56 protein-coding genes (2 of these 56 cut by a window edge) are annotated in these 56942 nt (G+C 57.7%); 31 read left to right on the top strand and 25 right to left on the bottom strand.

Going from position 1 to position 56942, the window contains the following annotated elements:
* Positions 1-705 carry the 5' end (the start) of a glutamine-hydrolyzing GMP synthase gene (gene guaA, locus KEHDKFFH_RS08020; protein WP_104321435.1) on the bottom strand. The gene continues 873 nt to the left of window position 1, outside the view, so only the first 705 of its 1578 coding nucleotides appear in the window; the start codon lies at positions 703-705; its stop codon lies beyond the left edge, outside the window.
* A gap of 62 nt (positions 706-767) precedes the next feature.
* Positions 768-2231, bottom strand: a complete 1464-nt coding sequence (guaB, locus tag KEHDKFFH_RS08015; protein ID WP_104321434.1) for an IMP dehydrogenase — start codon at positions 2229-2231, stop codon at positions 768-770.
* Between the two features lie 192 nt (positions 2232-2423).
* Here guaB and xseA point away from each other — a divergent pair, with 192 nt between their 5' ends.
* The 3 genes from xseA (at position 2424) to KEHDKFFH_RS08000 (ending at position 6316) form a co-directional block, all read left to right on the top strand.
* Positions 2424-3812 (top strand): exodeoxyribonuclease VII large subunit, encoded by a 1389-nt coding sequence (xseA, locus tag KEHDKFFH_RS08010; RefSeq protein ID WP_104321433.1) that lies wholly within the window; start codon positions 2424-2426, stop codon positions 3810-3812.
* Positions 3813-3915: 103 nt separating this feature from the next.
* Positions 3916-5790, top strand: a complete 1875-nt coding sequence (locus KEHDKFFH_RS08005; protein WP_104321432.1) for a propionyl-CoA synthetase — start codon at positions 3916-3918, stop codon at positions 5788-5790.
* A gap of 316 nt (positions 5791-6106) precedes the next feature.
* A complete protein-coding gene (locus tag KEHDKFFH_RS08000) occupies positions 6107-6316 on the top strand; it encodes a cold-shock protein (RefSeq protein WP_008169155.1) in 210 nt (69 codons plus the stop codon).
* Positions 6317-6407: 91 nt separating this feature from the next.
* Here KEHDKFFH_RS08000 and leuA read toward each other — a convergent pair whose 3' ends face one another.
* Positions 6408-8102 carry a 2-isopropylmalate synthase gene (gene leuA, locus KEHDKFFH_RS07995; protein ID WP_104321431.1) on the bottom strand — a complete coding sequence of 565 codons (1695 nt, stop codon included), beginning with the start codon at positions 8100-8102 and terminating at the stop codon, positions 6408-6410.
* 145 nt (positions 8103-8247) lie between these two features.
* Here leuA and KEHDKFFH_RS07990 point away from each other — a divergent pair, with 145 nt between their 5' ends.
* Positions 8248-8745, top strand: a complete 498-nt coding sequence (locus KEHDKFFH_RS07990) for an Lrp/AsnC family transcriptional regulator (protein WP_104321430.1) — start codon at positions 8248-8250, stop codon at positions 8743-8745.
* Position 8746: 1 nt separating this feature from the next.
* On the opposite strand, the gene KEHDKFFH_RS07985 is transcribed toward KEHDKFFH_RS07990, so the two are convergent.
* Positions 8747-9361, bottom strand: a complete 615-nt coding sequence (locus KEHDKFFH_RS07985; RefSeq protein ID WP_104321551.1) for a TetR/AcrR family transcriptional regulator — start codon at positions 9359-9361, stop codon at positions 8747-8749.
* 127 nt (positions 9362-9488) lie between these two features.
* Between KEHDKFFH_RS07985 and KEHDKFFH_RS07980 the strand changes: the two genes are divergently transcribed.
* Positions 9489-11222, top strand: a complete 1734-nt coding sequence (locus tag KEHDKFFH_RS07980; protein WP_104321429.1) for a proline--tRNA ligase — start codon at positions 9489-9491, stop codon at positions 11220-11222.
* Between the two features lie 55 nt (positions 11223-11277).
* On the opposite strand, the gene murB is transcribed toward KEHDKFFH_RS07980, so the two are convergent.
* The 9 genes from murB to KEHDKFFH_RS07935 all read right to left on the bottom strand — a co-directional run bounded on the left by murB (position 11278) and on the right by KEHDKFFH_RS07935 (position 20203).
* Positions 11278-12324, bottom strand: a complete 1047-nt coding sequence (gene murB, locus KEHDKFFH_RS07975; RefSeq protein ID WP_104321428.1) for a UDP-N-acetylmuramate dehydrogenase — start codon at positions 12322-12324, stop codon at positions 11278-11280.
* Positions 12321-12800, bottom strand: coding sequence for a low molecular weight protein-tyrosine-phosphatase (locus KEHDKFFH_RS07970; RefSeq protein ID WP_104321427.1), 480 nt, complete (start codon positions 12798-12800; stop codon positions 12321-12323). The genes murB and KEHDKFFH_RS07970 overlap by 4 nt, the downstream gene beginning before the upstream one ends.
* Positions 12793-13587, bottom strand: a complete 795-nt coding sequence (kdsB, locus tag KEHDKFFH_RS07965; protein WP_104321426.1) for a 3-deoxy-manno-octulosonate cytidylyltransferase — start codon at positions 13585-13587, stop codon at positions 12793-12795. Before kdsB ends, KEHDKFFH_RS07970 begins: the two co-directional genes overlap by 8 nt.
* 27 nt (positions 13588-13614) lie before the next feature.
* On the bottom strand, positions 13615-13803 hold the full coding sequence (locus KEHDKFFH_RS07960; protein ID WP_064230163.1) for a Trm112 family protein: 189 nt from the start codon (positions 13801-13803) through the stop codon (positions 13615-13617).
* Between the two features lie 19 nt (positions 13804-13822).
* The gene (gene lpxK, locus KEHDKFFH_RS07955) at positions 13823-14869 is read right to left on the bottom strand and encodes a tetraacyldisaccharide 4'-kinase (protein WP_104321425.1); all 1047 of its coding nucleotides are present in this window, start codon (positions 14867-14869) and stop codon (positions 13823-13825) included.
* Positions 14866-16644: a lipid A export permease/ATP-binding protein MsbA gene (gene msbA / locus KEHDKFFH_RS07950; protein ID WP_104321424.1), complete on the bottom strand. Its 1779-nt coding sequence runs from the start codon at positions 16642-16644 to the stop codon at positions 14866-14868. Before msbA ends, lpxK begins: the two co-directional genes overlap by 4 nt.
* Entirely contained in the window at positions 16641-17066 is a 426-nt protein-coding gene (locus tag KEHDKFFH_RS07945; protein WP_064230166.1) for an ExbD/TolR family protein, read from the bottom strand. Before KEHDKFFH_RS07945 ends, msbA begins: the two co-directional genes overlap by 4 nt.
* A 5-nt stretch (positions 17067-17071) precedes the next feature.
* On the bottom strand, positions 17072-17698 hold the full coding sequence (locus KEHDKFFH_RS07940; protein WP_069183399.1) for a MotA/TolQ/ExbB proton channel family protein: 627 nt from the start codon (positions 17696-17698) through the stop codon (positions 17072-17074).
* A gap of 72 nt (positions 17699-17770) precedes the next feature.
* Positions 17771-20203 (bottom strand): DNA internalization-related competence protein ComEC/Rec2, encoded by a 2433-nt coding sequence (locus KEHDKFFH_RS07935; protein WP_241956459.1) that lies wholly within the window; start codon positions 20201-20203, stop codon positions 17771-17773.
* An 81-nt stretch (positions 20204-20284) separates the two neighbouring features.
* Between KEHDKFFH_RS07935 and KEHDKFFH_RS07930 the strand changes: the two genes are divergently transcribed.
* Complete coding sequence (locus KEHDKFFH_RS07930; RefSeq protein ID WP_104321423.1) at positions 20285-20830, top strand: DUF2062 domain-containing protein; 546 nt, start codon at positions 20285-20287, stop codon at positions 20828-20830.
* Here KEHDKFFH_RS07930 and lolD read toward each other — a convergent pair.
* Together lolD and KEHDKFFH_RS07920 are read right to left on the bottom strand one after the other, a co-directional pair.
* Positions 20818-21507 carry a lipoprotein-releasing ABC transporter ATP-binding protein LolD gene (lolD, locus tag KEHDKFFH_RS07925; protein ID WP_104321422.1) on the bottom strand — a complete coding sequence of 230 codons (690 nt, stop codon included), beginning with the start codon at positions 21505-21507 and terminating at the stop codon, positions 20818-20820. The two genes, KEHDKFFH_RS07930 and lolD, sit on opposite strands and share 13 nt — an antisense overlap.
* A gap of 13 nt (positions 21508-21520) precedes the next feature.
* Positions 21521-22762 (bottom strand): lipoprotein-releasing ABC transporter permease subunit, encoded by a 1242-nt coding sequence (locus KEHDKFFH_RS07920; protein WP_104321421.1) that lies wholly within the window; start codon positions 22760-22762, stop codon positions 21521-21523.
* Between the two features lie 129 nt (positions 22763-22891).
* On the opposite strand from KEHDKFFH_RS07920, the gene KEHDKFFH_RS07915 reads away from it, so the two are divergent.
* The 9 genes from KEHDKFFH_RS07915 to infA all read left to right on the top strand — a co-directional run bounded on the left by KEHDKFFH_RS07915 (position 22892) and on the right by infA (position 29895).
* The gene (locus KEHDKFFH_RS07915; RefSeq protein WP_104321420.1) at positions 22892-23479 is read left to right on the top strand and encodes a PilZ domain-containing protein; all 588 of its coding nucleotides are present in this window, start codon (positions 22892-22894) and stop codon (positions 23477-23479) included.
* Positions 23480-23574: 95 nt separating this feature from the next.
* The gene (locus tag KEHDKFFH_RS07910; protein WP_104321419.1) at positions 23575-23877 is read left to right on the top strand and encodes a hypothetical protein; all 303 of its coding nucleotides are present in this window, start codon (positions 23575-23577) and stop codon (positions 23875-23877) included.
* 101 nt (positions 23878-23978) lie between these two features.
* Complete coding sequence (locus tag KEHDKFFH_RS07905; protein WP_277872175.1) at positions 23979-25028, top strand: agmatine deiminase family protein; 1050 nt, start codon at positions 23979-23981, stop codon at positions 25026-25028.
* Positions 25028-25951 (top strand): carbon-nitrogen hydrolase, encoded by a 924-nt coding sequence (locus KEHDKFFH_RS07900; RefSeq protein WP_104321417.1) that lies wholly within the window; start codon positions 25028-25030, stop codon positions 25949-25951. Before KEHDKFFH_RS07905 ends, KEHDKFFH_RS07900 begins: the two co-directional genes overlap by 1 nt.
* Positions 25952-25958: 7 nt before the next feature.
* Positions 25959-26870, top strand: a complete 912-nt coding sequence (locus KEHDKFFH_RS07895; protein WP_104321416.1) for an AAA family ATPase — start codon at positions 25959-25961, stop codon at positions 26868-26870.
* Between the two features lie 141 nt (positions 26871-27011).
* A complete protein-coding gene (gene trxB, locus KEHDKFFH_RS07890; RefSeq protein WP_104321415.1) occupies positions 27012-27965 on the top strand; it encodes a thioredoxin-disulfide reductase in 954 nt (317 codons plus the stop codon).
* Positions 27966-28168: 203 nt separating this feature from the next.
* Complete coding sequence (gene aat, locus KEHDKFFH_RS07885; protein ID WP_104321414.1) at positions 28169-28882, top strand: leucyl/phenylalanyl-tRNA--protein transferase; 714 nt, start codon at positions 28169-28171, stop codon at positions 28880-28882.
* Positions 28883-29596, top strand: a complete 714-nt coding sequence (locus KEHDKFFH_RS07880; protein ID WP_104321413.1) for an arginyltransferase — start codon at positions 28883-28885, stop codon at positions 29594-29596.
* 80 nt (positions 29597-29676) lie between these two features.
* A complete protein-coding gene (gene infA / locus KEHDKFFH_RS07875; protein ID WP_008169200.1) occupies positions 29677-29895 on the top strand; it encodes a translation initiation factor IF-1 in 219 nt (72 codons plus the stop codon).
* 101 nt (positions 29896-29996) lie between these two features.
* On the opposite strand, the gene clpA is transcribed toward infA, so the two are convergent.
* The gene (clpA, locus tag KEHDKFFH_RS07870; RefSeq protein ID WP_104321412.1) at positions 29997-32267 is read right to left on the bottom strand and encodes an ATP-dependent Clp protease ATP-binding subunit ClpA; all 2271 of its coding nucleotides are present in this window, start codon (positions 32265-32267) and stop codon (positions 29997-29999) included.
* A gap of 18 nt (positions 32268-32285) precedes the next feature.
* Positions 32286-32645 (bottom strand): ATP-dependent Clp protease adapter ClpS, encoded by a 360-nt coding sequence (gene clpS / locus KEHDKFFH_RS07865; RefSeq protein WP_008169202.1) that lies wholly within the window; start codon positions 32643-32645, stop codon positions 32286-32288.
* A gap of 306 nt (positions 32646-32951) precedes the next feature.
* Here clpS and KEHDKFFH_RS20490 point away from each other — a divergent pair, with 306 nt between their 5' ends.
* The 8 genes from KEHDKFFH_RS20490 (at position 32952) to KEHDKFFH_RS07825 (ending at position 39990) form a co-directional block, all read left to right on the top strand.
* Positions 32952-33263: a cold shock domain-containing protein gene (locus KEHDKFFH_RS20490; RefSeq protein WP_064230179.1), complete on the top strand. Its 312-nt coding sequence runs from the start codon at positions 32952-32954 to the stop codon at positions 33261-33263.
* 173 nt (positions 33264-33436) lie between these two features.
* Positions 33437-34069 (top strand): pseudouridine synthase, encoded by a 633-nt coding sequence (locus KEHDKFFH_RS07855; protein WP_104321411.1) that lies wholly within the window; start codon positions 33437-33439, stop codon positions 34067-34069.
* On the top strand, positions 34066-34530 hold the full coding sequence (locus tag KEHDKFFH_RS07850; RefSeq protein ID WP_104321410.1) for an NUDIX hydrolase: 465 nt from the start codon (positions 34066-34068) through the stop codon (positions 34528-34530). The genes KEHDKFFH_RS07855 and KEHDKFFH_RS07850 overlap by 4 nt, the downstream gene beginning before the upstream one ends.
* Before the next feature lie 36 nt (positions 34531-34566).
* Entirely contained in the window at positions 34567-35754 is a 1188-nt protein-coding gene (mnmA, locus tag KEHDKFFH_RS07845) for a tRNA 2-thiouridine(34) synthase MnmA (RefSeq protein ID WP_104321409.1), read from the top strand.
* Entirely contained in the window at positions 35751-36395 is a 645-nt protein-coding gene (gene hflD / locus KEHDKFFH_RS07840) for a high frequency lysogenization protein HflD (protein ID WP_104321408.1), read from the top strand. Before mnmA ends, hflD begins: the two co-directional genes overlap by 4 nt.
* An 88-nt stretch (positions 36396-36483) precedes the next feature.
* A complete protein-coding gene (gene purB / locus KEHDKFFH_RS07835) occupies positions 36484-37851 on the top strand; it encodes an adenylosuccinate lyase (RefSeq protein WP_104321407.1) in 1368 nt (455 codons plus the stop codon).
* Positions 37852-37867: 16 nt separating this feature from the next.
* On the top strand, positions 37868-39019 hold the full coding sequence (locus KEHDKFFH_RS07830) for a ribosomal protein uL16 3-hydroxylase (RefSeq protein ID WP_104321406.1): 1152 nt from the start codon (positions 37868-37870) through the stop codon (positions 39017-39019).
* A 5-nt stretch (positions 39020-39024) separates the two neighbouring features.
* Complete coding sequence (locus KEHDKFFH_RS07825; protein ID WP_104321405.1) at positions 39025-39990, top strand: GNAT family N-acetyltransferase; 966 nt, start codon at positions 39025-39027, stop codon at positions 39988-39990.
* Here KEHDKFFH_RS07825 and KEHDKFFH_RS07820 read toward each other — a convergent pair.
* The gene (locus KEHDKFFH_RS07820; protein WP_104321404.1) at positions 39979-40989 is read right to left on the bottom strand and encodes a LysR family transcriptional regulator; all 1011 of its coding nucleotides are present in this window, start codon (positions 40987-40989) and stop codon (positions 39979-39981) included. The genes KEHDKFFH_RS07825 and KEHDKFFH_RS07820 overlap by 12 nt on opposite strands.
* A 235-nt stretch (positions 40990-41224) precedes the next feature.
* On the opposite strand from KEHDKFFH_RS07820, the gene KEHDKFFH_RS07815 reads away from it, so the two are divergent.
* Together KEHDKFFH_RS07815 and KEHDKFFH_RS07810 are read left to right on the top strand one after the other, a co-directional pair.
* Positions 41225-41992 (top strand): hypothetical protein, encoded by a 768-nt coding sequence (locus KEHDKFFH_RS07815; protein WP_064230187.1) that lies wholly within the window; start codon positions 41225-41227, stop codon positions 41990-41992.
* Between the two features lie 53 nt (positions 41993-42045).
* Positions 42046-44394, top strand: a complete 2349-nt coding sequence (locus KEHDKFFH_RS07810; RefSeq protein ID WP_104321403.1) for a hybrid sensor histidine kinase/response regulator — start codon at positions 42046-42048, stop codon at positions 44392-44394.
* On the opposite strand, the gene KEHDKFFH_RS07805 is transcribed toward KEHDKFFH_RS07810, so the two are convergent.
* Positions 44383-44874, bottom strand: a complete 492-nt coding sequence (locus KEHDKFFH_RS07805; protein ID WP_104321402.1) for a glutathione peroxidase — start codon at positions 44872-44874, stop codon at positions 44383-44385. The genes KEHDKFFH_RS07810 and KEHDKFFH_RS07805 overlap by 12 nt on opposite strands.
* A gap of 253 nt (positions 44875-45127) precedes the next feature.
* Between KEHDKFFH_RS07805 and KEHDKFFH_RS07800 the strand changes: the two genes are divergently transcribed.
* The 3 genes from KEHDKFFH_RS07800 to htpX all read left to right on the top strand — a co-directional run bounded on the left by KEHDKFFH_RS07800 (position 45128) and on the right by htpX (position 47801).
* Entirely contained in the window at positions 45128-46342 is a 1215-nt protein-coding gene (locus tag KEHDKFFH_RS07800) for a pyridoxal phosphate-dependent aminotransferase (protein WP_104321401.1), read from the top strand.
* Between the two features lie 11 nt (positions 46343-46353).
* Complete coding sequence (locus KEHDKFFH_RS07795; protein ID WP_064230191.1) at positions 46354-46824, top strand: hypothetical protein; 471 nt, start codon at positions 46354-46356, stop codon at positions 46822-46824.
* A 95-nt stretch (positions 46825-46919) separates the two neighbouring features.
* Positions 46920-47801, top strand: a complete 882-nt coding sequence (htpX, locus tag KEHDKFFH_RS07790; RefSeq protein ID WP_104321400.1) for a protease HtpX — start codon at positions 46920-46922, stop codon at positions 47799-47801.
* Positions 47802-47855: 54 nt separating this feature from the next.
* On the opposite strand, the gene pdxB is transcribed toward htpX, so the two are convergent.
* The 3 genes from pdxB to KEHDKFFH_RS07775 are packed head-to-tail and all read right to left on the bottom strand — an operon-like array spanning position 47856 to position 50895.
* Positions 47856-49007 carry a 4-phosphoerythronate dehydrogenase PdxB gene (gene pdxB / locus KEHDKFFH_RS07785; RefSeq protein ID WP_104321399.1) on the bottom strand — a complete coding sequence of 384 codons (1152 nt, stop codon included), beginning with the start codon at positions 49005-49007 and terminating at the stop codon, positions 47856-47858.
* Between the two features lie 17 nt (positions 49008-49024).
* Entirely contained in the window at positions 49025-50308 is a 1284-nt protein-coding gene (locus tag KEHDKFFH_RS07780) for a DEAD/DEAH box helicase (protein WP_104321398.1), read from the bottom strand.
* A complete protein-coding gene (locus tag KEHDKFFH_RS07775) occupies positions 50305-50895 on the bottom strand; it encodes an elongation factor P hydroxylase (RefSeq protein ID WP_104321397.1) in 591 nt (196 codons plus the stop codon). Before KEHDKFFH_RS07775 ends, KEHDKFFH_RS07780 begins: the two co-directional genes overlap by 4 nt.
* 160 nt (positions 50896-51055) lie before the next feature.
* Here KEHDKFFH_RS07775 and dsbD point away from each other — a divergent pair, with 160 nt between their 5' ends.
* Positions 51056-52951 (top strand): protein-disulfide reductase DsbD, encoded by a 1896-nt coding sequence (gene dsbD, locus KEHDKFFH_RS07770; RefSeq protein WP_104321396.1) that lies wholly within the window; start codon positions 51056-51058, stop codon positions 52949-52951.
* 12 nt (positions 52952-52963) lie between these two features.
* On the opposite strand, the gene tusA is transcribed toward dsbD, so the two are convergent.
* Positions 52964-53203 (bottom strand): sulfurtransferase TusA, encoded by a 240-nt coding sequence (gene tusA, locus KEHDKFFH_RS07765; RefSeq protein ID WP_104321395.1) that lies wholly within the window; start codon positions 53201-53203, stop codon positions 52964-52966.
* A gap of 86 nt (positions 53204-53289) precedes the next feature.
* On the opposite strand from tusA, the gene KEHDKFFH_RS07760 reads away from it, so the two are divergent.
* Positions 53290-53580 (top strand): antibiotic biosynthesis monooxygenase family protein, encoded by a 291-nt coding sequence (locus tag KEHDKFFH_RS07760; protein ID WP_104321394.1) that lies wholly within the window; start codon positions 53290-53292, stop codon positions 53578-53580.
* Here the strand turns inward: KEHDKFFH_RS07760 and rlmM are convergent.
* A complete protein-coding gene (rlmM, locus tag KEHDKFFH_RS07755) occupies positions 53577-54653 on the bottom strand; it encodes a 23S rRNA (cytidine(2498)-2'-O)-methyltransferase RlmM (protein WP_104321393.1) in 1077 nt (358 codons plus the stop codon). The genes KEHDKFFH_RS07760 and rlmM overlap by 4 nt on opposite strands.
* A gap of 112 nt (positions 54654-54765) precedes the next feature.
* Between rlmM and KEHDKFFH_RS07750 the strand changes: the two genes are divergently transcribed.
* Positions 54766-56607, top strand: coding sequence for a sensor domain-containing diguanylate cyclase (locus KEHDKFFH_RS07750; RefSeq protein WP_104321392.1), 1842 nt, complete (start codon positions 54766-54768; stop codon positions 56605-56607).
* Between the two features lie 3 nt (positions 56608-56610).
* On the opposite strand, the gene KEHDKFFH_RS07745 is transcribed toward KEHDKFFH_RS07750, so the two are convergent.
* Positions 56611-56942, bottom strand: the 3' portion of a protein-coding gene (locus KEHDKFFH_RS07745; RefSeq protein ID WP_104321549.1) for an alpha/beta family hydrolase. The gene runs 316 nt beyond the window's last position; 332 of the gene's 648 nt are visible here — the last part of the coding sequence; the start codon falls outside the window, past its right edge — the gene reads right to left on this strand; its stop codon occupies positions 56611-56613.

Raw genomic sequence — 56942 nt, 5'->3', positions numbered from 1 at the left:
GGACAGACCAAGAAGTACCTTGTCAGTGCCGACCTGTTCACGAATCTGCTGAACCGCGTCATCCACAATTTTTGCCGGTGTCCAGAGTGCCTCGCATTTACAGATAGTCAGGATGAAATGCTCGAGAATCCGCTTGCCCTGGAGCGTGTGGGTAACCTCCGGGTGGAACTGCACACCGTACAGATTCCGGCTGAGATCCTGCATCGCAGAAATCGGCGCGCTTTCGGTGGAGGCCAGCAGCTCGAAGCCTTCGGGCATCGACACCACTTTGTCACCATGGCTCATCCAGACGTCCAACAGGGATTCGCCGGCTGGCGTCAGGTGGTCGGTGATATCCGCCAGCAGCGGGCCCTTGGCGCGCACCTTGACCTGAGCATAGCCGAACTCACGCTTTTCGGAACTGGCCACGCGGCCTCCGAGCTGCTCGGCCATGGTTTGCATGCCGTAACAGATACCGAGAATCGGAATGCCGCGGTCAAACAACCCTTCCGGCGCCCGGGGACCGCCCAACTGAGTTACTGACTCCGGACCACCTGCAAGAATAATCCCCTTGGGATTGAACTCATTGAGCTCGTCATCGGTGATATCGAACGCCTTGATTTCACAGTAAACGCCGATCTCCCGTACACGGCGGGCAATCAGCTGGGTGTACTGGGAACCGAAATCGAGAATCAGGATGCGGTGGTCGTGAATATTCTGGGCCATGGAGTCCTCGGAGCTGAATAAACAACGCGGCCCTCTGGGGGCCGCGTCTGGTAGGGCAATGGTTAACCGATACGGTAGTTGGGCGATTCTTTTGTGATGGTCACATCGTGTACGTGGCTCTCACGCATGCCTGCGTTGGTGATGCGCACGAATTCCGGCTTGGTCCGCATTTCTTCCATGGTCGCACTACCGGTGTAACCCATGGCCGCACGCAGACCGCCAACCAGCTGATGAACGATGTTACGCATCGGGCCCTTGCAGGCAACGCGGCCCTCGATGCCTTCCGGCACGAGCTTCTCGATGCCTTTACTGGCGTCCTGGAAATAACGATCGCTGGAGCCCTGCCCCATGGCGCCGATGGAGCCCATGCCCCGGTAGGCCTTGTAACTGCGACCCTGGAACAGCTCAACTTCGCCCGGAGCTTCATCGGTGCCTGCCAGCAGACTGCCGATCATAACGCTGTGGGCGCCAGCGGCAATGGCCTTGGCAATATCACCGGAGAAACGGATACCACCGTCCGCAATCACTGGGACTCCGAGCTCCTTAAGGGCTGCTGCTACATTGGAAACCGCGGAGATCTGGGGTACGCCGATACCAGCCACTATGCGAGTGGTACAGATGGAGCCGGGACCAATCCCCACCTTCACGGCATCCGCGCCGGCTTCTGCAAGGGCAAGCGCCGCGTGCGAAGTGGCAATGTTACCGCCAATGACCTGAACATCCGGGAAACTCTTCTTGATCCAGCGAACACGCTCGATAACGCCACGGGAATGGCCGTGGGCGGTGTCCACAACGATCACATCGACGCCGGCCTCGGCCAGTGCAGTAATCCGCGCCTCGGTGTCACCACCGGTGCTGACCGCTGCACCAACCCGCAGACGACCCTGATCGTCCTTGCATGCCAGCGGATAATCCTTGGCTTTCTGGATATCCTTGACGGTGATCAGGCCGCGTAGCTCAAAGTTGTCATTAACCACCAGGACCTTCTCGATCCGGTGACGATGCAGCAGCTCTTTGACTTCCTCAAGGCATGCGCCTTCCTTGACGGTCACCAGCTTTTCTTTCGGGGTCATGATGTCCCGAACCAGTGTATCCATGCGGCTCTCAAACCGGATGTCACGGCCTGTCACAATGCCGATCAGATCGTGGCCATCTACGACCGGCAGGCCGGAAATGCTGTTTGCCATGGTGATATCGACCAACTCACGAACGGTGGTCTCTGGCGATACCGTAATCGGATCCTTCACGACACCACTTTCGAACTTCTTGACCTTGCGGACTGCGGCCGCCTGTTGCTCAACGGTCATGTTCTTGTGCATGATGCCGATACCGCCTTCCTGGGCCATGGCGATGGCCAGCTCGGCCTCGGTAACGGTATCCATGGCGGATGACAGAAGAGGAATATTGAGGGTTATACCCTTGGTCAACTGGGTCTGCAGGCTGACCTCGTGGGGCAGAACTTCTGAATATCCGGGAACCAGCAGAACGTCATCAAATGTGAGGGCTTCTTCGGCAATTCGCAGCATTGGGATCCGCCTTTTGATCGTGCTAAGTTGGGAATTTCCGTGCCGTACCCGCGGCGGTACGACAAAGCAAAATCCTTAATCGATCTATTATAATGGGGCTCTCGGGGACAGTAAACCGGGGCGTTTTTAAGGTTCGATTGCATCTTTTTGAAATTTCGCTATTTTTACCCTTCCTTTTTTCGGCTATTGCGTATGTATAACGACGGATCAGGACCGACGACGCCGCATCTTCAGGACACCCGGCCCCGGGCGCTCAGTGTCAGCGAGCTCAACCACCAGGCCAGACATCTGCTGGAATCCAGCTTCATGCAGGTGTGGGTGGAAGGTGAACTCTCCGGATTTTCACGCCCCTCATCCGGCCACTGGTATTTTTCCCTGAAAGACCGCAAATGCCAGGTACGCTGCGCCATGTTCCGGGGCATGAACCAGCGTATCCGCGCACTACCGAAAGAGGGTGATCAGGTCCGGATCCGTGGCAAGGTGACCCTCTACGAGAACCGGGGCGACTTCCAGATCATCGTTGAACATATTGAGCCGGCGGGGCTCGGAGCTTTGCAGCAGGCCTTCGAGGAGCTCAAGCGCAAGCTGCTGGCCGAGGGCCTGTTTGATCAGGCCAGGAAGAAACCACTGCCGTCCCTGCCCCGGCACATCGGTGTGGTTACCTCACCCACCGGAGCCGCGATCCACGACATACTGACCGTCCTGGCCCGGCGCTGCCCCGCCATTCCGGTAACACTTTACCCCACGGCTGTGCAGGGCAAAGCGGCAACGGCCGATATTGTCGGCGCCATTGAAGCCGCCCAGAACCACGGCGTCGCCGACGTGCTGATCATCGGCCGCGGGGGTGGCTCCCTGGAGGATCTCTGGTGCTTCAACGAAGAAGCGGTAGCCCGGGCCATTGCCGCTTGCCGGATTCCCACCGTCAGCGCGGTTGGCCACGAAGTGGATGTCACCATTGCGGATTTCGTGGCGGATCTCAGGGCGCCGACACCCTCGGCGGCGGCTGAAAAGATTTCACCGGATCAGTCTGACTGGCTCAGACAGCTCCGCGAGCGGGAATTCCGCCTTTCCAACGCCATGGGCCTCGCTCTGAAGCGCCTGGGCACCCAGCTTGGGCACCTGAGCGCGCGCCTGCGGGACCCCAGACGGGAGCTTCTGGAGAAAGCTCAGCGAATGGATGAGCTCGAAATGCGCCTGCAGAAAGCCATTCGACAACGCCTGACGACTGTTGGCGTGCGCAATGTTCATCTGCGCCAGAGACTGGTTATGCAGTCACCCCGCCGCCAGCTTTCGGACAGTCAGGACGCGCTGCGGCGCGTAAGCGAGCGGTTGGTTTCCGTGATGCAACAGGGCCTGAAACAGCGCCACGAAACCGCGGGACGTGCAGCGCAGACCCTCAATGTGGTCAGCCCCCTTGCGACGCTTGGACGAGGCTATTCCATCGTACGCGACAGCCGCGGAAACATCCTCCGGGATGCCTCAAATGTTAACCTGGGCGATACCATCTCAGCCCGCGTTGCGCGAGGTGAAATGACTGCGAAGGTGACTTCGGTCAAATCTGCAGAAGAAACTGGCCCCTAGAGCCCCAAGACTAAGCCAATGGTCTACTAGTCCATGATTTCAAACGGCCTAAAGTTGTCAGGAAACGTATTAAAACAACAACAGGCACGATGAGGTGGAATGTATGGACTACCACTCGGAGTTCCGGCGGTCGATAGACAAACCGGACGACTTCTGGCGTGAACAGGCGGAGAAAATTGACTGGATCGAACCGCCGAAAACCATCTGGCAGCCGACCGACAATGGCCACGGGGAATGGTTTCCCGACGGTACCCTGAACACCTGTGATGTCGCGCTGGATGCCAACATCCGCGCAGGCCGTGGTGACCAGAAAGCCCTGATCTACGACTCTCCGGTTACCGATACCCAGCGCTCCTACACTTACAACGAACTGACCGACGAAGTGGCCAAGTTCGCAGGCGCCCTGAAGGGCCGCGGCATCACCAAGGGTGACCGGGTCATCATCTACATGCCAATGATCCCGGAAGCCGTCATTGCGATGCTGGGCTGCGCGCGGATCGGCGCTATTCATTCTGTGGTCTTTGGCGGCTTTGCTGCCCACGAACTGGCCGTGCGCATTGATGACGCCAAACCCAGGGCCGTGATTACTGCCTCCTGCGGCATCGAAGTCGCCCGGGTGATCGAATACAAGCCTCTGGTCGACAAGGCCATCGACCAGGCCAGCCACAAACCGGAAACCTGCATTGTTTACCAGCGTCCCCAGGTGAAAGCCGACCTTCAGACTGGCCGGGACCACGACTGGAACGAGTTGATGAAAACGGCTGAGCCGGCTGATCCGGTGCCCGTGAAATCAACAGACCCGCTCTATATCCTCTACACCTCCGGCACTACCGGTAAGCCCAAGGGTGTGGTGCGTGATAACGGTGGTCACGCGGTTGCGCTGAACTACAGCATGAAGCTGGTCTACGACGCCAAACCTGGTGATGTTTACTGGGCCGCCTCCGACGTTGGCTGGGTCGTAGGCCACAGCTACATTGTTTATGCCCCGCTGTTTGCCGGTTGTACCACCATCATGTACGAGGGCAAACCGGTGAAAACGCCGGATGCCGGCGCATTCTGGCGGGTCGTCCAGGACCACAAGGTCAACATGCTGTTTACCGCTCCGACCGCATTCCGCGCCGTCCGCAAGGAAGATCCGGAAGCGGATCAGCTGTCACGCTATGACATCAGTTCACTAAAACGCCTGTTTCTGGCCGGCGAGCGCCTGGATCCAGCCACCTATGAATGGCTGAAGGAACATACCGGCCTGCCGGTTCTTGACCACTGGTGGCAGACAGAGACCGGCTGGGCCATCTGCTGTAACCCGGTGGGTATCGAATTGATGGCCACCAAACCGGGATCTGCGACCGTGCCCTCCCCCGGCTACAACGTTCAGGTGGTGGACATGAACGGTAGCCAGATGCCCGCGGGCGAGCAGGGCCAGATTGCGGTGAAACTGCCCCTGCCGCCAGGCTGCATGATGACGGTCTGGGGCGACGACGAGCGCTTCCGCAAAACCTATCTGGAGCCGATTTCGGGGTTCTACAGTTCCGGGGACGGCGGGTTTATTGACGATGACGGCTATGTGTTTGTCATGGGCCGCACCGATGATGTGATCAATGTAGCCGGCCACCGTCTTTCCACCGGCGAGATGGAGGAAGTGGTGGCTTCCCACCCTGCCGTGGCCGAGTGCTGCGTAGTGGGCGCACACGACGATATGAAAGGCCAGATCCCCGTCGGACTGGTTCTCATCAAGGATGGTGCAACCATCGACCATGACGAACTGGAAGACGAACTGGTGGAGATGGTGCGCGACAAGATCGGTGCCATCGCCTGTTTCCGTCGTGCTCTGGTGGTAGACCGACTGCCCAAGACCCGTTCCGGCAAGATCCTGAGACGGGTCATCCGCCAGATCGCTGATGGCGAGGAATACTCGGTGCCCAGCACCATTGATGATCCTGCCATTCTGGAAGAAATCAGCGAGCAATTCCGCCACTGACCGCGGAGCTCCGACACATGCCCGCCCCCGGTTAACGGGGAGCGGGCATTTTTTGTTCAACCGAATCCCAACCCGTTGTTTTTGCCCGGATTAAAACCTGCATAAAAGGTGCGAAAATTTCGTTGACGCCCCCCAAAGTCGGTCTATACTGAAATTGCTGTGAAAATACAGCGGTATTTGGTGAATGCGTTTCAACGTCCTGCCGCAGTGCTCTTCGTTGCCCCTTCCTCAGTACTCTCTGGATTTCTCAGCAACGATTCCATGTGGAATTTTGAAGGTCCCGTGAGGGCAAATTACAGAAAGACAGGAAAGATCAATGTCCGATACTAAAACCGGCCACGTTAAGTGGTTTAACGAGTCCAAAGGCTTTGGCTTCATCGCTCAGGACGGTGGCAGCGACGTGTTTGTTCACTACAGCGCAATCAACGCAAGCGGTTTCCGTACCCTGACCGAAGGCCAGCAGGTACAGTTCACCGTAACACAGGGCCCGAAAGGCCCGCAGGCGGAAAACGTTACCCCGGTCTAAGGGCCTACGTTCCGTCCTTTGCCCCTCACGGGCATCGGAAAACCAACAAGCCGGCACTCGTGCCGGCTTGTGTCGTCACGGCAGTGCGCTATCACGCACCCGCCGCTTCAGCCTCCTTTTCTTTCCTGGGCATTTCAACACCCACCGCCTGAGCTACCGCAGAAAACAGTGCCTGCAGGGTGGCAGACGTGGTGTCCTCAGCAAGAGCCGCCGCACTGCAATGCATACCGCTTGCGGTCAAGCGAATACAGGCCAGTGCGTTGGCATTAGTGCCCTCACCCAGGGCAAACTCGTCGTAAGCCTCTACCGCGATGGCTACGCCAAAACGCTTCTCCAGCGCCTCTGATACCGCCTCAACAGCGCCCAATCCATGACCATCCAGGCGCACTGGAGAAGCCTCACGGCCCACCGACACCTCGGCGTGAACGCCCTCTTCGTCCCGATGCAGGTCGTAGGAGCGCAGAGCCCAGTCGGCGTGGACTTTCAGATAGCGATCCTCGAACAGGCGGTGAATGGTCAGTGAATCAATCTCGCCGCCGTTGGTTTCCGCTTCTCTCTGAACCACCTTGCTGAACTCGATCTGCAGCCAGCGCGGCAGGCTGATGTTGTAATCCCGCTCCAGCACATAAGCCACACCGCCTTTGCCAGACTGACTGTTGATGCGCACCACTTCCTCATACCGGCGGCCGACATCAAACGGATCGATGGGCAGGTAAGCGACATTCCAGGCCTCCCCTTCCTTGCGGCGCGCCAGGCACTTGCGGATGGCGTCCTGATGGCTGCCGGAGAAGGCGGTGAAGACCAGTTCGCCGGCGTAGGGATGACGCGGGTGAGTGGAAATCTCGGTACAGGCCTCAACCACCTCGGTGATCTCTGCCATGCCTGACAGATCCAGTGTCGGATCAATGCCCTGGGAATAGAGGTTCATGGCCATGGTCACCAGGTCCATGTTGCCGGTGCGCTCGCCGTTACCCATCAGGGTACCCTCGACCCGGTCCGCTCCTGCCATCACCGCCAGTTCGGCGGCGGCCACGGCGCAGCCACGATCGTTGTGGGTGTGCACGCTGATACTGATATGCTCCCGGCGCTTGATGTTGTCGCAGATCCATTCGATCTGGTCGGCGAAGACATTCGGTGTCGCCATTTCAACGGTGGCCGGCAGGTTGATAATCATCGGCTGTCCCTCTTCCGGGCGCCAGACCTCACTCACCGCATCGATCACTTCCGCGGCAAAATCCAGCTCTGTACCGGTAAAACTTTCTGGTGAGTACTGGAAGGTCCACTCGGTTTCCGGGTGACGGGCAGCAATGTCACGAACCAGCTTTGCACCATTGACGGCAATATCCCTGATGCCATCCCGATCCAGGCCAAACACCTGCTCCCGCTGAACCGTGGACGTGGAGTTGTAGACATGGACGATCGCCTTGCGGGCGCCGGCCAGTGCTTCGTAAGTGCGCTCGATCAGTTCAGGACGAGCCTGGGTCAGCACCTGGATCTTCACATCCTCGGGAATGCGGTTTTCTTCAATCAGCTTGCGGCAGAAGTCGAAATCCGGCTGGCTGGCAGCGGGAAAGCCAATCTCGATTTCCTTGAAGCCCAGCTTGACCAGCAACTCGAACATCCGCGTTTTCTGGGCGACAGACATGGGCTTCACCAGCGCCTGGTTGCCATCCCGAAGGTCAACCGCACACCAGGTCGGCGCCTTCTCGATGACCTTGTCCGGCCAGCGACGGTCGGTTTTGGCAACAGGTTTGAACGCAACGTATTTGCGATGATCGAAAGCCATGCGTGTAATTCCTTGCGGTTTCGGGAATGAAATTTTCAGTGTGTACAGGTTAACGCGGTAAAGCTGGTATTTGATTGCGAACTTTGGTGGGAAAGCGTATTTTTTAATCCATAAATTGCCAAATAACAAGGTTCCGTAGAATTTTATGACCGCAAATCAGAAAACCCTCGTCAAAATTGACAAGATGGACCGCCGGATCCTCGAACATATCCAGCAGGATGGCTCCCTGACCAACCAGGAACTGGCAGAAAAAGTCGGGCTGTCACCTTCACCCTGCCTGCGCCGTGTGAGGGCCCTTGAGGATGCCGGTATTATTATCAAAACCGTCACCATTCTGGATCACAAGAAGCTTGGCCTGTCCCTGACGGCAATCATACTGATTGGGATGGACCGGCATACGCCAGAGCGATTCGCGGCTTTTGAAGAGCAGGTGGCCGAATACCCAGAAGTGCAGGAGTGCTACCTGATCACCGGCCAGGACGCCGATTACATGCTCAAGGTGGTGGTACCCGACATGGACCACTACCACCATTTCCTGTTGAACCGTATTACCCGAATTCAGGGGGTCAGCGGGGTACATTCCAGCTTTGCCCTCCGCAGAGTGATCGACAGTACCGCCCTGCCCCTGGGTTATCTTTCCTGATTCAGACTATAAGCTCGCGAACGTAAGCCCGGGCCATGCACTTGAGCTCCTCCACCAGTTGCCGGCCCTGGGCCTCCGGAAGGGTCACTGCCAGCCGCAGCACAGTGCCCGCAGACCGTGGCAGCAGCAGGCTTGCTGTCCAGCGCCGGTCATCCGGAATCTGAGGGCATTCCTCCTTGAGCTTCTCGTCCAGGTCGCGGGCGTTGGTATAGAGCTCTCTCAGGTCCAGCTCCCGGAGTTCCGGCATGGCCTCCACACCGCTCCAGATAGCCGAATAGGCAGGCTCATTGCGGTAAAACTCATAGAACTGATCAATAAGAACGTCCACCGCATCAACCAGACTCAGTTCCAGTAAACGCTCCCTGAGAGCACGCTCCATCTTCTCTACATGCTGTTCTGCGATGGCATGAACGATGGCCGCCTTGTTGGGAAAATACCGATACAGGGAGGCCAGGGACATTCCCGACTGCCGGGCAATGGCTGACATGCTGACAGCCTCGACGCCGGTCTCGTGAAACACGGCGGCGGCGTGGCGTAGGATTGTGTTGACGCGCTCCCGGCTGCGCGCCTGAACCGGCCGGCGCCGCGGGGCCACATCAATAGATTCGTCGGTCATCATCTGTACCTTGTGCAACAGGCTCCGTACAATAATGGCCACTTTACGACAAATAAAGGCTTCGGCGGGCCAACCGCCGCCTGTCCATTAGTCTAACACTTCAGATTTATTACAAACGGAAGACACGATGCGAGCGAGCCGCTACCTGATTGCCACCCAGAAAGAGACCCCCGCCGACGCCGAGATCATCAGCCACCAGTTGATGTTGCGTGCCGGCATGATTCGCAAACTGGCCGCCGGGCTTTACACCTGGTTGCCGATGGGCCTGCGCACCCTGCGCAAGGTTGAGCGGATTGTTCGCGAAGAAATGGACAAGAGTGGTGCTCAGGAAGTATTGATGCCGGCGGTTCAGCCGGCCGAACTCTGGGAAGAATCCGGGCGCTGGACTCAGTACGGCGGCGAATTGCTGCGAATGAAAGACCGCCACGGGCGGGATTTCTGTTTCGGTCCGACCCACGAAGAGGTCATTACCGACCTGATCCGGAACGAGCTGAGCAGCTACAAGGAGCTGCCGGCCAATTTCTACCAGGTACAGACCAAATTCCGGGACGAGCGTCGCCCTCGGTTCGGCGTCATGCGGGCCCGGGAATTCCTTATGAAGGATGCCTACTCCTTCCACCTGAATGCAGAATCCCTGAACGAAACCTATGAGCTGATGCACCGCACCTACTGCGCTATCTTCGACCGGTTCGGCCTGGATTACCGTGCAGTACAGGCGGATTCCGGCGCCATAGGCGGCAACGCTTCCCACGAGTTCCATGTACTCGCATCCTCCGGCGAAGACGACATCGTTTTCAGCACAGAGAGCGATTACGCGGCCAATATCGAGAAAGCTGAGGCGGTAGCGCCCGTCGGAGATCGCCCTGCCCCGGCCGAGGAGATGAAGGAAGTCGCCACGCCGGACCAGAAAACCATCGAGGCCGTATCAGCGTTGCTGGGCATTGATGCCACTCGCACCGTCAAGACTCTGCTGGTGAAGGCCGAAGTGGATGAAGACGGAAACTCCGGCCTGGTTGCACTGGTTCTGCGTGGTGATCATAGCCTTAACGAAATCAAGGCTGAAAACCTGGCCGGCTTAGCCGAGCCTCTGACCATGGCCACCGATGAGGAAATCGAACAGGCTGTCGGGTGCAAGGCCGGTTCTATCGGACCGGTAAAACTCAATGTACCGGTCATTGTCGACCGCAGCGCAGCCCACCTTGCGGACTTTGTCTGCGGCGCCAACCGGGAAGGTTTCCATCTGACCGGTGTGAATTGGGAGAGAGATGTAACGCTTGACCGTGTAGAGGACCTGCGCAACGTTGTCGAGGGTGACATGAGCCCGGACGGCAAGGGCACTCTGGAAATCCGTCGCGGTATTGAAGTCGGCCATATCTTCAAGCTCGGGAACAAGTACAGCACCGCCATGAACGCCACTGTTCTGGATGAAAATGGCAAAACCGTGATCATGGAGATGGGTTGCTATGGCCTGGGCGTTTCCCGGGTTGTTGCTGCAGCTATTGAACAGAACCACGACGACAACGGCATCATCTGGCCAGACGCCATTGCGCCTTTCCAGGTGGCCATCGTCACGCTTAACGCCCACAAGTCTCCCACGGTTGCCGAAGCCGGCGAAAAGCTTTATGAGCAGCTTCGCCAGGCGGGCTACGACGTGCTTCTGGATGACCGCAAAGAGCGCCCGGGCGTGAAGTTCGCCGATATGGAACTGATCGGTATCCCGCACCGGTTCGTGGTATCCGAGCGCGGTCTGGCAGCAGGAACCCTGGAATACAAGGGCCGGCGGGATGCGGAAAAACAGGATGTGCCGGTGGCCGAAGCGCTGCCATTCCTGGTGAATGCCTCGCCCCGAAAAGGACTTTGATCCCCTGCCCACCTCAGGCGGGCGCACCTGACGGCACTTGAGTAACACAGTGCCGTCAGGGATTACCTCTTCCGGAGTCACCAACAATCCCCGGCTCCATTTCCAGCGTGACCCCGAACCGCTCTGCCACCGACCTGCGAATCGTCTCCGCAAGCTCGAGTATGTCGGCTCCGGTGCCGCCAGAATGGTTTATCAGGACCAGTGCCTGCCGGTTATGAACACCCACCCGGGCATTCCGAAACCCCTTCCAGCCACTTTGATCGATCAACCAGGCTGCGGCCAGTTTGACGCCCTGCTCCTGGGGATATCCCACGATATCCGGGTGCCGCTCCCTGAGGGATTCAAAGATAGCGCCATCCACCACCGGATTCTTGAAGAAACTTCCGGCATTCGGAATGATGTCCGGGTCCGGAAGCTTACGGCGCCGAATGGCCATCACGGCCTCCGCCACATGAACTGGGTCCAGAGCGGATTCCGGTGTATCACCAAGATAGTCCTGAAGATCCCGATACCCGAGCACCAATGGCTGTGAGCGAGACAGGCCCAGGCGAATTTCCGTAATCACGTAACGCCCTGGAGTCTGTTTGAACAAACTGTCGCGATAGGCAAACCGGCACTCGGCGTTATTCAGAGGCACCAGCTCGCCAGTCTTGCGATCAAGCGCAGTGACCGACTCCAGACAATCGCATAACTCCACCCCGTAGGCGCCGATATTCTGAACCGGCGCCGCACCGGCTGTTCCGGGAATCAGGGCAAGATTTTCAATGCCCCGATAACCGGCTCTGGCTGCATACAATACGGCTTCGTGCCAGTTCTCACCGGCGCCGAGTACCAAGGTGGCGCGGTGATCCTCAATATGTTCCCAGCGACGTCCGCGTATAGCCAAACAAACCACAAGCCCGGTGAAGTCGCCTGCGAACACCAGATTACTTCCACCACCGAGAATCAGAACCTCATGGTCTTCGGCCGCTGCCCAGTCGAGGGACCGGACCAGCTCGTCCGCGCTGTGCACCTCAACAAAGAAGCGTGCCCTGGCTGGCACATGCAGGGTATTCAGGGCCTCCAGCTCAACGTTTTCCCGGATCTCCGGATGCCGAGTCAAGCCAGACGCCCCCGGATATCAGCCAGCAGCCCCTCACCGGCTTCGTGAATCAGGTCAAGAACCGTTTCAAAGCCTTCGTCGCCGCCATAGTATGGGTCTGGCACTTCCTGATGCTTGGAACTGCCGTATTCCAGAAACAGTGCCGGTCGGGTACCTCCATTCTGATGCCAGACATCCTTGATATCAGCAAGGTTCTGGCGATCCATTACCAGCACATAATCAAAGTTATCCAGGTCCTCGGGGCTGAACTGGCGCGCCCGCAATCCGCTGATATCGATACCCCGACGCCGGGCAGCCTCCTGGGCGCGCGTGTCAGGGCTCTTGCCAATATGCCAGTGGCCGGTGCCACAGGAGTCGATGTGAACCTGATCCGCGAGGCCAGCCTGCTCCACCAGGGAACGAAATACACCTTCGGCACTGGGCGAGCGACAGATGTTGCCCAGACAAACGAAAAGTACCTTTACCGGTTCAGCCATTGTCGATATCTCTCCTTTCCAGCCAGTTGCGGACCCGTTGCAGATCAGCTTCGGTGTCAATACCACCCGGCGGGTTCACAGCAGCCACATCCACGTGGATCCGGGCGCCGTTGTAGAGCGCCCGCAACTGTTCCAGTGATTCGGTAACCTCTGTGGGGGCAGGCGCCCAGCTGACAAACTGTCCAAGCACAGAGGCGCGGTAACCGTAGATACCAATATGCCGGAAATACCCGATATTGTGAGGCAAGGATATGTCGACGCCGGTAAGCGGCGTGCCCTCCTGCCACTGGTCCCTTGCCCACGGAATCGGTGCCCGGCTGAAGTAATGCGCCATCCCCTTGTGATCAAACACCACTTTAACCACATTGGGGTTAAAGACCTGTTCAGGGTCATGGATTCGCTCGCACAGGGTGGCAATGGCGGCTTCCGGATACAGCTCCAGGTTGTCGGCCACCTGATTGATCAGTTCCGGCGGAATCAGGGGCTCGTCACCCTGCACGTTGACCACCCGGTGGTCGGCCTCGAACCCAAGCGCCCTTGCAACCTCCTCGAGTCGGTCGGTGCCACTGGCATGATTCGGGGATGTCATCACCACCTCGGCACCAAAGCTTTCGCACGCAGTTCGGATTCGGTCGTCGTCGGTGGCCACAACCACCCGATCTGCCCGGCTTTCCGCAGCACGCTCGCAGACGTGCTGGATCATGGGCTTTCCGGCAATTTCCGCTAGCGGCTTGCCTGGCAGGCGACTGGAGGCATAGCGGGCCGGGATCACAACGGTAAAAGACATGAGGTAACTACCCTGATGGACTTGGGTTCAGCGCTTGTGCAGACGCTCATCGGTGGACAGGGTCCTGGCCTCTGTGGCCAACATCACAGGAATGCCCTCGCGGATCGGGAACGCCATGGCGTCCTGATAACAGACCAGCTCGGTTCTGTCCTCATTGAGTTTCAGATCGCCCTTGCAGACCGGACAGGCCAGCATCGCCAACAGTTTCTTATCCATGTTTCTTACTCACTTGATATCACGAAGTTAACGGCTCGGCACACTGGCGAACCCGGGCCAGAAAGGCATCTCGGAACTGCTCCGGCAATCTGGCCTCAACCACCAGGCTCCAGGCATTGTCGGGCGCGAAATCCCGGCATTTCACCGCGTCCTTTGCCGTCATTACAATCAATTCATCGGCATCGGTTGTCAGATCCTCTGGACGGAACCGGTGATGATCCGGAAAAGCCCTCTCGGTGACAACCGCGCCCAGCGCCCTGAGTGTATCGAAAAACCGGGCCGGATTGCCGATCCCGGCCACCGCCGTCACAGCCTTCCCGTTGAGATCTCCGACAGGCCTGGACGCCCCGGATTTCAGGTGAACCAGGCTAGCGGGTTCCAGTACCATGGAATAGATGGCCGGGTGGTCGACGCCGGCAAAATTCTCAAGCGCCTGCTCCGAGATTTCCTTACCATTTACGATAACAAAATCCACAGAAGCGAGCCGCGAAACCGGCTCTCGCAGGGGACCGACCGGAATCAGGGCGCCGTTCCCGATGCCCCGCTGCCCATCAAATACCGATAGTTCGAGATCCCTGGGCAATTTGTAATGCTGCAGACCGTCGTCACAGATCAGCAAATCACCAAGGTTATTCTCGAGAGCATAATCGGCGGCGCGTCGACGCCGGGGATCAACAACCACCGGACAACCGGTGCTGAGTGCCAGCATCACCGGCTCGTCACCGGCTTCTTCGGGGCTGGTATGTGCTGCGACCTCCAGCGGGTATTGGCCGGCGTCACCGCCATACCCCCTGCTAAGGATGACCGGTCGCCAACCAGCAGATGCCAGCTCAGAGACCAGCCATGCGGTAAGCGGTGACTTCCCGGTTCCACCAGCGGTGATATTGCCAACCACAATCACCGGAACCGGAAGCGAGGCATCCCTTGCGTCCCAGGCCGAACGGCGACGGGCCTCTGCGATGCTTCGGTACAACCAGGACAACGGTGCCAGAAAGCCCAGGGGCCGTTTACTGCCATACCAGAGACGTTCAACCAGCGAGCTTATGGCGGATTGCACCGCGCTCATGGCTGCTCGCTGAACTGCATCTGATGCAACTGGGCGTATGCCCCGCCAGCAGCAAGAAGTTCGTCGTGGCGACCGGACTCTGCGATTCGTCCGTTTTCCATCACCAGAATCCTGTCGGCTTTCTCGATGGTGGAAAGGCGATGCGCGATGACCAGTGTGGTACGGCCCTGCATCACCGTTTCCAGCGCCTCCTGGATGTGCCGTTCAGATTCGGTATCCAGCGCCGATGTGGCCTCATCAAGGATCAGGATTGGGGCATTCTTGAGCAATGCCCGGGCGATGGCCAGCCTCTGCCGTTGCCCACCCGAGAGCATCACACCGTTATCACCGATCATGGTGTCCAGCCCCTCGGGCATACGGTCAATAAATTCGAGCGCATGCGCCTTGGCGGCGGCCTCACGGATTTCTTCGCGAGTACAATTCCGGAGCGCTCCGTAAGCGATGTTGGCGGCGATACTGTCGTTGAAAAGCACCACATTCTGGTTCACCAGCGCAATCTGGGAGCGCAGCCCTTTAAGGGAGAACTCTTTCAACGAATGACCATCGATGCGGATATCGCCGCCAGTATATTCATAGAATCGTGGAATGAGACTCACCAGGGTGGACTTTCCGCTTCCTGAACGGCCGACAAGCGCCACACTCTGACCGGCAGGAATACTGAAGGAAATACCCTCGAGGACATTGTCGAGCTGGTCCCGGTACCGGAAGGACACCTCATCAAACTCGATGTCGCCCTCAACTCGATCCGGAGAGTAGGTACCCGGATCCTGCTCCGGGGTTTCATCAATGGTTTCAAAAACATCGTAGGCTGCTGCAACACCTTTCTGGATCTTGGCATGAACCGAGGTGACTTGGCGGATCGGCTTTGCCATGGTGGTTGCAGCGGTGATAAAGGCAACCAGTTGCCCCGTGCTCATTTCGCCACGGATTTCCGGCGCGAGCATCATCCAGACCAGACCGGCAATGGCGATGGCCACCAGTACCTGGATGACCGGAACACTGATGGCCTGAGTGGATGCCATCTTCAGACTTTGCTTGAGGTTTTTATTATTAACCTCTTGAAAACGATCGCGTTCATAATCCTCACCACCAAAGGTCCGAACAACGCGATAGCCGGTAATCGACTCTGAGGCCACATGGGTTATGTCGCCCATGGAGCCCTGAATTCGCTGACTGATCTTGCGGAAGCGTTTGCTGGCGTAACTGACGACGGCCGCAATGAGGGGCCCCACCGCCAGGAAAATCAGCGTGAGTTTCCAATTGGTGTAGAACATGTAACCCAGCAGACCGATGATGGTCAGCCCTTCACGGAGCGTGATGGTCACTGCGTTAGTGGTGGCCTCCGCCACCTGCTCAACGTTGAAGGTGAGCTTGGAGACCAGGCGTCCGGCTGCGTTGTCATCAAAATACCGGGAGGGCAGTGTCATCAGGCGATCGAATACATCATTGCGCAAGGCATTAATGACCTGGCGACCAACATAGCTGATGAAATACTGGCTCAGGAATGTACCCAGGCCCCGGAATGCAAACACACCTACAATGACCAGGGTGAGCATCAGGCGGTTCTGCTCCGTGGGGTTTTCGATGGCCGCGATGACGTATTCCATGGCCGCCGCCATACCGGTCGATGCGGCGGCATAGATGATGTTGCCAAGTACCGCCAGGGAGAAGGCCAGCAGGAAGGGCTTCACATAAGCGAGCAGGCGTTTGTAGGTTTCCCAACTGCCCGCTGGCAAACCGGCCGAAGGATCAGGCAAAGGCTCGGTTACCTTCACTGGTTCTCAGCCTCCCGCTCGGTAGTAATGCTGAGCTTGGCAAATCCAAGACGTCCGGCAACGTCCATGGCACGAACCACGAACTCGTGGGGGGTACGGGCGTCAGCAGTAATGATGAAAGGAAGCGAATTGTTGCCTTCCGCAAGCTCGCGCACACCCCGTTCAAGCGTTTCCCGCCGGTTATTGACCAATGTCCGGTCATTCAGGATGTACTGCCCCTCGGCATTGATCACCACATCGATCTGCTGCACTTCCGATGCCGGCGCGGGCTCGCCACTGGCCTCGGGAAGCTCGACCTGCAGATGGCTTTCCCGGGTAAAGGTTGTGGAAACCATAAAGAAAATCAGCAGCAGGAACACCACGTCGATCAGTGGTGTCAGGTCAACCCCGACTTCCTGGCTTCTCTGGCGCTTGAACTTCACGGCGTTCAGGCTCCTTCCACGTCGATTTCGCGGTCTCCGTGTACTACCTCAACCAGCTTGATGGCTTCCTGCTCCATGCCTACGACCAGCTCATCCACCCGGCGGATAAAGTAGCGGTGGCAGATCAAAGCCGGGATAGCAACGCTCAAACCAGCGGCGGTAGTGATCAGCGCTTCGGAGATGCCGCCAGCCAGATTGCCCGCGTTGCCGACCCCGGCCAGCTGGATCTCGGCAAAAACCTTGATCATCCCGATAACGGTGCCCAGCAGACCCAGCAGAGGAGTGATGGTCGCTACGGTACCCAGTGGGTTCAGGAATCGCTCCAGATCGTGGATAACCTGGCTCGCCTCGTGCTCGATGCTCTCTTTCATGATTTCGCGGCCGTGCTTCGCGTTAAGCAGGCCACCGGCCAGAATCCGGCCCAGGGGTGAGGAACCCTGCAGGGCTTTCAGCTTCCGGCCATTGAGTTCTTTTTTCTTGATCCAGCGCCATAACTCGTTAATGGTCTGGGGAGGCGCTACCCTGGAGGCACGAAGGGTCCAGATACGCTCCAGAATGATGGCCAGCGCCAGAATGGAACAGGCAACAATTGGCACCATCAGAATGCCACCGGCTTTCAACAGCTCGAACACGCTTGGTCTCCCTCATTGTTTGCAAGCCGCGCTACTTTAGCATAGCTACCGGTGGAGGCCACACCTGCAATGTCACGGTATTTTACATTGATCACGGGCAAGCCCCGGACCGCCAATCCAGAATGGCGACCCATGGCGCATTTCCTTTAACGCCAACCGGTTATCCTCAATGGTCATCAAGATGCTGCCGGAACAGGCTGTATTCAGCGAGACTGCTCCGATCCCGGCATAGCGGGCGGTTACCGTCGGATGAGGATGGCCATACCGGTGGCGATAGCCGGCAGTATAGATCACCTGATCCGGTTTCAACGTCCTTACCCAGGCTTCGGAGGATGACGTTTTACTGCCGTGGTGGGGCGCGACAAGCACTCGGGTAACCGGCGCCTGAAGATCCTCTCGATCAGCGAGGTAAGCCAGATACCGGGCTTCCATGCGGTCGGTGATATCCCCCGGCAGGAGCCATTCTGTGCCTGATTCGGGGTGGTATATCCGCAGTACACAGGACGCATCGTTACCTTCTGTCGCCCCTTCCCCCTGCCAGAATTCCAGAATCAGGCTGCCGAGCCTTCGGGAAGATCGTTTGCAGCTCCAAACCGGCAGATCGGCAACCTGCTCTCTGACCGCTACCGGCTCGCCGGCGATGACTTGTCCGACTTCAATCTGCCGGGTCAGTTCAGATACACCCCCGGAATGATCACTGTCTGCGTGACTGATCACCAGGGTATCGATCCGCCTGATGCCCTCAGCCTTCAGATTGGGCAGGAGGGTCGATTCAACAGCCGAGAATACACCCGGAACGGCAGGGCCTGTGTCGTAAACCAATACCTCATGCCCGTGACGAACCAGAACCGACAGGCCCTGGCCAACATCCCAGACCCGTATTTCCGGCGCGTTCAGATGAGGGTTTTTCACCGAAGTCGGGCCCGGATACATCAGCCACGACACAGCCAACAGAGCGGCAACAAGGCGAAATCTGGCAAACGGCATGAATACCAGCGTCACAGTCAGCAACGCCCAACCCACGACCTCTGGAACACTGGCTTCATTGCCCGGCGCCTGCCACTCCGCGAACCATGTCAGCAGGTACCAGAGCACGCCCAGTGTCCAATCGAATAGTGGCACAAACAGCTGGGAGGCACCGGGAACAACGGCCGTCATCAATCCGCCCGTGACCAGCACCGGCATGACCACGAGGGATACCCAGGGAATCGCTGCCAGATTGGCCAACAGACCAACCAGGGGCTGTCCTTGCCCAAATATTTCCAGGATCGGCCATAAACCGCCGAATACAGCGAGCTGCGCAACGACGAGCCCGGTCAACGATCCGGTTCCCGCTATCCGCGCCGAGAACACAGCAATCAGCACAGCGACAGCCGTGAACGACAGCCAGAACCCCTGATCCAGGGGCGCAAAAGGATCCAGCAAAAGAACAGCCACCAGTGCAGCCAGGAAGGCCTGCCAAACCGGCGCCTGACGACTCATAAGAATCAGCCATCCGCCTGCAACCACCATTATCAGGGCGCGACGGGTCGGCACGGTAAAGCCGGCCGCCAGAGCATAAACCAGGCAACAACTCAGAACCGACGTAAAGACAATCCAACGTCTGGCCTCATCACTGACCCTTCGCGCTGGCAGCGCCAGCAACAGTCGCCTGCACAAAAAGCCAGCACCCAGAGCAACCAGCCCCAGATGCAGACCCGAAATCGCGACCAGGTGGATGGTGCCGGTCGCCTTGAGTACATCCCAGTGCTTCTGTTCCATATGGCCGCGATGGCCAATTAAAAGCGAAGAAACCAGCGGAAAATGCCTGGCATCGCCAAACTGCTCCGTGGTCCAGGTTTTAAGTGAAAGATGGACACTCCGATACTGGCAGTGCAGCGAACACCTTACGGTCGGGTCGACCTGAACACTACGGACGCTTCCGGTGGCACGGTACCCCTTTCGAAAGAGCCAGTCCTCGTAGCGGAAGCCTGCAGGGTTGAGGCTGCCATGGGGGCGTTTGAGAACGACTTCCAGCCGCAGGCGGGCCCCGGGAAGTTGTTCATTCCCGTGACCATACCAGGACAATCGGAGCAGGCCCGGCATCCTTGCTTCCTGCCCGGTTTCGATGGGAAGGTTGTGCCACTGGGTGATACAGAAACTGAAACGTAAACTGTTGAAGCTTCCGGTCGAAGGAATGTCGCACAGGTATCCCGATACCGAGAGGCGTTCTCTCTCAAGACTGGCCGGAAGAACGGTCGAAAGCCGGTCGCTGGCATGCCAGGAAACCCAGAACAGTCCGGAAGCAAGGCCAAGACCGAATACAGTTATCCGGGAGGCAACGGGCGATAAAGAATAGGACAGGGCAATTACAAGCAGCGATATCGCGGCGACCAACCACTCGGGAGGTGGCAGTATCGACAACCAATACAGTAAGATAACGCCACAAGAGAAGGCGATCACGCCCACTACTGCGGAACCGGACTTGCCAGAAGAGCATGCCGGGCGGTTGATACTTCCGGACAATCCTTGTCCTCCTGTATGTCACAAACACCGGCAATATCCGATGAGCCGGTATATTAACTCCGTTTAGAGGCAGAACTTCCAATGCCGAAGAAGTTCATGAAACGCTATCTGCCCTCACCAGAGAAGGTGCAAGCGATGCAGTCGCTAAGCTTTCTGGGCGATATTCTTCATGAACCCAACCTATGGCACATCAACCGTCACAGTGTCGCCAGGGCATTTCTGGTCGGCATCTGGTTCTGCTTTATTCCCATGCCCTTCCAGATGCTTGCGGCAGCCTTCTTCGCCATCTGGTTCAATGCCAATCTGCCGCTTTCGGTGGTTCTGGTCTGGATCAGCAACCCGGTGACCATGCCGCCGATGTTCTATTTCAACTATAAAATCGGGGCCTGGGCCCTGGACCGTCCGGTACTCAGCTTTGAGTTTGAACTGTCCTGGTCCTGGATCAGCGAGCGGCTGCTGGATATTGGCATCCCCCTCTACCTCGGTTCCCTGATGGTCGCAACCATTTCAGCCTGCCTTGCCTATTTGACCATCCAGTATCTCTGGCGCCGGAAAATCCGCTCAGACTGGCAGGTGCGGCGCACCGCACGACTCAGACGCCGTCGGGCGGCTGATCAGACTTCCTGAATCAAACGGCCCTGCTCAAGCCGCATGACCCGCCCGAGGCTTCGGGCCATTTTCATATCATGGGTGACCATGACAAAGGCAATGCCCAACTGATCCCTGAGGGATTCGATCAGTGCCTGGACTCCCTCGCCGGTATGTTCATCCAGGTTCCCGGTCGGTTCATCCATCAGTACGCAGTCCGGCTCATTGACCAAGGCACGGGCAATAGCAACCCGTTGGCGTTCACCGCCGGACAACTCGCCGGGCTTGTGATCCAGCCGTTCGGCAAGGCCAACCCGCTCCAGCAAGCTGCTTGCCTTGTCTCGCGATTTCGATACTGTCATGCCACCCAATGCACAGGGCATCATGACGTTCTCAAGCGCCGTAAATTCCGGTAACAGGTGATGAAACTGATAGACGAAGCCCAGATGGGCGTTGCGAAACCGGGCACGCCGGGCTTCGGAGAGCCGATGAATGTCCTCACCACAGATCGAGATCTGGCCGGACGACGGCTTGTCGAGCCCACCCAGCAGATTCAGCAACGTTGTCTTCCCCGCGCCGCTGCTGCCAACGATGGCAACGGTCTCGCCCTGGGCAACTTCCAGTGAAATATCTGAAAAAATGGTCAGCTTTCCGGGACCCTCATTGTAGGTCCGGGTCACCTGACGACAGTCAATCACCAGGGCAGATTGCGCCATAGCGGAATGTTCCTTACTCATAGCGAAGCGCCTCCGCCGGATCCACCCTCGAGGCCCGCCAGGCCGGGTATATGGTTGCCAACAAGCTCATGGCAAGGCCGGCGCCACTGATTATAAAAACGTCCTGCCATTGCAACTGGGATGGCAGGTAGCTGATAAAGTAGACGTCGGCGCTCAGGAACTGGTGCCCTAGCGCTCCCTCCAGCCAGGAGATAAAGGCGCTGATGTTGAGTGCTCCGAAGACACCCAGCGCCGTGCCGACGATGGTTCCGAAGATACCAATAACCGCTCCCTGAACGATAAAGATGCGCATGATCCGGCCCGGCGTCGCTCCCATGGTTCTCAGGATCGCGATGTCACCGGTTTTATCAGTGACCACCATTACGAGGGTGGAGACGATATTGAAGGCCGCCACGGCGACGATAAACATCAGAAGCAGGCCGATCATGGTTTTCTCCATCCGAATGGCCTGGAACAGATTGCCATGGGTGCGGGTCCAGTCGGATACGTAGTATCGGCCTCCCAGGGCCTCAGCGGCCTGCTGCGACACCTTGGGTGCTGCGAACAGGTCATCCACCAGCAGCCGGACGCCTTCGGCCTTGCCCCCGGTTCGCATGAGTTTGGCGGCATCATCCATGTGAATCAGGGTGTAGTTGCCATCCAGTTCGGCCCCGACACTGAAAACTCCCCTGACCGTAAAACGCTTGAGCCTTGGCAGCACACCTGCTGGCGTCACCGAGGCTTCCGGCAGCACCACGGTCACTTTGTCACCCACCTGAAGACGCAGACTGGCCGCCATCAAGCGGCCGATGATGATGCCAAACTCGCCGGAGACCAGATCATCTAGCCCACCTTCGATCATATGATTCTCAATGATGGACACCGAGCGCTCTTCTTCCGGCAGAATACCGTTGAGCATAACGCCACGAACATTCCCGCCACCGGTGACCATCCCCTGCCCCTGAATGAATGGAGCCGCAGCCAGCACCCGGGGATGTTCCTGTACCCGTGCATCAACGGACTGCCAATCATCCAGTGGGCCTGCGCCCTGTATGGTGGCATGGGGCACCATGCCGAGAATTCGCTGCTTGAGCTCCCGGTCAAAGCCGTTCATGACGGACAGCACGATGATCAGCACCGCCACACCCAGCATCAGCCCGATCATCGAGGTCAGGGAGATAAAGGATATAAAGTGATTGCGGCGCTTGGCGGCTGTGTATCGTAAGCCAATGTAAAATGATAAGGGTCTGAACATGAAGAGGTGCCTGTTGCTACCTTCAGGTCTGTCGTGGTCTGGTTTTCCCGAGTACCTTCTACCTTCCAGCACGGAGGGAAACTGCTAAACTGTTCTGTACCAATAAAAATTCAGCTTTCCGGAGCCGCGATGCAGTCGTCCGACATCCCAAACGAACCGGCGGACTATTCACCCGAACGCCGGGACTTTTACCGCATTGAAGACCGGATCGGCCTGGAGATCCGCAAGCTGGCCCCCGACACCCCACTGGACGGGGATACCTTCGATGGTGACCACCTTGAAAGCCTGAAAGCTGAATTCAGGCGGTTGGACCAGGACGTAAAATCCCAGCTTGCCAGCCTTGCCGAGAGAGACCGGCTGCTTACCGGGCTGATCAAATCCCTGAACGGCAAGCTGGACACGCTTGCGCGCATTATGGCCTTTGAGCAAAATCCGTTGCAACCTGAGGACTGGCAGGAGGTGACCCTGAGCGAGGGCGGCCTGTCTTTTTCCAGTAGCACCCCGGCCTGGCAACCCGGAGACCGGCTTGCTGTCCGAATGACCCTGCCACCCGAACTTTTTCAGCCCCAGGCGATCGCCCGTGTTCTCGAGGTACACCCCGATTCCTCAGGCGGAGCAAGGGTCCACACCGAATTTGCCCGGATTGATGACGGTGATCGTCAACAAATCGCACGGCATGTGATGCGTTGGCAGATTCGACAGCGTCAAAAAGAGTAGACTGGGGAAAAACGGGTGACTTTTGCTAATCTTTTTCGGATATTACGCTTTATCCATGTCCTTCTGAGGACGCCAGTTTTCATGGAGACCCATCAATGAGAAAACAATCTACCCTGTTCGGTGCACTGGCAGTGACTGCCACACTCGCCTTTTTCCCGATGACGTCCGCGGTAGCTGAAGAAATCCGCGTGCCGGTTGGTACCCAGGCCGATCGCGATCAGGCCAGCTTTCCGGGCTCCGGCATGAGCCAGTCCTCCGTCCGTGCATCCTGGGGCGCGCCCATGGAGATTCACGGCCCGGTAGGCCAGCCACCGATCACCCAATGGCATTACCAGAGCTTTGTCGTGTATTTCGAAGGCGATCGGGTTATCCATACCGTTCTCAAGCATAATCGCTGAAGGCCCGAGGGGCCTTTCCAGGTCGGAAATCCCCTTCTCATGTCCTGACGTTCAACCAATCGTTGGTTAGAATGGCGTCTTTTATGATTCAAGGTGACGTAGTGACAACCAAACGAGTGTTGCCCGCGGAATGGGCGCCCCAAAGCGCTGTAATGCTGACCTGGCCCCATCCGGGAACCGACTGGGCAGACCTGATGAATGAGGTGGAGCCGGTCTTCGAGAACATTGCGAAAGCCATTCTCCGATACGAACATGTGGTTATCAGTTGCGAACACGTCACCCGTCTGCAGGAACTCGAACGTGACCTGAACCGCTACGCCGAGCAAAACAGCTTCCCGGGCCGCGTGAAGGCGGTTCCCGCGCCTGCAAACGATACCTGGGCAAGGGACCATGGCCCGATCACTATCCTGACTGACGACAGACCCACACTGCTGGATTTCCGTTTCAACGCCTGGGGCGGAAAGTTTCCCTCGGAAAAAGACGACGCATTGAACAACCACCTGTTTAATGCCGGTGTATTCGGCACAACCATGACACAGCAGGTGGACTTCGTACTGGAGGGCGGCTCCTTTGAATCGGATGGTCAGGGCACTTTTCTGACCACCTCTGAATGTCTGCTGACGCCGACCCGAAACCCGGCCATGGATCGCACAGCCATTGAGCAACTGCTTTCAGAGGTACTGGGCGTGTGCCGGATTCTCTGGCTCAACCATGGCTACCTGGCCGGAGACGACACCGACAGCCACATTGATACTCTGGCCCGATTCTGCGCGCCGGATCATATCTGTTATGTGGCCTGTCCCGACGTGGCCGATGAACACTACAGTGCTCTTGCGGCCATGGAAGAAGAGCTCCAGGAATTCCGTCAGGCCGACGGCTCCCCCTACAAACTGACGCCTCTGCCCTGGCCCGACGCCATTTATGACGAGGACGGCGAGCGCCTGCCGGCTACCTATGCAAACTTTCTGATCATCAACGATGCGGTGTTGCTGCCGGTGTACGACGTACCGCAGGATGAAGACGCCATCACTGTCATGAAAGAGATTTTCCCGAGCAGGGAGATAGTGCCGATTGATTGCCGGCCCTTGATTCGCCAGCATGGCAGCCTTCACTGTGTGACCATGCAAATCCCCGCCGGAGTAGTCAGTTGATGAGCAGCGAATCGCGCAAGAACCAGATCAATGTTGCCGCCATCCAGCAGGCCTGCAGCAGTGATAAAGCGGCCAGCCTCGCCGTCACTGAGAAACTGGTCCGCGAAGCCGCGGCCAATGGTGCAGACCTGGTTATTCTCCAGGAACTCCACGCCACCCTGTACTTCTGCCAGACCGAAGACACTGCGGTTTTCGAGATGGCCGAACCGATTCCCGGCCCCACCAGCCAGCGTTTATCCGATCTGGCCCGCGAACTGGGCATCGTTCTGGTTGGGTCTATTTTCGAACGTCGCATGAACGGTGTTTACCACAACACCGCGGTAGTGTTTGACAGAGACGGCTCCATGGCAGGCCTGTACCGGAAAATGCACATTCCGGACGACCCGGGTTTCTACGAGAAATTCTACTTTACGCCCGGCGACGCCCAGTTCAATGATGGCCGCAGCGGCTTCACGCCCATTGATACATCCGTTGGCAGGCTTGGCGTGCTGGTGTGCTGGGACCAGTGGTATCCAGAAGCTGCCCGGTTGATGGCCCTGGCCGGCGCGGAGATCCTCATATACCCCACCGCCATCGGTTGGGATGTAACGGATGACCCCGATGAACAGGCTCGTCAGCTGGACGCCTGGGTCACCGTGCAGCGGGGCCATGCGGTTGCCAACAACCTGCTGGTGGTGGCTCCGAACCGGGTAGGCACCGAACCCGACCCCTCCGGACACAGCGACGGCATTCGCTTCTGGGGCAACAGTTTTATCTGCGGCCCACAGGGTGAATTTCTGGCCCGGGGCGATGACAGCTCCGAGTGTATTCTGGCGGTAACCCTTGATCGCACCCGCAGTGAATCGGTTCGCCGTATCTGGCCGTATTTGAGAGACCGCCGTATAGACGCCTACGGTGACATCCTCAAACGCGTAAGGGACTGAGCCCGGAATGAAGAAACTGGTCGATACCGTAGTCAGTGAACTGAACCAGATACTCCTGGGCAAAGACCAACAGGTACGCCTTGCCTTGTGCGGCCTACTGGCCCGGGGCCACCTGCTGATCGAAGACATCCCCGGCATGGGCAAGACCACCCTCTCCCATGCCCTGGCCAAGGTCATGGGTCTGAGTTACCAGCGTATCCAGTTCACAAACGACCTGCTTCCGGCGGATGTGCTTGGTTATTCCATGTACGACAAACAGGCCGGCAGCCTGGTCTTTCATCCGGGCCCGATTTTCGCCCAGGTGGTGCTGGCTGATGAAATCAACCGGGCATCACCTCGCACCCAGAGCGCACTGCTTGAAGCCATGGAAGAACGGCAAGTGTCCATTGAGGGCGAGACCCGGCCACTGCCTCACCCGTTTTTTGTGATTGCGACACAAAACCCCATTGAACAGGGCGGCACCTACCCCCTGCCCGAGTCCCAACTGGACCGGTTCCTCATGCGCCTGCGCCTGGGTTACCCGGACCCGAGAGCTGAACGGGAACTGCTCGAGGGTGAAGACCGTCGTGCCATGACCGAAAAACTCCCCAAACTACTCTCCCAGGCCGACCTGAAAACTCTGCAGGAAGGCGTCACGCGGATAACCGCCAGCCCGGCTCTTCTGGATTACGTTCAACGGTTGCTGGAACAGAGTCGGACAATGCCCGGGCTTCTGTACGGGCTTTCGCCCCGGGCGGGACTGGGTCTGGTACGGGCCGCCAAGGCCTGGGCCCTGATGGAGGGGCGTCATCACGTACTGCCGGATGACATCCAGGCGGTCTTTCCCGCCGTGGCGGCCCACCGCCTTGAACAGGGCGAGTCCGGCAAAAGCGCTGAAAGGGTTCGTCAGCTGTTGGCAACCGTTTCTGTGCTTGAGTAAATAGCAAGGTTTTATAAGCGGAATTGGCCAAAACGAATGGCAGACCGCGCCTTTCATGTTAGCCTTTGCCCCTTTCCCCGAATCGTCTGGCCCTGAAACCGGGCCCGGCAACGTACGGCTTTTTCAGTGAGAGAATTCCCAATGAGCGACACCAAACATTCCCGACTGATCATCCTCGGTTCCGGCCCCGCAGGTTACACCGCTGCTGTCTACGCAGCCCGCGCCAACCTGAACCCGACCCTGATTACCGGTATTGAAGTCGGCGGCCAGCTCACCACCACCACCGACGTCGACAACTGGCCCGGCGACAACGACGGCGTTCAGGGCCCGGAGCTCATGCAGCGCATGCTCGCACACGCCGAACGCTTCGAAACCAGCATCGTCTACGACACCATCAACGAAGCTGACCTGCATAACCGCCCCTTCCGGCTCAAGGGCGATGGCGGTGAATACACCTGCGACGCCCTGATCATCGCCACCGGCGCCTCCGCCATGTACCTGGGCCTGGAATCGGAAGAAAAATTCAAAGGCCAGGGCGTCTCCGCCTGCGCCACCTGCGACGGCTTCTTCTACAAGAAACAGAAAGTCGCCGTTATCGGCGGCGGCAACACCGCCGTTGAAGAGGCCCTGTACCTCTCCAACATCGCCGACGAAGTCACCCTGGTACACCGCCGCGACAGCCTGCGCGCCGAGAAAATCCTCCAGGACAAACTGTTTGAAAAAGCCGAAAACGGCAACGTCAACATCGTCTGGGACCACACCCTCGACGAAGTCCTCGGCGATGGCACCGGCGTAACCGGCATGCGCATCAAGAGCACCAAAGACGGCTCCACGCAGGAGATGGACCTGGCCGGCGTATTCATCGCCATCGGCCACAAGCCCAACACCGACCTATTCCAGGGCCAGCTGGACATGGAAAACGGCTACATCCGCATCCGCTCCGGCCTCGGAGGCATGGCCACCCAGAGCAGCATCGCCGGCGTCTTCGCCGCCGGCGACGTAGCCGACCACGTCTACCGCCAGGCCGTCACCTCCGCCGGCTTCGGCTGCATGGCCGCCCTGGATGCGGAAAAGTTTCTGGATCAACAGGATTGATCTAGTCTTTTAGAAGGCCCTGCGGAAACTGATCGAGGCCGGGAGGACCAGTCCTCTAAAACTGTGTGGAGCCAGGGATGGCGGAGCCAAGCCTACAGGGATGTATTTACGGCGTGTTTTAGAAGACTGGTCCTCCCGGGCGCGACTCCGAGGCCCGTTAGCAACAAGATCAACGCGAACTAGGCAGTAAAAACCGGAGAAGGATGACCTCACTACCCTGGCTAGACCCGGACCAACTCTGGTTCCCCCCCGCCAACGAAGCCCTGGACGACCCGGATGGCCTCCTTGCCCTCGGCGGGGACCTGTCCACCGAACGACTCATCCTCGCCTACCGGAACGGCATCTTCCCCTGGTACAGCGACGACCAGCCCATCCTGTGGTGGTCACCGAACCCCAGATGCGTCCTTTTTCCGAACGAAATCCACGTATCACGAAGCCTGCGCCGCACCCTGAACCAGCAACGCTTCCAGGTAACCGCAGACAGACACTTCGGACGGATTATCCGCCTGTGCGCCTCAACCCGGGCTGAAGGCACCTGGATTACCGAAGAGATGATTGCCAGCTACTCAGAACTCCACCGAATGGGCGTGGCTCACTCCATCGAAATCTGGAACCGCCGCGGCGAGCTGGCCGGTGGCATGTACGGACTGGCCATTGGTCGGTGCTTCTTCGGTGAATCCATGTTTTCCCTGGAAACCAACGCCTCCAAGGTTCTGATGATCCACCTGGCGCACCAGCTACAGCTCTGGGGTTACCGGATCATGGATTGCCAGGTGGAAAGCCGGCACCTTTTAACCATGGGCGCACGAACTATTCCCCGGGAAGAGTTTTTATCTATACTCAGGATGAGCATCGACCAGAAACCGGATCAGACCGACTGGACCTTCCAATGGCGTTGGCCCGGGCCGGAGGAGTGAATGAGCAATCTCAGAACCCTGGTGTTCTTCGCGACGCCGCCCCATGATTGCAGCTACCTGCCAGACCGCGAGGCAACCACCATGTTTGTGGATCCGCGGGCCCATGTCGATAAGAAACTCTACAGCCAACTCACCGCTCTTGGTTTCCGCCGCAGTGGTTCGCATTATTACCGACCCCACTGCGAACAGTGCAACGCCTGCATACCGGTTCGATTAAAAGTCGATGATTTCAATCCGGACAGAAGCCAGCGACGGGTGCTCAAGAAAAACACCGACCTGAAGTGCACCATGGTGCCGGCCACCTTCGCGGAAAGGTACTATCAGCTCTACGCCAACTACATTGAGCAACGGCACCAGGATGGCGATATGTACCCGCCCACCCGGGAACAGTTCACGTCGTTCCTGGTGGAAGGGGCAACCGACTCCTGGTTCCTGGAAATCCACAAGGATGAGCGGCTGGTGGGACTGGCGGCCGTGGACCTGCTGGACGACGGACTCTCGGCCATCTACACCGTTTTCGAACCGGATCTCGAAGACAGGAGCCTGGGCACCTACGCGATTCTCTGGCAAATTGAGGAGGCGCGCCGCAGAGGACTGCCCCATCTCTATCTCGGTTACTGGATCAAGCAGTGCAGGAAAATGAACTACAAAACCCGCTTTCGCCCGATTGAGGCGCTTCGAGACGGGCACTGGCGTGAACTGGACCCAGGCTAACTTTGCCAAACGCCGACAAATCAGGCAGAATTGCGCAATTTAAAATTACGAGAAGCATATCCAAACGAGGTTTCTACTGAATGCCGAAATCAGATGCCATTGAAATGGAAGGCGTTATTATCGACACCCTTCCAAACACCATGTTCCGCGTTGAGCTTAGCAACGGCCATGTTGTGACAGCTCATATCTCCGGCAAGATGCGCAAGAACTACATCCGCATCCTGACAGGTGACAAGGTCAAGGTTGAGTTGACTCCCTACGACCTGAGCAAGGGCCGTATCGTATACCGCGCCCGTTAATGCTCCCGTGACATCTGAAAGCCCCTCCGGGGGCTTTTTTCGTTAGGGCGTAAAAAAACCGCTGCCGGTTCCCCGGGCAGCGGTTTCCTTGCTCAAGTAGTTCAGACAGCCTCTGCAGGCTCGTCCTCATACTCGAATACCAGCTCGTCATCACGAAGGTGGATGAAGACATCCCCGCCCTTCTCTGACAAACGCCCGAACAGGATCTGCTCGGCCAGCGGCCGTTTGATCTTGTCCTGAATAAGGCGCGACATCGGGCGGGCACCCATTGTGACATCATAGCCCTTCTCGGCCAGCCAGGCCTTCGCTTCGTCGTCCACATGCAGAACCACATGCTTCTCGTCCAGCTGCGCCTGCAGCTCGGTGAGGAACTTGTCCACCACATGGGTGATGGTGTCGATCTGCAGGTCACCGAACTGGATGATACCGTCCAGACGGTTGCGGAATTCCGGCGTGAAGGTCTTGCTGATGATTTCCATGCCGTCTGTGCTGTGGTCCTGCTCGCTGAAGCCAATGGAGCGACGGGCCATACTCTCGGCGCCGGCGTTGGTGGTCATCACCAGGATCACGTGGCGGAAGTCCGCCTTTCGACCGTTGTTATCAGTCAGCGTGCCATGGTCCATGACCTGCAGCAGCAGGTTAAACACTTCCGGATGGGCTTTCTCGATTTCATCCAGCAGGAGTACACAGTGCGGATGCTTGTTGACCGATTCCGTCAACAGGCCGCCCTGATCGTAGCCCACGTAGCCCGGAGGCGCACCGATCAGCCGCGACACAGTGTGGCGCTCCATGTACTCGGACATGTCAAAGCGCACCAGTTCGATGCCCAGAACCTTGGCCAACTGCTTGGTAACCTCGGTTTTACCGACACCGGTCGGACCTGCGAACAGGAAAGCACCCTCGGGCTTCTCGGGCGACTTCAGTCCGGCACGGGCCAGCTTGATGGCGGTAGACAACGATTCGATGGCCGGATCCTGACCAAAGACCGTCATCTTGAGGTCCCGCTCCAGGTTCCGCAGCAGATCCTTGTCGCTGGTGGAGACGTTTTTCGGCGGAATGCGGGCAATATTCGCAACCACATCCTCGATATCGGTGACGTCAACCGTCTTCTTGCGCTTGCCCTCAGGCTGAAGCCTTTGGCGGGCACCCGCTTCATCAATTACGTCAATGGCCTTGTCCGGCAGATGACGGTCTGTGATGTAGCGGTCGGACAGCTCTGCAGCTACCCGCAGGGCCTTGTCGGTGTATTTGAGATCGTGGTGCTTCTCGAAATTCGGCTTGAGGCCTTTCAGGATCTGATAGGTGTCCTCAACGCTGGGCTCGTTCACGTCGATTTTCTGGAAACGGCGAGCCAGGGCGCTGTCCTTCTCAAAGATACCCCGGAACTCCTGGAACGTTGTTGAGCCAATGCATCGGATCTCTCCGGAGCTGAGCATGGGCTTCAACAGGTTCGAGGCGTCCATCACGCCACCGGAAGCGGAGCCCGCCCCAATGATGGTGTGAATCTCGTCGATGAACAGAATCGCGTGGTTCTCTTTCTTGAGCTCGGCAAGCAGCCCTTTCAGACGCTTCTCGAAGTCGCCCCGATACTTGGTTCCGGCGAGCAGAGCCCCCAGATCCAGCGAGTAGACTACGGCGTCCGAGATGATGTCAGGAACCTGACCATCGACAATCCGCTTGGCAAGCCCCTCTGCGATGGCGGTTTTGCCAACACCGGCCTCCCCCACCAGCAGCGGGTTGTTCTTGCGGCGGCGCACCAGAATCTGGACGACCCGCTCCACCTCGTGCTCACGACCGATCAGCGGATCAATCCGGCCCTGACGAGCCTGTTCATTCAGATTGGTGGCATAGCTTTCCAGCGGCTTGGACTGACCGCCTTCCTCGCCAGCCTCATCATGGGATGCCTGGTCGTGGCTCTCCTGGTCTTCCGCGCCCTGAACGCGGGAAATGCCATGGGAAACAAAGTTGACCACATCAATACGGGCAATGCTCTGCTTCTTGAGCACGTAGACCGCCTGGCTTTCCTGCTCGCTGAAAATGGCCACCAGCACGTTGGCACCGGTCACCTCTTTCTTGCCCGAGGACTGCACATGGAAAACCGCCCGCTGCAGCACCCGCTGGAACCCCAGCGTGGGCTGTGTCTCCCGCTCACTGTCACTGCTGGGAATCAGTGGTGTGGTTGAATCCACGAATTCGACAAGCTCTTCCTGAAGCCGCTTGAGGTCTGCGCCGCAAGCTTTCAGAACGCCCACTGCCGATTCATTATCCAGTAGGGCCAGCAACAGATGCTCCACAGTCATGAACTCATGACGCTTGTCCCGGGCATTCTTGAAGGCCGTATTCAGCGTAATTTCTAGATCTTTGCTCAGCATGGGCCACCCCAACGTCTATCAGTCCGCACGTTCAATCTCGCAAAGGAGCGGATGTTCGCATTCCGAGGAATACTGGTTCACCTGTGCCGCCTTTGTTTCCGCGATGTCCCGGGTATATACCCCGCATACAGCTTTTCCCTGTGTATGGACGAGCAGCATCACCTGCGTCGCCTTTTCCTCGTTCATTCCGAAGAACTTCATCAACACATCCACAACAAAATCCATGGGCGTGTAATCATCGTTCAGAAGCACCACTCGATATCGCGCCGGACGCTTGAGAGCAGGCTTCTCGGGAGCAACGCTGAGGTCATCCTGTCGCCCCGGTTGTTCGTCCTCCCCCTGATTGAATACTAGTAGAGAATTTTCGATAGTCCGCATCATTCCTTACCGGTTTATCGGTGCTCCTGTTAAATGTGGATGTCCGCCCCCGGGTTTTCAAGCGGGGCATGCGATATTTATCAATACGAACATGATACCGCTTCCAGACTGCGTTCAACCACACATTCCCGGTATAGAAACTATTGACTCATCGCCATGATTGGTCGAAAGTTAAGTTGCATTGTAAAATAATGTAAATCCATGCAAGGATTGTGTAACAGGATTCGGACCGGCTGTGCGACGGCACCGATAGGCAAACAAAGAATCAACAAGAATAGAGACAGCAAAAGAACAGGGGAGTTCATCATGCCAAGAGGCAAGGTCAAGTGGTTCAACAATGCCAAAGGGTACGGATTCATCATCGAGGATGGCTGCAGTGACGACCTGTTTGCGCACTTCTCTTCGGTGCAGATGGACGGCTACAAGACCTTAAAAGCCGGCCAGGCCGTAACCTTCGACAAAAAGCCCAGCGACAAGGGCATTCACGCAGTCAACATCGTCCCTGACGAACTGCCCGCCAGCAAGGGACAAACTGGCGCCAGCAGCGACTCTGCCGGGCAATCAGGGCAGCAGGAGTCAGGCCGGGACGGCTATCCGCCCCGTGCAGTAAACGCCTGATCGACTGTTACAACAGAGTAATCGCACCCACCGGTGGCCGCTGGTGGGCCCTCCTTTTTTTGTCCTTTAAGCCCACTCCTTCTTGATCGACGCCAACGTTGCTTTGCCAGCGCCCCGCTTTGCAGTACCCTGCCATCACCAAAGACATCAGAATTCCGGGAACACAGCAGCGCATGGCTGAACTCGTGCTTTTCAACAAACCCTTCCAGGTTTTGAGCCAGTTTACCGACGATGGGGCCTCCGGCGGTGAGTTACCGAGAGCCACCCTGGCGGACTACTTGCGGATTCCGGGCATCTACCCGGCCGGTCGCCTCGACTATGATTCCGAAGGCCTGCTTCTTCTTACCTCTGAAGGCTCACTGCAACACCGGATTGCCTCCCCTTCGCTCAAGATGCCAAAGACATACTGGGTGCAGGTGGAAGGCGACATTACGAAAGAGGCATTGAAACACCTGGCGACCGGAGTTCAACTGAAGGATGGCCTGACCCGGCCGGCTAAAGCCGCCAGAATACCCGCCCCGGCGGTCTGGCCCAGGGTGCCGCCGGTGCGCCATCGAGAAACAGTTCCCACCAGCTGGATTGAGCTGACCATCACCGAAGGCAAGAACCGGCAGGTTCGACGAATGACTGCCGCCGTTGGCTTTCCAACACTCAGGCTGATCCGATACCGGATTGGCGACTGGACGCTGGAAGGCCTGGATTCGGGAGCCCATCGGACTATTACCGTAAATCTTCCCGCTCCAGCAAAATCACCTCGCCGCCGCAGTGCCGCCGGCGCCCGACCCAGGAGAAACCGGAAATCATGACCTGGACACCCCACGCCACCGTGGCCGTCATTGTTGAAGATGGTGCCGGCCGCTACCTGATGGTTGAAGAAGTCAGCGGCGGCAAGGTTGTTTTCAACCAGCCCGCAGGCCATGTCGAGGAGAACGAAGCCATTCTGGATGCCGTTCGCCGGGAAGCCCTGGAAGAAACGGGCTGGGACATTGAGCCGTTACACTTTCTCGGCATATACACCTATAAGGCGCCGGCAAACGGAGTTACCTACTATCGGTTCTGTTATGCAGCCCGGGCCCGCACCCGGCTCACCGAACAACTGGATGATGGCATCATTGCCGCCCACTGGCTGACCCTCGATGAAATTCGGGGGTTAGGCAATAAATTGCGTAGCCCACTCGTGCTCCAATGCATAGAAGATTACCGAAACGGCCGGCTATACCCGCTGGACGTGGTGGTGGATGCGCAGACGGCGCCTCCGGAAAGATGATAAACTTGCGGTTTTTGAGCCGGTAACGAAGCTGTCATGACCAACACATCCGAAGCCCACCCTGCAAACAGCACAGCCAACACCCGCGTCATTGTCGGCATGTCCGGCGGCGTGGATTCTTCCGTGGCCGCGTGGCTGCTCAAGGATCATGGTTATCAGGTTGAAGGCCTGTTCATGAAGAACTGGGATGAGGACGATGGCACCGAATACTGCACAGCGATGACGGACCTGGCCGACGCCCAGGCCGTGGCCGACGCCATCGGCATCAAGCTGCATACCGCCAGCTTCGCGGCCGAATACTGGGACCGGGTATTTGAACACTTCCTCTCCGAATATCAGGCCGGGCGGACACCCAACCCCGACATCCTGTGTAACAAGGAAGTGAAGTTCCGGGCATTCCTGGACTATGCCGTTACTCTCGGCGCCGACTACATTGCCACCGGCCACTACGCCCGCCAGCGTCCGATTGCTGACGCCCCCGGCAAGGCCCAGCTTCTCAAGGGCCTGGATCCCAACAAGGATCAGAGCTATTTCCTGCATGCCGTCTCTGGCGACCGCATCGCGCGCACACTGTTCCCGGTCGGCGAGCTGGAGAAACCCGAGGTGCGCCGTATTGCCGAGCAGCAGGGTTTCGTCACCCATGACAAGAAAGACTCCACCGGCATCTGCTTTATTGGCGAGCGCAAGTTCAAGGATTTCCTGAAGCAGTACCTTCCGGCCCAGCCCGGCGATATTGAAACACCGGATGGCCAGAAAATTGGCCGGCACCAGGGCCTGATGTATCACACCATTGGCCAGCGACAGGGTCTTGGCATTGGGGGGCTCAGCGAGTTCGGGGACGAGCCCTGGTATGTGGCGCAGAAAGATCTCAGTCGCAATGTCCTCATCGCGGTTCAGGGTAAGCACCATCCCCTGCTCTTTTCCCGGGGCCTGGTATCGGGACCGATTGACTGGGTTGCCGGCGAACCACCTGCGCAGTCCTTCCGATGCAAAGCCAAGACCCGTTACCGGCAGCCGGACCAGGATTGTGAGGTTGTCTTGATCGAGGGCGGCGTCCGGGTAGACTTTGACGACGCCCAGCGCGCTGTCACCCCTGGACAATCTGTCGTTTTCTACGATGGCGATGTATGCCTCGGCGGCGGTGTCATTGAAGAAACCTGGCGAGACGGCGAACCCTTGCCCGCCCGCCTGACCGGAACCCGGCCCCAGGAAGAAACTGCATGAGCCGCTCCCTCAAGGATCAGACCCTGGCGCTGGCCGGGGTTTTTCAGGCCGCCAACCTTGTTCAGCAGATTGCCCACAACGGACAGTGCAACGAAGCCAGCCTGGAAACCTCCATCCGCTCGCTGTTTGCCACCAATCCGGAAAACACGCTGGACGTCTACGGCGGCGAACTTCGCGACATCCGCGAAGGCCTTGTCACCCTGTCCTCGGTGCTTAGCCAGCAGTCCCGGCAGCAGGACATCGAAGTATTGCGCTATGCCCTCAATCTGGTCCAGCTCGAATCCAAACTGAATCGCCGCTCTGACATGCTGGATGTGATTGGTAGCCGTATTGATCAGGCCAGGCATACCGCAAGCCATTTCGGGTACACCCACCCCAACCTGATCAGCAATCTGGCATCGGTCTATGCCGACACCATCAGCACCTTTCGGCTGCGAATTCAGGTCAGCGGTAACCCCTCCGTGCTGCAGCAGGAGGAGAATGCGGCAAAAGTACGCGCCCTGCTGCTCGCGGGCATTCGTTCCGCCGTGCTCTGGCGCCAGACGGGCGGGCGCCGCTGGCAACTGATCTTTGCCCGGAAAAAGGTCATCCGGCTCGCGGGCGAACTGGCCGAGGAAGCCAATCGCTCCCTGTACCACTGACGGCGCTGATTCAGTGCCTCCGGTGGTGTATGATATGCACCCCTTATTTTCTTTTGATCCGAATCTTTGATGACTTGAGAGGTTTTCGATGGAACTCACCGCCCTGACCGCCATTTCCCCGGTCGATGGACGTTATGGCAGCAAGGTCAGCGTCTTCCGTGAAATTTTCAGTGAATATGGCCTGATCAGGAACCGGGTAACCGTCGAGATCCGCTGGTTGCAGAAGCTGGCCGCTCATCCCGGGGTAACTGAGGTTCCCGCGTTTTCCGCCGAAGCGAACAGCGTTCTGGACAGCCTGGTCAGTGAGTTTAGCCTTGAAGACGCCGAGCGCATCAAGGACATTGAACGCACCACCAACCACGATGTAAAAGCGGTCGAGTATTTCATCAAAGAGAAAATTGCCGGCGTTCCGGAACTGCACGCCGTCACGGAATTTGTTCACTTTGCCTGTACCTCCGAAGACATCAACAACCTGTCCCATGGCCTGATGCTGAGGGAAGGCCTGGACCACGGCCTGCTGCCGGCCATGGACCGCGTTGTCGACAAGCTGGCGCAGCTGGCTCACGACCACGCCGAACAGCCCATGCTTTCGCGGACACACGGCCAGACGGCCTCTCCCACTACCGTGGGCAAAGAGCTGGCGAACGTGGTGCACCGTCTGCGCCGCCAGGTAAAACAGATCCGTGAAACCGAGCTGTTGGGCAAGATCAATGGCGCCGTGGGTAACTACAACGCTCACCTGTCCGCCTACCCGGAAATCGACTGGGCCCTGAATGCCCGGGAATTCATCGAAAGCCTTGGCCTCGACTGGAATCCGTACACCACACAGATCGAACCACACGATTACATCGCCGAACTGTACGATGCCGTTGCCCGCTTCAACACAATCCTGATGGACCTGGATCGTGACGTCTGGGGCTATATCTCTCTCGGCTACTTCAAGCAGAAAACGGTGGAAGGCGAAGTGGGTTCCTCAACCATGCCCCACAAGGTCAACCCCATTGATTTCGAGAACTCCGAGGGCAACCTTGGCATCGCCAATGCGCTGTTCAGCCACCTCTCCGCCAAGCTGCCCATTTCGCGCTGGCAGCGGGATCTGACTGACTCCACCGTACTACGCAATCTGGGCGTTGGTTTTGCACACAGCCTGATCGCCTACGAAGCCACACTGAAAGGCCTGGGCAAACTGGAAATCAACCCGGCTCGCCTGGATGAAGACCTGGATCATGCCTGGGAAGTGCTTGCCGAGCCGATCCAGACCGTGATGCGTCGTTACAACATTGAAAAGCCCTATGAAAAGCTCAAGGCTTTGACCCGCGGCAAGGCAATGACACCGGAAGTGATCAAGAATTTCGTGGAGAGCCTCGACATTCCGGAGCAGGCCAAGGCCGAACTGATGGCCCTGACGCCGGGCCGATACATCGGTAACGCAGTCGATCAGGCACAAAACATCTGAAACCGGGAGTACACCCATGGACATGCTTGGCGGACTGACACCTTCTGAATTTCTGCGGGACTACTGGCAGAAAAAGCCGCTGGTTATCCGCCAGGCATTTCCCGACTTCCAGTGCCCGGTCAGCGCCGATGAGCTGGCGGGCCTGGCCTGTGAGGAAGGCGTGGAGTCCCGGATTGTCATCGAAAACGACGACGGCAAGCCCTGGCAACTCCACAATGGCCCCTTCTCGCCGGACCGATTCAGCTCATTGCCCGAGCAGGACTGGACGCTGCTGGTTCAGGGCCTGGACCACTGGGTGCCGGATATTGCCGATCTTCTGGAGCATTTCCGGTTCATTCCCAATTGGCGCCTGGACGACATTATGGCCAGCTTTGCTCCGAAAGGCGGCAGCGTTGGCCCTCATTACGACCAGTACGATGTGTTCCTGCTTCAGGCCCAGGGTCACCGCCGGTGGACGTTTGGCGGGCATTGCGACCATACCTCACCCCGGGTGGAGGGTACCCCTCTGCGGATTCTGAGCAGTTGGGATGGCGAGGAAACCGTTACCCTGGCACCCGGTGACATGCTGTATCTGCCGCCGGGCATCGGCCATCACGGCGTTGCCGAGGACGACTGTATCACCCTGTCGGTTGGGTTCCGCGCGCCGACTATGGACGATATCCTTACCGGCTTTACCGACTTCCTGTGCAGTCAGTCCGACGCGGCGGACCACCTGAACGACCCGGACCTCCAGGTCCAGGACAATCCCGGTACAATTCAACCCGACGTGGTCGACCGCCTGGAGAGTGTCATCCGGGAAAAGCTCGGGGACCGCCGGCAACTGGCGCTCTGGTTTGGCCAGTTTTCAACAGCGCCCAAGAGCATGGACATTGTTGTTCCCGCCGAGGAGCCTGCATCCCCCGAGGATGTTGCCGAGGCGATTCATGCGGGCGAGCAGTTACGTTGGAACGAAGGATCCCGCTTCGCCTACTACGACTTCCCCAGTGAAACTGCCCTGTTTGTCGATGGCGAGCAGTTCCTGCTCAAGGGCGACGCCCAGCCTGTTGCTCCGTTACTCTGTTCGGCCGCCCGTGTAGACATGGCTGCCCTGGCCCGCTTTGCTGAAGATGAAGCGTTGCTTGGGCTTCTGACCGAGCTCTACAATCAGGGTTCTGTTTACTTCGAATAGGCATTATGAGCATTCGGTTTCGCAAATACAGCTGGCAACTGGCTCCGGCATCCATCCGGGATATTCGCCAGCAGGTGTTTATTGACGAACAGAAAGTCCCGCCGGAGCTGGAGTGGGATGAAACCGACGAAATTGCCGATCACTACCTCGCCGTGCTACCGGACAACACCCCCGCCGGGGTAGCCCGGCTGTTTTCGACCCTGGAAGAAACCGGTCACATCGGTCGCATGGCGATATTGCCTCAGTACCGTGGACACGGCATCGGGGAAACACTGCTGAGGCACCTGATGGCAGAATCCGCCAACCGGTTTTCCGAGCTCAGGCTGTCCGCCCAGGAACATGCCATTCCCTTCTACCAGCGTTCAGGCTTCCATGTCTGTTCCGGCGTTTATGACGACGCCGGCATTCCCCACCTTGACATGCGCTGCCTGGCACCGGATCTTGCCGCCGAGAACGTCGGGACCAAAGACCAGCCGATGATTCTTGGCAGCGACACGGATTCCTGGCTGTTTGACACCGAGGCCAGACTTCTGGGCCTGATGGATTCAATGGTTGGCCAGGCCGGCCAGCGCATCTGGCTGTATGACCGACTGCTCGAACATGATCTGTATGACCGACATCGTTTCCGGGAGCTGATCTCCGCCCTGGCCCGCCGGCACCGGCTCAGCGAAGTCAGGCTGCTCATCCACGACGACAAGCCGCTGGTGAAACGTCGACACACCCTGGTCGAGCTGATGCGTCGGCTGCCGAGCCGCATGGAGCTTCGTCTCGTTAATGAGGACTATCCGGTTGAGGACCAGCCATTCATTCTGGCGGATCGTGAAGGCGTGGTGTATCGGCATGACTTCTACAAGCCCGAAGGGTTTGCCAAGTTCTCGGACGGTGGCCGGGTGAAGCTGCTGTCGGAAAATTTCCAGCGCATGTGGGATGCGGCACGCCCTTCCCTGGAACTCAGGGAACTACCGCTCTGAGTGATGGGCCTGGGGCGCGTCCGGCGCTTCGAATCTGGCCCCAAAGGGAGCAAACTCGGTATCTACCTCGGTGGCCACCTCGGCAATCAGTTTGCGCAGCCATTGGTGATCCGCATTGTGCTGCAGCAGCGGGCTCCAGGCCATTTTCAGTTCAAACGGCGGAATTTCGAACGGCGGTACCTTTACCACCAGGTTGGGGTTGTCTTTCTGAAGCCAGGCCGCCCTGGAAGGCAAGGTCGCAATCAGATCGTGCTGCTCGGCCAGCAGCATGGCCACCTGGTAATGCCGGGTGAAGACCGAAATCTGGCGCTTGCGCCCCATTCTCGAAAGCGCCTCGTCTACCCAACCCAGGCGCTGGACATCCTTCGGGTTCACACCCACGCCAACGCCAAAGCCGGTTTTGCTGACCCAGATATGGCTGGCGTCCAGATAGGTATCCAGGGTGAAGGGCTCTTTCAGTAGCGGATTACGGGCGTTCATCAGGCAGGCAAAATATTCGGTCCAGAGGGTCTTCTGGTGAAAAGACTGGGGGATCTTGTCGAACCGGTTGATGGCCATGTCTAGCCGGCCCTGCTCCACATCCAGAAAGCTGACATCACTGGGAGTGAGTACATCCAGGGTAACCTGCGGTGCTTCCTGGCGGATCCGTCTCAGAACCCGGGGCATCAGGCAGGATTCGGCATAATCACTGGCCATGATCCGGAACACGCGCTGGCTTTCCAGGGCCGAAAACGGCGTCTTGTCCTGCACGGCCTGTTCTATGTCCGAGAGGATTCCCCGTACCAGTGGTTGCAGTTCCCTCGCGCGCTCCGTAGCCGTCATACCCTCACTGGTTCGCACCAGCAGCGGATCACTGAACAGGTCCCGTAACCGCTTCAGACCATTGCTCATCGCAGGCTGAGTAATACCCAGGTGGTTGGCGGCCTTGGTAACATTCCGCTCGCGCAACAACACATCCAGATAAACGAGCAGATTCAGATCAACACGGGAAATATCCACAAAAACTCCGGAACGCCAAAAAAACGGGAAAAGTCGGGCTCATTCACAAAAACAATATACATGATACCGAGGATTCACGTAATCAATCAGCAACACGAACTTTCACATTTGAAAACGGATCTGGAGCGGAATTTCTGCTAGTCTTTCGGATACTTGCTGAATAATATCGGTATTTTGAGGCCGGTTTATAGACCCGCCATCATTTGATCCTGAAGCCGGAGTCGTTACTGACAAAATGGATACCACTACGATCGTCCTTCTGCTGGCGGCCATCGTTACCGTCTCAATTGTCATTATTGTGCTCAGCCAGATGCGCGAGCGCGCCCGCATCGAACGGGCGCGCAAAATTACGGCCCAGGAAGACGCCTACAACAGGGCCAATCGGCTCCTGACCGAAATTCCCGGCCAGTACCTGACGGCCGATCTGAAACTGCTGTTGATCAAACGCATGGAAGAAGCCTGTGCGGAGCTTGCCGGCCTGAAATCCAACCTGCCGGTCAAGGAGTGGCAGAACTCCGCCGCGGAACTGAAAACCCAGATCATCGAGAAGCGCGACACCACCACTCCGGTCAAGATTGATTCCGCCGAAAAATCCAATTACGTCAAGGAATTGCTTCAGAATCTGTTCAAGATGATCGAAGCCATGCACAAGAGCGGTCGAATTGATGCCGCCACCGCCAAGAAAAACCTGAAATATGTGCTCTTCCTGGTCCACAAGACCCACGCGGACCTGCATGTGTTCCAGGCCCGTGACTACGTGCGCCAGAACCAGTTTCGCAAGGCCATCCACGCCTATCACCTTGCCAGTACCGAAATGGGGAAATCCCGCGACAATCCTCTCGCCATGAAAGCGGTCAAGAGTTTCCGCACCCGAATCAAGGAACTTGAGGCACTGAGTGCAGAGGGCAAGGAAAGCCCGCAGGGAGAGTCCAAACTGGATCGAGAGTGGGATACCTTCCTCCACGACGACGAGTGGAAGAAAAAGGCCGATTACGACGACTGAAGGCACAGAACGGGTCGCCATCGCAGGCCCGCCAACAGGGACAGTGCAAACCCGTGAGCAAGGGCTTCAAACAACGACTTTCCTATCGACTGACTCGGGACACGGTACTGGTTGCCATGGCCCTTGGCCTGGTGCTGAATGTTGTCCAGATTACCCTGGACTATTTCAGCGCAAAGGAGTCCATGGAGAATGAAATCCATGCGCTGATCGATATCAGCAACAGCCCTGCATCCCAGATTGCCTACAATATTGATGTCCGGCTTGCGGAAGAATTACTCGATGGCCTGCTTCGCCATCCCGCCACCATCGATGCCCGAATTACCGACAACGACGACGAGACCATGGCTGCAGCCAGCAAGAGCAGCCCGGTGTCGCCCTACCGATGGGTCAGTGATCTGCTGTTCGGCTCCGACCGGGTATTCCGCCAGGAATTGCAGGTTCCACAGCTAGAGGATCTGCCACTCGGGCATCTGATCGTCACCATCGATACCTATCACTATGGCGCGCTGTTTCTTCAGCGGGCCGGCTACACGCTGATCAGCGGGCTGCTGAAAAGTCTGATCCTTTCCGCAGCGCTGCTGGCCATCTTCTACTTCGTTCTTACCCGCCCCATGCTTAACGTGATCAGCGCTCTCAGTCAGGTGCGGGCCAGCTCTCCCGAAAAGGTGAGGCTCCCGATACCGGCAAACCATCGGGAAGACGAGATAGGGACCATGGTTGGCATCATCAACCAGCATCTCGAAACCATTGACTCGAGTCTTGCCCAGCTGCGGCAGGCCGAGAGTACGATGAAGAATTACTCAACCCAGCTTGAACAGGAAGTTGAGGATCGGACCCGGGAAATATCCGAGAAGAACGATGCCCTGCAACGCGGTAACCGCGCTCTGGTGAAGGCCAAAGAAGATGCGGTTCGCCGGGCAAGGGCAAGGGCCAACTTCCTGGCCAGCATGAGCCACGAGATCCGCACGCCCCTCAATGGCGTTCTGGGCATGCTTGGCCTGGCCCTTGAGGGCGAACTGGAGCCGGCGCAGCGCAACCGGATGGAAATCGCCCTGAACGCCGGCGAGAGCCTGCTCGGGCTGCTCAACGACATACTGGACATCTCGAAAGTAGAAGCCGGCAAACTCAGCCTGGAAAACATTCCGTTCAGTGTCCGGCACCTGATTGAGGAATGCGCAACACTCCACGCCCAGCAGGCGCGCCGGAAACAGATTCACCTGATTACTGAAATCGACCCTGATCTGCCCGAAAACTTCCTCGGCGATCCGACACGGGTACGCCAGGTGCTGAACAACCTGCTGAGCAACGCCATCAAATTCACCGATGAGGGTAGCGTGAAGATTCGCTCTGCCTATTCCGGTGGCAGTTTGAGAATCGACGTGGTGGACACCGGGATTGGCATGTCCAACGAAGGCCTGCACCGGATATTCTCTCCTTTTTCCCAGGCTGACGTGGATACCACCCGGCTTTATGGCGGTACTGGCCTTGGCCTGACCCTCTGCCGTCAACTGGTGGAACGCATGCATGGCCAGATTCTGGTTGACTCCCGGGAGGGCAGCGGAACCCACTTCACCGTTACCCTGCCATTGCCGATACACGAGGCTCCCGGAGGGCAGACTCTGGCCCACGTGGACAACCAGCTAAAAGACATTGGCATTGCCATGGCCATCCCCGCGGATAGCCCGTACCGTTCGGCGATCGAGGCTCAGCTTCGGAAGTGGAGCGTTCCGATTCGCGGAGCCAGCAGGCACCCGGACGGCATTCTGTTGGCGCTGGCCAGTGCCGAGGATGAAGAAACTCTGGAATATGCCGCCGATTGGCAAGGCGCCGGCGTCATTCTTGCCGACTTTACCGGGACCCTGCCCCCAGGCAAGGGGCGTCATCAGCTACTGTCACTGCCATTACGACGGGACGAACTACTCCGCTGCCTGCGCAGAGCCGCGGGCCTGGTTCCCGCTGAAGATCAGCTTGCCCACGCCATTGAACCGGATGAGCATAGCGGTACAGAATCTTCTCTGTCGATCCTTCTGGTCGAGGACAACCAGGTGAACCAGCTGGTGGCCACCAGCCTGCTGAAAAAACTCGGTCACCGGGCAGACCCCGCTGAGAACGGTCTCAAAGCCATACAGGCACTCGAACAGAACCACTACGACCTGGTGCTTATGGATTGTCAGATGCCAGTCATGGATGGCTATGAGGCAACACAGAGGATTCGCCAGAACCCGGAATGGAAAGACCTGCCAATCATTGCGGTTACCGCCAATGTGATGCAGGGCGATCGAGAAGACTGTCTCGCCTCGGGTATGAACGACTATATAACCAAACCGTACAAGCGAGACGAGCTCAGGACAGTGATTGAGCGCTGGCGCCCGTCCGCTCCACCCGAGGGTTCAGTCCGTTAGCAGCTTCTCGATGTCGGCCCGGATATCTTCAGGTTTTGTAGTAGGCGGATAGCGGCGAACGACTTTGCCATCGGGCCCGACCAGAAATTTGGTAAAGTTCCACTTCACCTTCTCAGATCCCATAAGTCCCTTGGCTTCGCGCTTGAGAAAGCGGAATAGCGGATGGGCGCCATCGCCATTGACGTCAATCTTGGAGAACATGGGGAAATCGACCCCGTAGTTCAGACTGCAGAACTGACTGATCGCATCCTCGTCGCCCGGGTCCTGATTCAGGAACTGATTACAGGGAAAGCCCAGAACCTCAAAGCCTTTATCGCCCAATTCCTTGTGAAGGGACTGCAAGCCCTCGAACTGGGGCGTAAAGCCGCATTTACTGGCGGTGTTCACGATCAGGAGCACGTTGCCCTGATACTCTGCCATGCTTTTCTCGTTACCCTTGATATCCCGGACCGTGAAATCGTAGACCGTCTCGCCTGCCATAAGATTTTCCCTTTGATGTTTTTGCGTTCTGACCGGACCATTGTTCACAACACAGAGCAAAAAACCATGGCAATGCAGACGCTACAGGCTCGATTTTCAAAAACCGGTTCAGGTTTGTGAGCTAAATCTGCCTTAACACGACACAATTCATCATAATTCCCCTGTTGCCGCTGGCCCTCGCTCCGCTAGAATAAAGGCCTGTCGTATTGGCAGGTGCCATTTTTCGATCTCAAAAGAAGGACGTCCGGGTCTTATGCAGAACTACTACAAATCCGCCAAGCTGGATAACGTGTGTTATGAAATCCGTGGCGTAGTTCTGCGGGAAGCGCGTCGACTCGAAGAAGAGGGGCATCGGGTACTCAAGCTCAACATCGGCAACCCTGCCGCCTTCGAGCTGGATGTCCCCGAAGAGATCCAGCAGGACGTGATCTACAACATGCACCTGGCCCAGGGCTATGTGGAATCAAAGGGCCTGTTCTCTGCCCGCAAGGCAGTCATGCACTACTGCCAGCAACGGGGCATCGATAAAGTCGATATTGACGATATTTTCCTGGGTAACGGCGTCAGCGAGCTGATCGTCATGACCATGCAGGCCATGTTGAACACCGGTGACGAGGTGCTTATCCCGGCCCCGGATTATCCCCTGTGGACTGCTGCTGTCACGCTCTCCAGCGGCAAGCCCGTGCATTATCGCTGCGACGAACAGCAGGACTGGTTTCCGGATATCGATGATATCCGCAAGAAAATTACCCGGCGTACCCGTGCCATTGTGCTGATCAACCCCAATAACCCGACCGGGGCCGTGTATTCGAAGGAGCTTCTGGAACAGGTCATCGAACTGGCCCGCAAGCACAACCTGATCATCCTGTCCGACGAGATCTACGACAAGATTCTGTATGACGGTACCCAGCATATTTCCACCGCCTCACTGGCCGATGATGTGCTTTTCTTCACCTATAACGGCCTGTCCAAGAACTACCGCGCAGCCGGTTACCGTTCCGGCTGGATGATTGTCAGTGGTGCCAAGCATCGGGCAAAGGATCTGATCGAGGGCATCGACATGCTCTCCAACATGCGGCTCTGCGCCAATGTTCCGGCCCAGTTGGCCATTCAGACAGCATTGGGGGGCTACCAGTCCATTAACGATCTGGTGGCACCAGAAGGGCGGCTGTATGAGCAGCGGGAGACCGCCTGGCGGATGCTCAACGACATTCCGGGGGTAAGCTGTGTCAAGCCTCAGGGTGCGTTGTACCTGTTCCCGAAACTGGATCCGAAGCACTTCCCCATCGTGAATGATGAAAAGCTGGTTCTGGACCTGCTTCTTCAGGAAAAAATCCTGCTGGTACAGGGTTCGGCCTTTAATATTGATGACAAGCAACACCTGAGAGTGGTGTTCCTGCCACGGGAAGATACCCTTGAGGACGCCATGGGCCGACTCGGCAATTTCCTTGGCCAATACCAGCAATAACGGGGCAGACCATGGCGGATATACACGTCGAGGAATTCTACAAAGACGCGGCCATTGCCCTGGTACAGCTATACGGCGCATTTCCGCGCCGGATAAACCTGTTCGTCGAGGACATTGCCGGTCCGGATGAGCCGGACGAATTTGGTCTTCACAGCAAACGGCACATGGCCTGTTTTGGCGCCCTGCTCTGGCTTTCGGAGGAAGGCCTGCTCAGGTATATTGACACCATTCGCCAGGAGGCACTGGATCAGGCTGTACTGACCCGAGACGCTTTTATCCGCCTGAGCTCCCCGGCGCCACAGGCCTTGGCCAGGGAGTTCGGAGTCCCCGAGGAAGGCTCGGCCAGTTCCTTGCCTCCTTCAGTCAAAGAAGACCTTTCCACTCACATTCATCTGATCCGGACTGCGCTGCGCAGCGGCAACTCCGCCCGAATCAGCCAGATCATGCAGACAACCTTCTTCGCGGACCGCGGCAATTATTAAATCAACGTAAGCTCGTTGATTGATTGAACCGTGGCCGCATATAACGGTCTGAATGACGGCTTTATTTTCTGTGACGAACTGATCAGGGAACCAACATGCGTATTCTGCTGTTTCTGGCAACCAACCTTGCTGTAATCCTTGTCGCCAGTTTCACGTTGCGACTGCTCGGCGTGGACAGCTATCTCGCCCAAAATGGCATTCAGTATGGCTCTTTGCTGGCTTTCGCTGCGGTCTTCGGATTCGCGGGCGCCATCGTGTCACTGCTGATATCCAAGCGGATGGCCAAGTGGAGCACCAAGGCCCGGGTCATTGATTCCCCGCGAACTCCTGCCGAGCGCTGGCTGGTGGACACTGTGGCGGAGTTGGCCAAAAACGCCGGTATCGGCATGCCCGAGGTCGCTATTTTTCCGGCGTCCCAGTCCAATGCCTTCGCAACGGGCTGGAACAAGAACGATGCGCTGGTGGCCGTCAGTGAAGGTCTGTTACATCGGTTCAACAAGGATGAGATCCGGGCAGTCCTGGGCCACGAAATCGGCCATGTTGCCAATGGTGACATGGTGACGCTGGCGTTGATTCAGGGTGTGGTGAATACCTTCGTCATCTTCGCGTCCCGGGTGATCGGCTCCTTTGTCGACCGGGTGATCTTCAAGAATGAAAGCGGGCACGGGCTCGGCTTTTTCGCGGTCAGCATTGTTGCCGAGATCGTTCTGGGTATTCTGGCCAGCACGATCGTGTTCTGGTTCTCCCGCCGCCGGGAATTCCGGGCGGATATTGCCGGTGCCCAGCTGGCGGGTCGCTCAGCCATGATCAGCGCGCTGGCGAGGCTGAAGCAGGAAAGCGAGGTGCCGGACCAGATGCCCGACAGTCTTCAGGCATTTGGCATAAACCGGGGGGCCAGAGGCGGCCTGAGTGCCCTGTTCATGACCCATCCGCCACTGGAAGACCGCATAGAGGCGTTGCAGAGCGCCAGGCTGTAAACAAGAAAGCCGGGGCCCCAAGACCCCGGCTTTCTTGCATGGGGAAGGCGACGATCAGATTTTCAGTTTGAATCCGATAGCCCGGAAACTGTCCTGCAGGGATTTGCTGGTTCCTTTGAGCTGAATCTTCAGGCTGGAGCATTCCCGACGAACGGGATAGTCCCGACGCAGCCTGTCAAACGCTGCGCCCCTCTCTTCCAGAGATCCCGTCATAACGTTGCGAAGCCGGGCATCGTCCCGGCGAGGGTCATAGCAGGCCCTCAGCGCAATCCGGATCGCATCCTCTTCCTGCGCAGAGCTGGTGAAGGAAATCTTGCTCAGCGCGGGCTCCGGCAGAAACTGTCCCGCCTTTTTGCGAACCGGAAGACCCAAAAACTGACTCAGGGCCTGATAGATCATCTCCGTACCCTGAACCTTGCCTTCCAGGCTATACCCGGCAATGTGCGGTGTCGCCAGCCAGACACGATCAACCAGCTCAGGATGAATCCTGGGCTCCTGTTCCCAGACATCCAGCGCGAAGGTGGGGGCATTGCCCTGGTCCAGGCGTGCCAGTAGCGCAGACGAGTCGATGACCTCACCCCGACCGGCATTGATAAGAAGCTGGTTCGCTCCCAGGGTTTCAAGCTCGGCTTGCCCGATCATATGAAACGTGGGATGGCTTCCCTCCCGGGTCAGAGGTGTGTGCAGGGACACCACATCACACTTCATGGCTTCTTCAAGCGCCACAAACTCCTGATCGCCCTCTTCCCGGTCTGCTCTGGGGGGATCGCAAAGGCGCACATCGAATCCAAGGCGCTCCAGCTTGTGGGCCAGCTCACCGCCAACATTACCAACACCCACGATGCCAACGCTGAGCTGGGACCAATCTGAAAGTCCACGCCGTTCAGCATGCAGTGATAGTACGGACAACACATACTCGGCGACACTGTTGGCGTTGCATCCCGGCGCCGCAGAGAACCGAATCCCCGCCTGTTCGAGCCAGTCGAGATCAACATGATCGGTACCGATGGTGGTTGTACCCACAAATCGGACCCGACTGCTCTCCAGAAGCTCACGATTTACCCTGGTGACAGAACGAACCAGCAGTATGTCGGCGTCCCGGACATCCGCGTTCGACATGGTTCGACCGGACACCCGCCGAATCTCACCGATATCGCCAAAGAAGGAGTCCAGTAGGGGGATGTTTTCGTCTGCTACGATCAACATGATGATGTCCGGCCCTGTCAGTTCCTGCGCTGACGCTGATTGCGACCACCCTGGCCACGACCACCTGAACCCTGGGGGCGTCGGCCACGTTTGCGGGTGATCGGCGGGTTGTCCATCGTTGCCATGAGCGCCTCATCGGGCACCGCGGTCTTCAGTTTCTGGCTGATGTACGTTTCGATGGCCGGCAGCGCGAAAGAATCGTCCTCACCAGCAAAACTGATGGAAACCCCATGCTTGCCGGCCCGGCCCGTACGCCCGATACGGTGCACATAATCCTCGGCATTATCCGGCAGATTGTAGTTGAAAACGTGGGTCACGCCGTTCACGTGAATGCCACGGCCGGCCACGTCGGTGGCAACCAGCACCTGGATACTGCCCTTCTTGAACTGGTCAAGGGTTTTAAGGCGTTTGTTCTGGGCGATCTCGCCAGACATCAGAGCCACCTTGACTCCCTGGTTCCTCAAGTCTTCTTCCAGGTCGCGGCACTGATCCCGGCGATTGGCAAACACCAGCGCCTTTTCCACTTCCGGCCGTTTCAGGAAATTCACCAGTACCGGAAGCTTCTCATCGTCGCCCACCAGGTACACCGTCTGTTCAACCCGCTCCGCCGTCTTCTGTTCCGGCTCTATTTCGACGAACTCTGCGTTGCTGGTCCACATGGAGGCAAGGTTCAGCACATCCTGGTTGAAGGTAGCACTGAACAGAAGGGTCTGGCGTTCGTCCTTGGGCGTGCACTTGCGGATGATCCGCTTCACATCCGGAATGAAGCCCATGTCGAGCATGCGATCAGCTTCATCAAGAATCAGGATGTCGAGCTGGTCCAGGAAAACATCCTGGGAGCCGAGAAAGTCGATCAGGCGCCCCGGGGTCGCAACGAGAATGTCAACGATCTCGTTCTGCAGCTGGTCCCGCTGCTTGTCATAGTTCATGCCGCCCACAACCGTCACCACGTTATGCCCGGTGTGCTGGCATAATTGCTCTGCATCCTTCGCGATCTGCATGGCCAGTTCCCGGGTAGGAGCCAGGGCAAGCACCCGGGGCTCAGAGGCAAAACGGTCTTTCTCGGGAATCGGGGTTTCCAACAAGCTCTGGATTGCCGTAATCAGAAACGCAGCGGTTTTACCGGTGCCGGTCTGCGCCTGACCAATCAGATCTTCGCAGGCCAGGGTCCAGGGCAGTGTTTCTGCCTGAATGGGTGTGCAGTATTCAAAACCAATGGCCGTAATGGCATCCAGCAAACGCTTGTCGAGGTTCAGATCGCTGAATCTCAGGTCGCCGGTGTGTTTTGGGTCAGATGTCATAAAGTCTCAGTTTCCTGGGAATGTCCTGATTCAGAATATAACGGAGCGATACGCCGGGCATCTTCATGCCAGCGCTCTTCAATGGCTTCTCCGGTTCCATAAAATGTTGCCAGCGAATCAAAAAATGTCTGGGCCCGGGGCGGCAGCCCCCTTACCAGATACTCGCCCGCCTGGTTCCGAACGTTGTGACGGAACCGCTGTTCATTGGCGGCGCCAACTCCGGAAAGGTTGTCCACGCTGATGTTAAATCGGGAACCCGCAGCCACCGAAAACAACCATTCAATGGCCTGTGGCTTGACCTCGACCTGCTCGAAAGCCTCTTGTTGCTGCAGTGTACGGCCATCCGGACAGTACCAGTAACCATAGTCGTGAAGTGTGCGCCGGTGCTCACCAGCAATACACCAGTGGCTTATTTCATGCAAAGCGCTGGCATAATAGCCGTGAGCAAAAACAACCTGAGCGAGGCCTTCGGGCCCGCTGGCAGGCAAGTATTCAGGTTCATCACTGCCTTTGACCAGAACTGTCCGGTATGCTTCCCGGAAAAGGTCATTAAACAGCATGATAAGATCATTTGGACTGTGATTCATTGGGTGGCTATTGTGCGACTTTACCGCCCCCAATACCAGAGGGAACTTTGACAGCCCCCTGGTGTCCATTGCTGGCGTGAGCCGGTGGCAGTTGGGCTGTAACAGTCCGACTTTAAAAGAATCCGATCAAAGAGACACTAACCGGGAAATCCTAAAATCAATGATGGCTTTCGCTGCAGTCACAAAGATGAAACGTCAACGGGTGCATCCACTAAACCTGATTCTTGCACTCACCCTGATGCTTTTGACCTCCCCTTCTGCCTGGGCCCTTGGCAGCAATGGAAGCTCCCTGTTTGGCGGCCAGGGTAGTGGTTTCCTGCCGGTGGACGAAGCGCTGCCCTTCAGTTTCACCACTGACGCTAACGCTGTGGTTCTTACCTGGGATATCACACCCGGGCACTACCTCTACAGAGAACGGGTGAGCATCACGGCCACCAATCCCGAGGTCGAACTCGGCGAACCGACATTTTCAGCGCAGGGAACGGTGACGGAAGACGAGTTTTTCGGCCGAACCACGGTATTTTTCGACCCCATTGAAGCCCGTGTTCCGGTCTCGCTTCCCGCCGGCGTCCGGGAAGCACAACTGCAGGTAACCTATCAGGGTTGCGCCAAGGCGGGGTTGTGTTACCCGCCCCAGACCCGGGATGTACTTTTCTATCAGGGTAGTGGTGGCTCTGGCTCGCAGACGACCTCGGCAGCCGGCTTTTCAGGAGGTGGCAGCGTCCCCGTCGACACCGAGACCGCCACCGGTCTTGCAGGTTTTCTCGCCCAGCAATCCATCCTTGTGATAGCAGGGGTTTTTCTTTTACTGGGGCTGGGATTGACCTTCACGCCCTGCGTTCTGCCCATGGTACCGATTATCTCATCGCTGGTTTCCGGCAGAAACACGCGCACCACCGGGCACGCCCTCCTCCTGTCGGGCAGTTACGTTCTGGGCATGGCACTGACCTACGCTGCAGCTGGCGTGTTGACCGGTCTTCTCGGGGCCAGCTTCAACCTTCAGGCACAATTGCAATCACCCTGGGTTTTGAGCGTCTTTGCCCTGCTGTTCGTGGTCTTCGCGCTATCCATGTTCGACCTGTTCGAAATTCAGCTGCCCCGTTTCATTCGCGAACCACTTAATGACGCCAGCCACCGGCTCACCGGAAGCCGGGTTTTCAGCATCTTTGGCATTGGCGCCCTGTCCGCCCTGATTGTATCGCCCTGTGTATCGGCGCCGCTGGCTGGCAGCCTGTTGTATATCTCCACCACCCAGGACGCCGTAATCGGCGGAGTCGCGCTTTTTGCACTTGGCCTTGGCATGGGCATTCCATTGATTCTGGTGGCTGTGGGAGGCCGCAAACTGCTGCCAACTACCGGCCACTGGATGACCGCAGTAAAACACTTCTATGGCGTGATGTTGCTGGCGGTGGCGATCTGGCTGGTTGAGCGCCTGGTCCCGGGGTGGCTGGCACTGACGCTGTGGGGCCTTCTTGTTGCCATCACCGGCGTTCAGTTGGGCGCCTTTGATGCCGCCAAAGCAGGTTGGGAGCGGACCCGTAAAGGCCTTGGCCTGGTTCTTTTCGCCTACGGCCTCGCTTTGCTCGCAGGCGCTGTGGGCGGGGCCAATGACCCGTTGAAACCTCTGGCGCCCTTTACAGTGGCCTCTGCGTCGTCCGGTACCGTTGGCACCGGAGGTCTCCAGCACGCGGATTTTGTGCGCGTCGAACAGCCCACTGAAATCCGGGCGATGTTGCAGCAGGCCCGGGAACAGGGCCGGCCCGTTCTGTTGGATTTCTATGCCGACTGGTGCATTTCCTGCAAAGTCATGGAGCGCAATGTATTCAGCAAGCCCGATGTAATCCAGGCGCTTGCCCCCTACACCTTGTTGCAGATCGACATGACCGACAACACACCGGAACAACAGGCCATGCTGGACGAGCTTGGCCTCTTTGGACCGCCGGCCATCCTGTTCTATGGCAGCAATGGAGAGGAGCTACCCCGGCGGCGGGTGCTCGGCGAAATGGATCGGGAGGAATTCCTTGGTCACCTCCGGTCGCTGCGCCCGGAGGTTTAACAGTATGGGCAGCTATTGCCCACGGCGTATCAGATAGATAAACAGGTCATCGTCTTCAGACTGGTTTATCAGCTCGTGACCAAGGAACTGGCAGAACCTCGGTATGTCCCGGGTCGTGGAAGGATCAGTGGCCAATACTCGCAACACACCACCGGGCTGAACATCATTGATCCGGTTATGAAGCATCATGACCGGCTCCGGGCAGAAAAGGCCACGGGCGTCCAGCTCCAGGTCGTATTCGGTTGCGCTCACACTTGATCTCCTGTCATTGAACCTGATTTTTCGTAAAAATCTGCTAAATTATTGTTTATAACAGTTAAAACACTTGGAGGTTTGTCATGATCCGGGTTCTGATTGAACGCCATATTGCTGAAACCCTGGAAGCAGCTTACGAAGAACGTTCGCGTAAGGTTCTGCAACAGGCTGTGAGTGCGCCCGGATTTATATCCGGCGAAACCCTGGCAGACAGCCATGACCCCAATCACCGGTTTACCCTGGCTAATTGGCGATCTGAAGCGGATTGGGACCGCTGGTTTCACTCCGATGAACGCCGCGATCTCATGCTGGAGCTTATCCCCATGATGGACGAAGAAGAACACATAACCGTTCTGGAGCAAAGCGCCTTCTAGCCAGTCCGTTCAATGAAACAGGTGATCTCTTCTCTGTCATGATACAAGTGGCGGGCTTTGAGACGAAAGCCGATGCCCGCCGCACTCAGGCCATTGACGAGAATATCCCGACAGATCAGCCACTCGTCGTACCGTTTTTTCATCGGCAACTTGAGATTGAATACCGTGTAACGACAAAGGCCCTCACCAAGCCAGGTAACGGCCAGTTTTGCGGTTTTTCGGGGCTGATCCACAATATCGCAAACCATCCAGTCGATACCCCGTTTGGGGCGCCAGCCGTAGCCATCCGCTTCCACATGCTCCACCTGCCCCGACGCCATCAGCTCGGCGTTCATGGGGCCGTTGTCGACGGCGGTTACCATCATGCCCTGGCGCACAAGCTGCCAGGTCCAGCCACCTGGGGCGGCCCCAAGATCCGCGGCCTTCTTGCCACCACCAAGATAGTCAAGCTCTTGTTCCGGGGGTAAAAACACTTTCCAGGCCTCTTCAAGCTTGAGGGCAGACCGACTGGGCGCTGATGCCGGCAGCCGCAATCGCGGGATGCCACCGACATAGCGGGCCCGGTTATCCGCAAGGCTGTACCCCACAACCACCGAAGCGAAGTCCGGCAGGAAAACCTCCAGCCGGGCCGGGGCCGAAGCGTTCTGGTCGGCCTCAAGCAGACCAGCCCCACGCAAGCCACGGGAGAGCGGCGATACCCACTTGCGGGCAAAGTTTCCGAGGTCGCCATCGGCATTATTTTCCGACAACCGAACCTCGAGCCGCGCACATCCGGGATAACCTCGCCCGAGCCCCCGGAGCCCTTCTATCACGGCACCAACCCGGTCGGTGTCGGGCAAGCTGAATTCCCCGAGCACGACGATCCAGTCACGGACGAACACCAGCTCATCAAGCATGAGCCGGACCATCACATCATCCGCAGTTTCGGGGGCGGCCGGGTAAAAACGCACCAGCCCCTGATTTTTAACAGGCTCGAAATAGCCGAAAATACCCCTTTCCGCCGCCGAGTCAGTCACTTCACGGCCGGCTTCGGTTTCAAAGCCGGGCCGGCAAAATACCAGAATCTGTTCCATGCGTTTCCCGAAACAGGGTTGGAGACCAACCCGTAAAAGTTGAATCTGTTTAACAGCGCAGATTGTCCTCTCTGGCTACACTTCCCGCTCTGATAACCGCGGGAAGCCATGAATGACGTCCGTTTTGCGCTTGATTGCCATTCTCAGCCTTTTGCTGGTCCCTCCCCTGGCGTTGCCAGACGAAGGATCCGTCCCGTCCGGCTGCCCCACACTTGAAGCAACCGATCCTGCTGCCCGCGCTTCCCTGATGCAATATGTCTGCTATTACAGCGCCCCGCCGGACGCGCCCGGCCATATGGCAACAGATCCGGAACAGCTTCCGGAGGATCTGGAGTGGATGCCGGCAAACGGGCGGGACCTGGTGTTCAGCCATACCAAATCCGTTTACTGGGTCCATCTGCATGTCAGGAACTCCGGGACTGAACGTGCCGGCTGGTACCTGAAAGTCAACTACCCCCTGCTGGACGAAGTTACATTCTGGCAAACCGGGGATGATACTACAGAGACACTGGTTACCGGTGATCAGCGTCCTTTTGCATCCCGGGCGGTAGACTACCGGTACTTTATGCTCCCCGTCACACTGGATGGCGGCGAGACCCGGTCATTAACGATCCGGATCCATAGCAATGGCGCGCTGAACGTGCCGCTCAGTTTTGAAACTGCGGCAGAAGTGATTGCCCGCAGTAATCATCTGACACTGACTCACGGGCTTTTCTACGGAGCCCTGTTGGTATTCGCGGTCTTCAACCTGCTGCTCTTCTTCAGCTCCGGCACCGGTTACTACTTCTACAACGCATTCTACCTGGCGGCGCTGGGGCTCTTTCTGTTCGCCATGGGCGGATTCGCCAACCAGTACTTCTGGCCAGACAATGCCAGCTTTGCCAACACGTCCATTCCTCTGTCTTTGTCACTTTGTGCCCTCGCCATGATACTTTTTGGCCGGTCGTTCCTGGAAGTGGGCAACGGAACCATCTCAGAGACCGTGCTCAAGGGTCAGGCCTGGTTCTGCATCGGGTTTCTGGCGCTGACACTGATCCTGCCCTACAACAAGACCATTCTGCTCAACACGGTTCTGGCGATGACGGTCATTTCAAGCCTGTTCATTATTGCAGCCGTCCGATGGAAGCAGGGCTATCAACCCGCCACCTGGTACCTGCTGGCGTGGCTGATCATGCTCGTTGGCGGCCTGATATACGCTCTGGCGGCCTTCGGCTATCTCACCGACTTCCTGGCAAGGGAAGCACTGATGCAATCGGCGGTAGGTGGACAGGTGATCCTGCTGAACTACGCCATGGTGCAGCGATGGCGCCTGCTCAACCAGAAGCTCCTGGATGTGGAACACAGTGCAAGGACAGAGCTGGAGTTCAAGGTGCACGAGCGCACCGCACAGCTCAGAAACACCATGAGGGAACTGGAAAAAGCCAACCGCAAGTTGTCGACGATGAGTCTGAACGACGCCCTCACCGGCCTGCATAACAGAAGGCACCTGAATAACATATTCCCCGAGCTTTGCGCCGAAGCCCGCCGAACCTCCCAGCCACTGACACTGGCTCTGGTAGACGCCGACCATTTCAAGAACATTAACGACACCTGGGGCCACGGTTTCGGAGACACCTGTCTTCAGTTCATCGCCGAAATGCTTAACCGGCATGTAAAACGTCCGAGGGATGTCGCTATCCGCTTCGGCGGTGAAGAGTTTGCGCTGCTGCTGCCAGGAACCGATGCAGCAGGCGCCCTGAACGTCTGCGCGGCACTGCTGGAGGATCTCGCCAACACCCCGCTTTTATCGCCGGACGGTACCGAGGTGAGAATGACTCTGAGCGCCGGCATCGCATCACTCAACCCCGGTGAGACTCAGAACCAGCTATTCGAGCGAGCAGATGAGGCGCTGTACCGCGCAAAAAGTGAGGGCCGCAACCGCGCTCAGCTATCTGAAGCAATTGAAGTGGAGTAAAGATCAGGCCTGAAGCCTGTCATCCACAAAGATCCGGGTTTCCCGGGCAGCCGAGGCAATCAGTTCACATTGTGTCTGTGGCTGGCTTTTCAGTGTCTGGAAATCGTGATTGCCACCTTCAAGCCAACGCAAGTTGATGCCGTCCAGTTCCCTTTCATGGCCGGCCATCTCGGCCGGCTTGCCGAACGGGTCTCTGGTGCCCTGAAGCACCAGCATCGGGCAGTTCAGATCGGGGAAGTGCCCGGTTCGCCAACGGTCAAGCTTCCCCGGCGGATGAAACGGATAACCAAAACAGACGACACCATCGATGCCATCCCGACGGCTGGCCAGGATGC

The sequence above is a fragment of the Marinobacter maroccanus genome (assembly GCF_002933275.1).
Lineage (GTDB): Bacteria > Pseudomonadota > Gammaproteobacteria > Pseudomonadales > Oleiphilaceae > Marinobacter > Marinobacter maroccanus.
The sequence above is the reverse complement of the archived record's forward strand: the minus strand, read 5'-3'. Positions and strand labels throughout refer to the sequence as shown.

Excerpts from the sequence above, each read along its gene's own strand:
- guaB (WP_104321434.1), bottom strand. The coding sequence starts at position 2,231 with ATGCTGCGAATTGCCGAAGAAGCCCTCACATTTGATGACGTTCTGCTG.
- xseA (WP_104321433.1), top strand. The coding sequence starts at position 2,424 with ATGTATAACGACGGATCAGGACCGACGACGCCGCATCTTCAGGACACC.
- KEHDKFFH_RS08005 (WP_104321432.1), top strand. The coding sequence starts at position 3,916 with ATGGACTACCACTCGGAGTTCCGGCGGTCGATAGACAAACCGGACGAC.
- KEHDKFFH_RS08000 (WP_008169155.1), top strand. The coding sequence starts at position 6,107 with ATGTCCGATACTAAAACCGGCCACGTTAAGTGGTTTAACGAGTCCAAA.
- leuA (WP_104321431.1), bottom strand. The coding sequence starts at position 8,102 with ATGGCTTTCGATCATCGCAAATACGTTGCGTTCAAACCTGTTGCCAAA.
- KEHDKFFH_RS07990 (WP_104321430.1), top strand. The coding sequence starts at position 8,248 with ATGACCGCAAATCAGAAAACCCTCGTCAAAATTGACAAGATGGACCGC.
- KEHDKFFH_RS07985 (WP_104321551.1), bottom strand. The coding sequence starts at position 9,361 with ATGACCGACGAATCTATTGATGTGGCCCCGCGGCGCCGGCCGGTTCAG.
- KEHDKFFH_RS07980 (WP_104321429.1), top strand. The coding sequence starts at position 9,489 with ATGCGAGCGAGCCGCTACCTGATTGCCACCCAGAAAGAGACCCCCGCC.
- KEHDKFFH_RS07970 (WP_104321427.1), bottom strand. The coding sequence starts at position 12,800 with ATGGCTGAACCGGTAAAGGTACTTTTCGTTTGTCTGGGCAACATCTGT.
- kdsB (WP_104321426.1), bottom strand. The coding sequence starts at position 13,587 with ATGTCTTTTACCGTTGTGATCCCGGCCCGCTATGCCTCCAGTCGCCTG.
- KEHDKFFH_RS07960 (WP_064230163.1), bottom strand. The coding sequence starts at position 13,803 with ATGGATAAGAAACTGTTGGCGATGCTGGCCTGTCCGGTCTGCAAGGGC.
- lpxK (WP_104321425.1), bottom strand. The coding sequence starts at position 14,869 with ATGAGCGCGGTGCAATCCGCCATAAGCTCGCTGGTTGAACGTCTCTGG.
- KEHDKFFH_RS07930 (WP_104321423.1), top strand. The coding sequence starts at position 20,285 with ATGCCGAAGAAGTTCATGAAACGCTATCTGCCCTCACCAGAGAAGGTG.
- lolD (WP_104321422.1), bottom strand. The coding sequence starts at position 21,507 with ATGGCGCAATCTGCCCTGGTGATTGACTGTCGTCAGGTGACCCGGACC.
- KEHDKFFH_RS07920 (WP_104321421.1), bottom strand. The coding sequence starts at position 22,762 with ATGTTCAGACCCTTATCATTTTACATTGGCTTACGATACACAGCCGCC.
- KEHDKFFH_RS07915 (WP_104321420.1), top strand. The coding sequence starts at position 22,892 with ATGCAGTCGTCCGACATCCCAAACGAACCGGCGGACTATTCACCCGAA.
- KEHDKFFH_RS07910 (WP_104321419.1), top strand. The coding sequence starts at position 23,575 with ATGAGAAAACAATCTACCCTGTTCGGTGCACTGGCAGTGACTGCCACA.
- KEHDKFFH_RS07900 (WP_104321417.1), top strand. The coding sequence starts at position 25,028 with ATGAGCAGCGAATCGCGCAAGAACCAGATCAATGTTGCCGCCATCCAG.
- KEHDKFFH_RS07895 (WP_104321416.1), top strand. The coding sequence starts at position 25,959 with ATGAAGAAACTGGTCGATACCGTAGTCAGTGAACTGAACCAGATACTC.
- trxB (WP_104321415.1), top strand. The coding sequence starts at position 27,012 with ATGAGCGACACCAAACATTCCCGACTGATCATCCTCGGTTCCGGCCCC.
- aat (WP_104321414.1), top strand. The coding sequence starts at position 28,169 with ATGACCTCACTACCCTGGCTAGACCCGGACCAACTCTGGTTCCCCCCC.
- KEHDKFFH_RS07880 (WP_104321413.1), top strand. The coding sequence starts at position 28,883 with ATGAGCAATCTCAGAACCCTGGTGTTCTTCGCGACGCCGCCCCATGAT.
- infA (WP_008169200.1), top strand. The coding sequence starts at position 29,677 with ATGCCGAAATCAGATGCCATTGAAATGGAAGGCGTTATTATCGACACC.
- clpA (WP_104321412.1), bottom strand. The coding sequence starts at position 32,267 with ATGCTGAGCAAAGATCTAGAAATTACGCTGAATACGGCCTTCAAGAAT.
- clpS (WP_008169202.1), bottom strand. The coding sequence starts at position 32,645 with ATGCGGACTATCGAAAATTCTCTACTAGTATTCAATCAGGGGGAGGAC.
- KEHDKFFH_RS20490 (WP_064230179.1), top strand. The coding sequence starts at position 32,952 with ATGCCAAGAGGCAAGGTCAAGTGGTTCAACAATGCCAAAGGGTACGGA.
- KEHDKFFH_RS07855 (WP_104321411.1), top strand. The coding sequence starts at position 33,437 with ATGGCTGAACTCGTGCTTTTCAACAAACCCTTCCAGGTTTTGAGCCAG.
- KEHDKFFH_RS07850 (WP_104321410.1), top strand. The coding sequence starts at position 34,066 with ATGACCTGGACACCCCACGCCACCGTGGCCGTCATTGTTGAAGATGGT.
- mnmA (WP_104321409.1), top strand. The coding sequence starts at position 34,567 with ATGACCAACACATCCGAAGCCCACCCTGCAAACAGCACAGCCAACACC.
- hflD (WP_104321408.1), top strand. The coding sequence starts at position 35,751 with ATGAGCCGCTCCCTCAAGGATCAGACCCTGGCGCTGGCCGGGGTTTTT.
- purB (WP_104321407.1), top strand. The coding sequence starts at position 36,484 with ATGGAACTCACCGCCCTGACCGCCATTTCCCCGGTCGATGGACGTTAT.
- KEHDKFFH_RS07830 (WP_104321406.1), top strand. The coding sequence starts at position 37,868 with ATGGACATGCTTGGCGGACTGACACCTTCTGAATTTCTGCGGGACTAC.
- KEHDKFFH_RS07825 (WP_104321405.1), top strand. The coding sequence starts at position 39,025 with ATGAGCATTCGGTTTCGCAAATACAGCTGGCAACTGGCTCCGGCATCC.
- KEHDKFFH_RS07815 (WP_064230187.1), top strand. The coding sequence starts at position 41,225 with ATGGATACCACTACGATCGTCCTTCTGCTGGCGGCCATCGTTACCGTC.
- KEHDKFFH_RS07805 (WP_104321402.1), bottom strand. The coding sequence starts at position 44,874 with ATGGCAGGCGAGACGGTCTACGATTTCACGGTCCGGGATATCAAGGGT.
- KEHDKFFH_RS07800 (WP_104321401.1), top strand. The coding sequence starts at position 45,128 with ATGCAGAACTACTACAAATCCGCCAAGCTGGATAACGTGTGTTATGAA.
- KEHDKFFH_RS07795 (WP_064230191.1), top strand. The coding sequence starts at position 46,354 with ATGGCGGATATACACGTCGAGGAATTCTACAAAGACGCGGCCATTGCC.
- htpX (WP_104321400.1), top strand. The coding sequence starts at position 46,920 with ATGCGTATTCTGCTGTTTCTGGCAACCAACCTTGCTGTAATCCTTGTC.
- pdxB (WP_104321399.1), bottom strand. The coding sequence starts at position 49,007 with ATGTTGATCGTAGCAGACGAAAACATCCCCCTACTGGACTCCTTCTTT.
- KEHDKFFH_RS07780 (WP_104321398.1), bottom strand. The coding sequence starts at position 50,308 with ATGACATCTGACCCAAAACACACCGGCGACCTGAGATTCAGCGATCTG.
- KEHDKFFH_RS07775 (WP_104321397.1), bottom strand. The coding sequence starts at position 50,895 with ATGAATCACAGTCCAAATGATCTTATCATGCTGTTTAATGACCTTTTC.
- dsbD (WP_104321396.1), top strand. The coding sequence starts at position 51,056 with ATGATGGCTTTCGCTGCAGTCACAAAGATGAAACGTCAACGGGTGCAT.
- KEHDKFFH_RS07760 (WP_104321394.1), top strand. The coding sequence starts at position 53,290 with ATGATCCGGGTTCTGATTGAACGCCATATTGCTGAAACCCTGGAAGCA.
- rlmM (WP_104321393.1), bottom strand. The coding sequence starts at position 54,653 with ATGGAACAGATTCTGGTATTTTGCCGGCCCGGCTTTGAAACCGAAGCC.
- KEHDKFFH_RS07750 (WP_104321392.1), top strand. The coding sequence starts at position 54,766 with ATGACGTCCGTTTTGCGCTTGATTGCCATTCTCAGCCTTTTGCTGGTC.